Raw genomic sequence first — 54,719 nt, 5'->3', positions numbered from 1 at the left:
CACCGAACCTCAGGCCATGGCCGAACGGGAAACCCAGGAGATCGACCCACTCCTCCTGGGCCCGCCGATCTTCGACCGCCAGAACCGCCCCTTGGACGCCCCGAAGTTCACCCCCACAGCCCGCCCTTCCGCGAGCCCTCCGGCAACCTGGCCAACGCCCAACCAGGCCGCAACGTCCCACCCGGTCCTGCCCTCAGATCCGTCGCAGGCGCCGAACCACCCGGGCCAGCCCGCAACGCCCGGCCCTGCGCCGCAGAGCGCGTCCGGGCAGCCCGGCCTAACCACTCCAGGCCACCCCACCGCAGGCCAGCCGGCCCGTCCCGGCCTGACCGCCCCAGGACAGCCCGGCGGACCGGGTTCAGCCTTGCCGGGTCAGCCTGGTGGTCCTGGTCTGACTGGGCCGGGTCAGCCTGGTGGTCCTGGTCTGACTGGGCCGGGTCAGCCTGGTGGTCCTGGTCTGACTGGGCCGGGCCAGGCTGGCGGTCCGGGTCAGAACGTGCCGGGGCAGCCGGGAATGAATGGACCGGCGGTTGGTCAGCCGGGTCAGGCTTCCCAAGCTCCTGCTGGACAGTTCAACCAGCCTGGCAGCGCCTCGTCGATGGGCCAGTCCGCTGCCCCGCAGTGGGGTCAGCCGGGCGGCGCCCAGTCCGGGCCGCAGGGCCTGCCTGGGCCCGGCCAGGCCACCAGCCCGCAGCCGGCTGCATCGGGTTTGGGGCAGCCAAGTCTCGGTCAGCCTGCTGGTCCAAGCTTCGGCCAGCCGGCAGCGTCGGGCCCAGGCCAGCCGGCCCTCGGTCAGTCGGGCACCGAACACACCCAATCGGGTAGCTCCGGCCAGTCTCAGCCCGGCGGTTCAGGTCAGCTCCAGCCTGGTGGTTCTGGCGAGTCTCGCCAGGGCGGCGCGGGTCACTTCCAGCCGGGCGGTGCGGGTCAGTTCCAGTCGGGCGGTGCGGGTCAGTTCCAGTCGGGCGGTGCGGGTCAGTTCCAGTCGGGCGGTGCGGGGCAGCCTCAGCCCGGCGGGCCTGGACAAGCGCCGCCGGTCGGCCCAGGGCAGTCGCAGCTGGGCGGCGCCAGCCCGGCTCAGCCAAGCGGACCAGGAGCCGGCCAGCAAGGCTTCACCTCTGGACACAGTGGACAAGGCGGGGCTCTCGGGCAACCGGGCCAGGGCGGATTCGGGCGGCCGGGGGAGCCGGTTCCAGGCGGAGGCGGCTTGCAGTCGATCAACCCCAACCGCCCGCCGCTGGAGCCGCCGCAGATGGGACAGCTCAACCGGCCCATGGAGCAGCCGGGTCCGAGCCAGGGAGCGGTAGCCGGCCAAGGTCAGGGCGGCGCGGCCGGGTTGGGTGCGCATGGTGCTGGTCCGGGCGGGTCGGGTCCAGGCGTGGGTGGGCCGGGCGGTCACGGTGCAGGGCCGGGTCATGCTGGTGGGCCGGGCGGTCACGGCGTAGGGCCGGGTCATGCTGGTGGGCCGGGCGGTCACGGCGCTGGATCCGGTCAGGGTGTTGAGCTCGGTGGTCATGGTGCGACGCCGGGTCACGGTGTTGGGCCGGGTGGGCCAGGGGAGGTGGCCTTGGGGCAGCAGGCAACCACCGCGCCGATCAACCCCAACCGCCCGCCGTTGGAGCCGCCTCAGATGGGGCAGCTCAACCGGCCCATGGCCAACCAGCCCCAGGGCGGGAACGCCGGGTCCCAGGGCGGGAACGCCGGGCCGAGCTTCGCGGGGCAGCAGCCTGGCAACGCCGGCCCGGGCTATCCGGGACTGGGGTCAGCCGGCGGCGGGACAGCGACGGCGGCGGCGGCAGCGACGACGGCGGCGGCGGGAGAGGCGGCGGCGGACCAGCCCGCTCAGTTCGGGGCCGGCGCGCCGTCGGGGCTGGCGAGCGTGGCATCAGGGCTGGCCGGCTTGGTCGGCTCGCGTCCGGGTCAGGAAAACGGGGCCCCGTCGGGGCTGTCCGGCGCGGGGAGCGGCGCTCCGGGCGTACCGGGGAATGGGTCTGATGATCCTGAAGCCGCACCCAGCGGACTGCCTCGACGCGCCTCGGCGCCAACCGAAAAACGCGTGAAGGGCGAGGAAGGCGTGGAAGAGCAGGGACCGAGCGGCTTCCCAGAGCGCTGAGGCGGAAGCGCTGAGGCGGAAGCGCTGAGGCGGAAGCGCTGAGACGGCAGCGCTGAGACGGCTCAGGCCAGACCCAGGTGGGTCCAGACGACCTTCCCGTCGGCGTAGGGATGGACGCCCCACGATTGGGTCAACGCCCGGACCAGGCGCAACCCGCGCCCGCCGGTCTCGGTCACCCCGGGCTCGGACGGCCTCGGGAGGCGCCGGCTTCCGTCGCGGACGGTCAGGCAGATGCGGTTGTCGCGGATCCCGAAGGTGAACTCCATCGTGGTGTGCGCGTGCCGGACCACGTTGGCCACCAGTTCGGTGGCGACCAGGGACGCCGTCGACGCGGCCTCGCTGTGCTGCCAGGCGGAGCAAGTCTGGACGACCAGGTGGCGAACCTGGCGGCAGGCGTCGGGGACGGGGCGGAAGCGGACGCGGATCCGGCGCGGCTCGGGCTCGTCGGCGATCTCGGCCATCGCCTTCGCGACCGTGTCGGCGTACCCGATCTGGGGGTGGACCACGTCGTGCCGGGTGGCCCCGCACAGGATGACCGGCACGTTGGGCCATTCGGTGGTGTCGCTCACCAGGTCGGGGATCACGCCGAGGGTGGCCAGGTCGGTGCCGGCCAGGTCGATGAGCAACGCCTCGGGCTGGGGGGCCAGGCAGCGGCGTACGGCCACCCGCAGCGCCTCGCCGGTCTCCTCGTCCACGCGGCCGCGGACGCGCAGGACCGCCACCGGCAGGTCCCGCTCCGGCCGACAGACCAGCTGGCTCGCCAAGTTGTTCCTCCGATGGTCAACTGCCGCGTGAACGTGCCCGGCGGGGACGATGCGCAAACCAAGGGGACGATGCGCAAACCAACTAGCCTTCAGCTCGTGAAGGCCCTATGAAGGCGCTGCTGCCCTACCTGCGCCGGCATCGCGCGACGCTGGCCGTGGTGGCGGCGTTGTCGCTGGTCGGCGCGCTGGCCACGCTGGCGCAGCCGGTGCTGATCCGGGAGCTGCTGGACGGGCTGACCGACCGGAAGCCGATCGCGACCACGGTCTGGCTGCTCACCGGCCTGTTGATCATCGGGGCGGGGCTGGGCGCGGCCCGCGACTACCTGCTTCAGCGCACCGCCGAGGGTTTGGTCCTGACGACGCGGAGAAGGCTCGCGGCCCATCTGCTGCGGCTGCCGATCGCCGAGTACGACCGCCGCCGCACCGGTGACCTGCTGTCCCGGATGGGCGCCGACACCACGCTGTTCCGGGCTGTGGTGACGTCGGGGCTGTTCGAGCTGGTGGCCGGCCTGGTGATGGGGGTCGGTGCGACGATCGCGATGATCGTGCTCGACCCGGTGCTGTTCGGGGTGGCGGTGGTGGCGCTGGGCATCGGCATGGCGATCGCCATGGTGGTGTCGCGGCGGATCCGGCCGCTGTCGGAGGAGGCTCAGGCCCGGCTGGGCGAGATGACCTCGGCGGTGGAGCGGGCGATCTCGGCGGCGCGCACGATCCGCGCGAGCCGCGCCGAGGAGCGTGAGACCGAGGCGGTCGGGGTGGGTGCGGAGCGGGCTTTCGAGGCGGGGGTACGCGTCGCGCGCCTGCGCGCCGCCATCGTCCCGGCCGCGAACGCCGCCATCCAGGGTGCCTTCCTGCTGGTCCTGGGGGCGGGCGGGGCGCGGGTGGCGTCGGGGGCGATCGGCGTGGGCGACCTGGTGGCGTTCATCCTGTTCCTGTTCTTCCTGGTGCAGCCGCTGGGGCAGGCGCTGAACGCGTACACCCAGGTGCAGACCGGGCTGGGCGCGTTGCGAAGGATCGAGGAGATCCTGGAGCTGCCGACCGAGGATTCCAGCGACCGAACCGGACAAACCGCGAACGGCGGAAAGATCGAATTCAAGGACGTCACCTTCGCGTACGGCGAGACGCCGGTTCTGAACGACGTCAGCTTCACCGTCGAGGAGAAGACCCGGGTCGCGCTCGTCGGGCCCAGCGGCGCCGGCAAGTCGACGATCCTCCAGTTGATCGAGCGCTTCTACGACGTCACCGGCGGCGTCGTCCAGGTCGGCGGCGTCGACATCCGCGACCTGCCTCGAAACTCTCTGAGAGAAATGCTCGGCTATGTCGAGCAGGAGGCGCCGGTGCTGGCCGGCACCCTCCGCGACAACCTGCTGCTGACCGCGCCGGACGCCGACGACGAGCGGTTGCGGCGGGCCCTGGCCGAGGTCAACCTCTCGGGCCTGCTGGACCGGACCCCCGAGGGGCTCGACACGGAGGTGGGCGAGGGCGGGGTGCTGCTCTCCGGCGGCGAACGACAACGGCTCGCCATCGCCCGTACCCTGCTCAGCGGCGCGCCCATCCTCCTGCTGGACGAGCCCACCAGCAACCTCGACGCCCGCAATGAGGCCGCCCTGCGCGGCGCGATCGGCGCCGCGGCCCATGATCGAACCCTGCTCGTGGTGGCCCACCGGCTGAGCACGGTGATCGACTCGGACGTCATCGTCGTGCTGGAGGCGGGACGGGTGGTGGCCACCGGTTCGCACGACGAACTGCTCGTGACCAGCCCGCTCTATCGCGAGCTGGCCACACAACAACTGCTGGTGCCGGGAGTCGACACCATCCGTCCAGGAAAGTGAAGTACCGTAACCGGCCATGGGTGTGTCGCAGCGGTTGAAGAAGCGGTTCCGCAAGTTCTTGCAGCGTCCGGGTACGACGGTCGATCTCGCGCCGTTCGAGAAGCGGCTCCCCGCGATCGAGGCGCTCGAGGACGACCTGAAGGAACTGGACGACGAGGCGCTGACCGCGAAGGCCGCCGAGGCCACCGATTTCACCGACATCTGCGCCGTCGGACGTGAGGCCGCCCGCCGCGCCCTCGACGAGCGCCCGTTCGACGTGCAGCTGCTCGGCGCGATGGCGCTGCTCTCGGGCAAGGTCGCCGAGATGGCCACCGGTGAGGGCAAGACCCTGACCGCGACGATCGCCGCGTACGGCCACGTCCGCACCGGCCACGGCCCCGTGCACATCCTCACCGTCAACGACTACCTGGCCCGCCGCGACGCCACCTGGATGGAACCGGTCTTCACCCTGCTCGGCCTGACCGTGGGCTGGGTGACCGAATCGTCCACCCCGGAGGAACGACGCGAGGCGTACGGCGCCGACGTCACCTACGTGTCGGTGTCCGAGTCCGGCTTCGACTACCTGCGCGACCAGCTGGTCACCGACGTGGCCGACCGGGTGCAGCGCGACCTCGCGACGTGCATCGTGGACGAGGCCGACTCGATCCTGATCGACGAGGCCCGCGTGCCCATGGTGCTGGCCGGCAGCCTGGCCACCGAGGCCGACCCGGTGCACGAGGCGGCCGATCTGGTCCGTGACCTCAAGGCCGGCAAGGACTACGAGGTGGCCGACGACGCGCGGAGCGTCGCCTTCACCGACGCCGGCCTGAAGAAGCTCGAGGAGAAGCTCGGCATCGACCTGTACGCCGACGACCAGGTCGCCCACCTGTCCGCGGTGAACGTCGCGCTGCACGCCCACGCGCTGCTCCGCCGCGACGTCGACTACATCGTGCGCGGCGGCACGGTCGAGCTGATCGACGAGATGCGCGGCCGGGTCGCCCAGCGGCGGCGCTGGCCCGACGGCCTGCAGGCGGCGGTCGAGGCCAAGGAGGGCCTCACCGCGACGGCCGAGGGCGAGGTCCTCGACACGATCACCGTGCAGGCGTTCATCGCGCTGTACAAGACGAAGTGCGGCATGACCGCGACCGCGGTGCACGTCGGCGAGCAGCTCCGCGAGTACTTCGGCCTCGAGGTCGCGGTGATCCCGCCGAACACCGAGAACATCCGTGAGGACGAGCCCGACCGCATCTACTCGGCGCACGACATGCGCGACGAGGCGCTGGTCGAAGAGATCAAGATCGCCCACGACAAGGGCCGCCCGGTGCTGATCGGCACCCTGGACGTGAAGGCGTCCGAGCTGCTGGCCAAGCAGCTGGCGGCGGCCGGTGTGCCGAGCAACGTGCTGAACGCGAAGAACGACGCGGAAGAGGCGGCGATCATCGCCGAGGCGGGCGCGCTGGCCGCGGTCACCGTGTCGACCCAGATGGCCGGTCGCGGCGTCGACATCCGGCTGGGTGGCTCGGACGAGAAGGACCGCGAGAAGGTGGTCGAGCTCGGCGGGCTGTACGTGATCGGCTCCGGCCGGCACGACAGCCGCCGCGTGGACGACCAGCTCCGTGGCCGCGCCGGCCGGCAGGGCGACCCGGGCGGCTCGGTGTTCTTCGTCAGCCTGGAGGACAACCTGGTCACCCGGCACGCCGGCGACATCCTGCCGGCCTCGCCGCGGATGGACATGGACGGCGTGGTGCACGACGACGCGGTGGAGTACGCCGTCGAGCACGCCCAGCGGGTCGCCGAGGGCGTGAACCACGAGATCCACCGCAACACCTGGCGCTACAGCGTGGTGATCGAGCAGCAGCGGGTGGCGCTGGCCGAGCGCCGCGAGCGCCTGCTCACCTCCGAGGTGGCGGCGATCATGCTGCTGGAGCGGTCGCCCGAGAAGGCCAAGGAGATCGACGAGGACGTGCTCTCCGACGCCGCCCGGTCGATCGCGCTGTTCCACCTCGACCGGCTCTGGGCCGAACACCTGGCCGAGCTGTCCGAGGTCCGCGAGGGTGTGCACCTGCGGGCGCTGGGCAAGCTCGACCCGCTGGACGAGTTCCACCGGGCGGCCGTACCGGCGTTCCAGAAGGTTTTCACCGAGATCGAGGCGCGCACCCTGGCGACCTTCGAAGAGGTCGACCTGTCGGACGGCTGGCAGCCGGACCGCGCCGATCTCGTGCGGCCCAGCGCCACCTGGACCTACCTGGTGCACGACAACCCGTTCGGCTCCGAGCTCGACCGCCTGATCGCGGCGGTCGGCCGGCGCCTCACCTCGAGCGGTAACTAGGACCCCTGGGCGTGGTGTTCGGCGAGCAGGTCGCCGCCGAACTCCGCGCGCGGGCGGCGCAGCACGGTGTGCGCGTGGTTGCCGTCGGCCGTGGTGTTGTCGAATTCGATGAGCAGGTCGTCGCCTTGGATCCGGTAGTAGTGCCCGATGCCGGGTCCGGGCGGCCCCTCCCACGCGAAATGGAGATTATCCGTATTTAACGGATATGCCGAGCGGCCGAGGTAGATCTCCACGAGCTCATCAAGCATGTTTCCGATAGCTCCCGGCATATCGCGACGAGGCAGGCCGACCGGCTCGAGTCGGGACGAGGACGGCCGCGGGCCGGAGTAGATGTCGTACGGCGCCTGGTCGTTCACGATCGCCCGGTCGCGCTGGGCCGGCGGCAGCCCGAGCAGGATCGCGCGGCCCAGGTCTTCCTCGACGCCCAGCGGCCGGAGCGCCGGGCGGCCGGCCAGGTCGACCCGGGCCGGATTGGCGCCCAGGAAGATCGGCGCCGGCGACACCACGCCGTCCACCACCGTGATCGTCACGGACAGGTGGTGCCCCTCGAACCGCCAGGCCCACCGGTCGTCGCCGGGCGTCCCGAAGATCACCACCCGGTAGTCGTCGCTATGCCGGCCGCGGACCCAGTTCTCCCGGCGGTCGAGCACCTCTTCGAGCGCGATCACGGCCATGGCCTGCGCGTACGCCGGGGGAGCGAGCGCGGTCGCGAGCAGCCGGTGTGCGGCCTTGCGGGCCACCGGGCCCATGTCGCCGAGCAGCAGGCCGGGCCGGGGCTCCGGCCGGTACTCCAGCCAGCGCCGCTGCCCGTCCCCGAACGGCCGCCGGGCCACCGCCGCCTGTTGCTCGTCCAGGGCCGCCAGGAACGCCGCCGCGGGGCCCGCCACATCGTCTGCCACCTGCCGAAGATAACCTTCCCGGGTGGGTGACAGCGTCTACGTCGGCCGCGCGGGTGCGGACGGCGCCCGCAATCAGGGCTGGCTGCTGGGACATTTCATGCCCGAGGGCGAACTCCGGCACTCGCGTGACGTCGAGGTGAAGTGGGGCGTCCATCCGCCCGGTGATCGGCGCGCGGCGTGGGCCGTCGGCGAGACGCGTACGGCGTTGCTGGTGCTGATCCGCGGCGCGTTCGACATCGAGTTGCGTGATCGCACCGTGGTCTTGCGAGATCCGGGCGACTACGTCGTCTGGGGTCCCGGTGAAGACCATTCATGGCGAGCCGGTGACCAGGAAACCGTGGTTCTGACCGTGCGGTGGCCATCGGTGCCGGGTTGGCGTCTCCCGCTTACCAGCCATTAAGAAAAAGTCCACATCGTGACGAGAATCGCACACGAGAACGAGTGATATCCGACTGTGCCGGTGGGCCGGGCGCGCTACTGTTTTGCACGGTTCTTTGGCGCGGGAAATGCATTTTCGTGCGCCAATTCACGCGGCGCTGGGGAGGGTCCGATCATGCCGGGCACGGCAGTGAAAGCACGTCCGGGACGGCACAGCACGAGGGCGGCGCGTGTTCCGGCGGCCCGCCGCTCACCCGAACCGGCAACGTTCGAGACGCCCGTGGCGGCGCCCTCGCTGACCCTGACGATCACCATTCCGATGACCGAACAGGAGCTGAGCCCCGAGGCCCAGCGCCTGATCGACGCGGTCCGTGACCTCGCCGAGGCGGGTGGCCAGGTGGCCGAGCGGCCGGCCGCGCTGCTGCCGTCCGAGTTCGCCGGCGAGTTCGGCACCGGCCCCGAGGTGCGACTGCTGGTCGCCTCCCGCCAGGTGCTGGTCGACGGCACGGCCCTGCCGCTGACCCGGCTCGAGTTCGAGCTGCTCCAGTTCCTGGCCGGCAACCGCCGTCGCGTGTTCACCCGCGCCCAGCTGCTGGCCGGCGTGTGGGGCTACGAGCACACCGGTGAGCGCACGGTCGACGTGCACGTCCGCCGGCTGCGCCTCAAGCTCGGCCCGCAGGTGCCGCTGATCACCACGGTCTACGGCGTCGGCTACCGGTTGGCCGACGACGCCAACATCGTGGTTCAGCCGCACGACTGATCTTGCGCGTACGCCCGGTTTCACCCGAGATCCTGATCGAGGAGCTGGCCGACCACCTGGCCGGCTCCGACGACCTGCTGCGGGTGGCCGTCGACGGCGCTCCCGCGGCCCGGCCCGAGGCTCTCGCCGACGCTCTGGTCGACCCGCTGCGGCTGCGCGGCCGTCCGGCCGTCCATGTCCGTGCGGCCGACTTCCTCCGCCCCGCCTCCCTGCGCTTCGAGCTGGGCCGGACCGATCCCGACTCGTTCTACTCGGCCTGGGTCGACGAGGCCGGGCTGCGCCGTGAGGTGCTCGACCCGGCCGGCCCGGGCGGCACCGGCAAGATCATCACCCGGCTCTGGAACGCGGACACCGACCGGGCCGCCCGCGAGCCCTACGCCGACCTGCCCGCCCGCGCGGTCGTGATCGTCAGCGGCGCCCTGCTGCTGGGCGCCGGCCTGCCCTTCGACCTCAGCGTTCACCTGGAACTGTCACCGGCCGCGCTGGCCCGCCGCACCGACCCGGCCGAGGCGTGGACGCTGCCCGCGTACGCCCGCTATGCCGAGGAGGTCGACCCCGCTTCCTTCGCCGATTTTGTGGTCCGGATGGACCATCCAACCCGCCCCGCGCTCGTCCTCGACCGCTTCTGATGTTCCAGGTACTGGACCGCCCAGACCCCTGGTGACCTGCGAATCGAGGGCCTGTTCGCCGGGTCCATAGCGGAAACCAGTACGGACAGTTATGCTCCGACTACTTTTCAGCGAAGATCCGGTTTGGGATCTTCGACGGTGGGTATCAGGCGGCTCCACGGTGTGGAGACTCCTGGCGGGGGAGCCCACCGGTAAGGGGCAGAGGGAAGGGCAGGGGGACGCATGCTCGTCAACGGAGCAGTGATCGCGGGTAAGAGTGCCGTCAAGGGGCGTTCCGCGGAGGAGATCGACCAGATCCGGGTGGTTCTTCGGGAGCGCTTCGACTCGCTCGACACCGAGTACGCCCACGCCGTGGCGGAGAGCCAGAAGCTGCGCCTCGTCGAGATCGGCGACGCCGCCGGTGACGACCAGGCCGACAGCGGGTCCAAGACGGCGGAACGGGACGCGGCCAACTCGCTGCTGCGTACCCTCCTGGACCGGCGTGAGCAGGCGGAGGTCGCCCTGCAGCGCTTGGACGAGGGCACCTACGGCAACTGCGACGGGTGCCACCAGCCCATCCCGGTCGCCCGCCTCGAGGTGTTCCCGTCGGCCACCACCTGTGTGGCCTGCAAGTCGACGCGGGAGCGCCGCGCCGGCTGACCGCGTTTTCGAGAAGTCCGCCGGTCGTGCACCGGCGGACTTCGCCTATCCGGGCTACCGTGCCGGGATGGGGAAGATCCAGGTCGGGACCGCCTCGTGGACCGACCGCACGCTGCTCGACTCGGGCTGGTACCCGCAGACCGCCACCAACCCGGAGAAGCGCCTGGCCTACTACGCCAGACAGTTTCCGGTGGTCGAGGTCGACGCCACCTACTACGGCCCGCCCAACGAGCAGACCACCAGGCTGTGGGCGGAGCGTACGCCCGCCGGGTTCACCTTCAACATCAAGGCGTTCAGCCTGCTCACCGGGCACCCGACCAAGGTCAGCTCGATCTACAAGGACCTGCGTCCGGAGACCGACAAGAAGAACGTCTACCCGCAGGACCTTCCGCCCCAGGCGTACGAGGAGATCTGGTCGCGTTTCCTGAGCGCCCTCGACCCGCTGGTCGAGGCGGGCAAGCTGGGCGCGCTGCTGTTCCAGTTCCCGCCGTGGTTCGGCATCCGCAAGTCCAACAAGGAGTACATGCTCGAGGTGGCCGCCCGGTGCAAGCCGCTGCGCCCGGTCTTCGAGCTACGCAACGCGTCGTGGTTCGAGGGCGCCAACCAGAACGAGACCCTCGACTTCCTGCGCGCCCACAAGCTCCCCTTCGTCTGCGTGGACATGCCGCAGGGCCACAAGTCCTCCGTCCCGCCGATCGTCGCCGCGACCGCCGACCTGGCCGTGGTCCGCTTCCACGGCCACAGCGACAAATGGACGAGCAAGGACATCCACGAGAAGTTCGGGTACGAGTATTCCGCCGACGAACTGGCCACGTGGGCGCCCCGCCTCAAGGAGTTGTCCGCCGAGACCGCCACCACCCAGGTCTTCATGAACAACTGCTACTCCGACTACGCCCAGCGCAACGCGAGCACCCTGATCGACCTGCTCGACGATTAACTGCCGGCCTCCTCGAGCGATTTCACCGGCGATACCCTATCGACCCGGGACGATGACCGCTTCCTTGAGCAGGCGCCGGGCCAGCACGAGACGGTCGGCGTCGTCGTCGAGCGGAAGATCCCCGACGCGGTACGGCTCGCCGGACAGAACCATGCGCAGCGCGGTCGCGCAGTAGGCCGGGAACCGCAGCGTCCGCCCCGACAACCGCAGCACGACGTGCTCGGCGCCGTCCTCGGCCAGCCGCCAGCGCAACCCGTGCCGGGCCCGGACCAGGTCGTCCGGGGTCAGCGCCTCGGCGAAGTCGAGCTGGGACAGCGGCGCGATCGGCGCCGGGCGGGCGGCCGGCCACACCCGCTCGCGCAGGCCGTCGGCGACCTCCTCGGGGTCGGCCGTGGGCAGCCACTCCTGGAGGGCGGCGACCGTGTCGGCGAGCGCGGGGCCGATCGCCGCCGGATCGGTCAGGTCGAGCCCGTACGGCAGGGTCGCCCGCAACCGCTGATCGGAGGCGGCCAGCCGGAGCAGCTCCTCGACGATCGTGTAGCGGGTGAACGCGCGGATCCCGATGGTCAGGTGCAGCGACCGCGCGTCCTGCGCCGAGGCGGCGTGCAGCCAGCCCCGCGGCAGGTACAGCGCGTCGCCCGGCCGGAGGACGACGTCGAGCGCGGGCGCGCCGGATGCCGTGGCGGTCACCTCGTCCCGGCGCTCGCCCCACGCCTGACGTTCCAGCGGCTCGGAGATCACCGGCTCGTGGATGATCCAGCGCTTGGTGCCGTCGACCTGCAGGACGAACACGTCGTGGGTGTCGTAGTGGGTGGCGAAACCCTGGTTGCCGGGCGGGGTCAGGTAGGCATTGACCTGCAGCGGCTGGTTGAGTTCGGCGCCCAGTTCCTGGATGAACTCGATCAGCGGCGGCCAGATGCGGTGCAGGCCCTGGAAGACGAGCGTCGCGCCGTCGGCGTACAGGCGGAGGATCTTGTCGTCGGCGACCTGGTCGCCCACCTCCGCGCCGAGACCGCCGGGCCCGGTGAACCGGGTGGCCGGCAGAACGGTGCCGCGGTCTGCCACCCGCAGGAACGGGGTGCGCAGACCGCGGCGGCTGATCAGCTCGTCCGCGTCGGCGGGGGAGAACAGATCGGTGAAACCACCGCCCGGAAGTTCGCCGGCGCGGGAGAGCAGCGGCTGCCGCCCCCAGTACGCGTCGGCGAACTTGTCCGGGTCGGTCGAGATGATGCGGGAGAGCACGGGTCAGGCCGTGCCGTCAGCGCCGCCGTCGTGGCCGCCCGGGTTGGCGCCGCCGTCCGCGGGGCCTTCACCGCCCGCGCCGCCGTCCGCGCCGCCGTCGTGGCCGCCCGGGTTAGCGCCACCGTCGGCCGGGCCTTCGCCGGCCGCGCTGCCACCAGAAGTGATGTCCTCGTCACTGAGTCGCATGACGATCTCCTTTCGCTGAGATCCCCGGACTACCCTCCAACGGCCCGGGGTATGCACGGCTGGTGTTGATGATCGGAACCTCGGGCTGGCAGTACCGGGACTGGAAGGGCGCCTTCTATCCGGACAAGCTGCCGCAACGGCTGTGGCTGGAGCGATACGCGGAATCCTTCGCGACGGTCGAGGTGAACAACGCCTTCTACCGCCTGCCCGAGAAGTCGACGTTCGAGGGCTGGCGCAAGCGCACGCCCGCCGACTTCTCGTTCGCGGTCAAGATGAGCCGCTACCTCACGCACATCAAGCGGCTGAAGGAGCCCGCGGAGCCGGTGGCCCGGTTCCTCTCGCGGGCCGCCGGGCTCGGCGACAAGCTGGGTCCGGTGCTGATCCAGTTGCCGCCGACGATGCGCGCCGACCCCGCGGCGCTGGACGAGACGCTGCGGCACTTCCCCGCCGACGTCCGCGTCGCCGTCGAGCCGCGGCACCCGTCGTGGTGGACCGACCAGGTGCGCGACGTCCTCGGCGAGCACGGCGCGGCGCTGGCCTGGGCCGACCGCCGGGGACGGCCGCAGTCGCCGTTGTGGGTCACCGCCGGGTGGAGCTACGTGCGCTTCCACGAGGGCCGGGCCAACCCCTGGCCGAGGTACGGGGTGAAAGCCCTCGATTCCTGGCTGTCGCGGCTGCCCGGCCGTGGCGAGGCGTACGCCTATTTCAACAACGACCAGCATTGCGCCGCCGTGGCCGACACGAGCGTCCTGGCGCGGCGGGCCCGGCGTCCCACCAGCCGGACGCCGTAGCCTGATCCGGTGCTGCACATCGAGCTGAACGGCCAGCCTCCGAGCGCCCAGGCGCTGGCCACGATCGCCGTCACCAACTACGGCCACTTCACCTCGATGCAGGTCCGCGACGGCAAGGTCCGCGGCATGGCCCTCCACCTGGCCCGCCTCGACGACGCCAACGAGAAGTTCTTCGGCGACCGCGGCGACGTCGACGACGAACTGCGCCTGCGTTCCTGGATCCGGCACGCCCTCGGCGACCGGTCCGACGCCTCGGTGCGCGTCGCGTACACCGACGAGGGCGTCCTGATCTCGGTCTCCGACCCGGTCGAGGAACCCACCACCCCGATCCGCGTGCGCACCGAGCTCTACGAACGTCCCTGGCCCGAGCAGAAGCACAGCGCCACCATGGGCCTCCGCTACGCCCAGCGCACGGCCCGCGAGGCCGGCTACGACGACGCGCTGTTCATCGGCCCCGACACCCTGATCCGCGAGGGCTCAACCTGGAACGTAGCCTTCTGGGACGGCGGCCAGGTCGTCCTCCCCATGGCCCCCATGCTCAAGGGCGTCACCATAGTTTTGCTCCAGATCGCGATGTCCATGACCGGCATCCCCTGGACCACGCGCCCCGTCCGCCGCGACGACCTCCCCGACCTCCTGGCCGCCGCCGCCGTCAACTCCCACTCCCCGGCCCGCCGCATAGCCGCCGTCGACGACATCGTCTTCGACGAACACGACCAGCTCACCAAGGCCTTGCACACAGCCTGGGACACCGTCCCCTGGGACGACATCTGACACCCGCCCACCTGGCACAACGCCCGTACCCCCGCCCTCCATGATCAACAGCTTGGTCCAGGCCGTAGTCGCTCCCGCCGAGGCGCCGTCGTCCCACCACCCAACTTCAAGATCAAGAGCGTGATGTCGCACCTGGGTGGGTGGCACAGACCGCAGCTCCCGCCGGGGCCGGGCGCGCGGCTCCAAGGCCGCGGGGCGGCCAGAACAGAGCCGCGCACCCTTCATTCTGCGTAAGCGGTCACCCTCCGGCGCTCCGCGCCACCCAACCCCGCCCGCGTCCCATGTTGGCCCCGCCTAACGCCTCCCGCGCCGGCCCCGCCAACGCCTCCCGCGCCGCCCCGAACAACGCTCCTTGCGCCGGTTCCCTCAGCGCGTCAGCCTGCAGCGCGTCAGCCTGAGGCCCCGGCGCGCCACCCCGCAGCCTCTGCGTCGGCCCAGCCCTCGGCGTCGTCCTAGCAGCGCGCCTCCCACGATGCGCGAGCACCCAATGTTCCCATCGGCGCGCGTCCACCCGCGGGGCCGCCTCTCGACGTCCGGCCCGGACCAGCCCACCGGCGCCCTTTGCTCTGAGCGCATATAGGCACCACTTCGATGGCGGTTGTATCCGGATGACATGACCATCCGGGTGGTGCCTATATGCACTCAGAGCAAAGGGGCCGAGGCGGCTTCCCCGGGGCGAGAGGGCGAGGCGCGTCGCGATGCAGCGGTGGGTCATGCGCGGTGTGCCGTGGGCGGTGTGCCGTGGGCGGTGTGCCGTGGGCGGTGTGCCGTGGGCGGTGGGTCATGCGGGGTGCGGTCATGCCGGGGTGGGCAATGCGCGGTTCGGTGGTAGGACGTGTGCGGTGGGAGGTGTTCGGCCTGGGAGTCGGCGGTCGGCGTTCCTCCGGTGGGGTCTTTTGGGCGGCGGATGGCGGGGTGAGCACGGCCACCTGTTGTCGGCGAGGGTGCCGGGCGATGATGTGGGGCGTGGGGGAGCTGGACGAGGCTGCGGCGGTGTTTCAGGGGGTGCGGCCTCGGCTGTTCGGGATCGCGTACCGGATGCTTGGCAGTGTCGGTGAGGCCGAGGATCTGGTGCAGGATGTGTGGTTGCGCTGGCAGGGGGCCGATCGCGGGGTGGTCGAGAATCCGGGGGCGTTCCTGGCTACCACCGCGACGCGGCTGGCGATCAACGCGTTGCGGTCGGCTCGGGCGCGACGGGAGACCCATGTCGGTCCGTGGCTGCCGGAGCCGGTCGACACCAGCGCCGACGGTCGTCGGCGCCGCCCGGGTGGCGAAGTTCATCGCCGCGTTCTCGTCGTGGTACTGGGACGGCGTCACGCTGGAGTGGATCACCGCGAACGGGCGGCCGGGCGCGGTCATGCGCCGTGGTGACGCCCTGCTCGGGCTGGTCACGCTGACCGCCTCCGCGGACGGCATCGACCAGCTCCTGTGGCAGCTGAACACCAGCAAGCTCGGCGCCGTGGCCGGCGGTCGGGCGTAGGCGCCCCAGAAGGCGGTCGGGCGTAGGCGCCTCAGGGCGTAGGCGCCTCAGGCGGCGGTCAGGCGTGATCGCCCCAGACGGCGATCTCGCCCCGGGCCAGGCAGACGATCAGGACGCCGCCGGGGGCGGAGACCGCCCAGGACTCTACGTCGGAGTCGACGCCGACCAGCAGGGACGCGCCGCTCGTGAAGGTGATCATCAGCTCGCCGCCGGTGTAGGTGCGGGCGTCCTGGACGGTGTCGCCGAGCAGGGTGGCCAGGTCGTCCGAGGGATCGTCGCCGGGCTCGACGTAGACGCGGCCGGCGGGGCCGTCGAGGCGGGCGAGGGTTTCGATGAGGACCTGGCTGCCGCCGGCGAAGCCCAGCACGATGGCGTGGCCGAGGCGCACGAATTCCAGCTTCTGCCCGGCGAGCAGGTCGATCGGCCGTGCCTGCGGGGGACGCAATCCGGCGTCCATGTCGGTGACCATGACTGGCAACATGGCGGAACCGTAGAACGGCCCGCCATAAGAGAGCCTTAACGGTGAAAAAGTTTTCAGCCCGCGGGCCGGACCGCCGCCCACAGCAGCGCTGCGGTGAACAGGCCGGTGACCAGCACCGTGGCGATCGCGGTGGGGTCGAGCCCGACGCCGCGGCGGTCGGCGACGCGTTTGGCGCCGAACACGGCGAGGACCGGGCCGACCAGCATCACGATCAGGGCCAGCACGGGCAGGCCGACGGCCCAGTCGCCGCCCGCCTCGCGGCCGGCCCAGCGCAGGACCTGGTGTGCGGCCACGCCGCAGGCGCCGCCGAGGAAGCCGAACGCGGCGAACATGATCGTCGTCGCGCCGGTCAGCGGGCGTGGGGGCGCCGGCTTGAGCCGGGCGGTCGCCGCGGCCTCCTGGAGGTAGTCGTCGGGGCTGCGGTCGCGCTGCTGGGGGATGGTCGGCTCGGGCGCGGTGATGCCGAACCGTTCGGCCTTGCCGCCGGTCTGGTGGACGTAGCTGCTCCAGGCGTCGGCGACCTCGGCCTCGACGCCCTCGCGGGACTTCTGGGCGGCGCGGACGGCCCGCTCGGCCGTCCGGACGCCTTCCTCGGCGATGCGCAGCTTGTCGGCGGCCGCGGCCACCCGCTCGTCGTGCCACTGGGTGGCCTCGTCGCGGTCGGCGGCGGCCGCGGCGTCCAGGCCGGCGAGCTGCCGGACCAGGCCGCGGTAGCCGGCGTCGTCGAGGCCGGGCAGGCGGGCGGGCTGGGGACCGGGGGCGGTCATGAGGCGCCGTAGGGGATGATGACCTCGGCCCCGCGGTGCACCGAACGGTCGAAGTGCAGCGCCCGCCACGGCCGCGGATACCAGGGCGGCGCGCCGGTTCCGGGGAAGAACGGCGACAGTTCACTGCCGTGTACGTCGAGCGCCACCCACGCCCCGATCGGGTCGGTGCGGGACGCCTGCCCGCCGAGCGTGTCCCGCAGCAGCGCCGCGCCCCGCCACCAGCCGAGCACGTGGATCCGCCGTTCCGGTCCTTGCCGCAGGATCCGCAGCACGCTCCCGCCGAGCGACGGCACCGCGTCCACCGCGTAGAGGAAGAGGAAGTGTGGCCGCTCGGCCGGCGCGTCCCCGGCCTCCGCGGCGGTGTCCTCCAGCAGCCAGTCCACGTTGGACGTGTCGTAGAACCCGGTGTCGGCCGGGTTGAGGTCGGACTTGAGCGTGTCCACCGCGCCGCTGGCGTCGGTGTCGAGGCAGGCCACCGAGAAGCGGGCCTCGCCGGGGCCGAACTGCGTGGCCAGCGAGCGCGCCGCGGTGCCGAGGATCGCGCAGGCCTCGTCGATCCGGGTGCCGAGGACGGCGAGGTTGCGGCCGGGGGCGCGGCGCAGTTCGGTCCGCGCCGAGCGCGCCGCCACGTCGATGGTCTCGCCGAGCAGCACCACCGGCGACGCCGGCCGCAGCCCGCCCTGGAGCTTGCGGAAGTCGGGGCTGTCCTCGAGCCGCGGGATGGCGTCGCCGTCGAACAGCCGCGGCGCCGGCAGCTCCTGCGGGCGCCGCCGCCACAGCCGGTGCTGCAGCTCGCTCCAGCTCGTCCGGTCGCCGGCCGCCGGCACCCGCACGACCTTGTTCGCCGGGTACGCCCCGGAGTCGGCGTTGACCACCGCGTGGTAGCGCGGCAGCGACTCGGCGGCCAGGTTGGTCTCGGCCAGCACCCGCCGCGCCCGGGGCAGGGCGATCCGCAGCGAGAACTGGGCGACCAGCGCCGGCCGCCCCCACAGCGCCTCGATGCCGGACACGTCCTGGCTGGCCAGGACCAGGTGGATGCCCTGGGACCGGCCCCGCCGGGCGAGGTCTTCGAGCAGGTCGACCGCCTCGCCGGCCACCGCGTCCCGGCCGGCCAGCAGCACCTGGAACTCGTCGACCACGGCGACGATCCGGGGCCAGTGGCCGTCCGGGTCCTCGGCCCGCAGCTCGGCCAGGTTGGTGACCTCGTGCCGCTTGGCCGCGTCGGCCCGCCGCCGCAGTTCGCCGCCGAGGAAGCGGAGCAATGCCAGCCCGAACTCGCGGTCGGTGTTCACGTTCACCCCGACCAGGCGTACGTGGGGGAGCCAGCTCGGGTCGCGACGGCCCGGCGCGAACCGGGCGAAGGACACCCCCTCCTTGAAGTCGAGCAGGTAGAAGGCCAGCTCGTGGGGGGAGTAGCGGGCTGACAGGGCGCCCATCCAGGCGTAGATCAGGTTGGTCTTGCCGGTGCCGGACGGGCCGGCGATCAGCGCGTGAGGTGGGTAGTCGGCCAGCGTCACCCGCACCTCGGTGCCCTGCGGGCTGTCGCCCAGCGGGGCGGTCAGCCCGAGCGCCGAATCCTCCTGCCACTCCTCGGCCGGCAGCAGGCTGGCCAGCGCGACCGGGGCCGGCCCGGCGGCCACCTCGTCGGCGATCCGCCGGCTGGTCAGCGTGAGCACCCCGGCGGGCGGCCCGGGGTCGAGCCGGATCGGCAGGTCGCCGGCGCCGCTGGCCCGGGCGTCGTCACCGGGGGCGGCGGCGATCACCTCGATGCCGGGCACCGCCCGCACGCCGAGACCACGGATGACCAGGTGCACCCCGCAGGCCGTGCCGGTGCGCAGCAGCCGTTCCAGCTGCTGGCGTTCGGGCTTGGTCAGGGCGCCCGGGTTGAGCAGGACGGCGATCCGCCACGGTTCGGGGCGGCGCCCGGTGGCGGCGGCCAGCTCGCGCAGGGACGTGTGCTCGCCGGCCAGCACGGTCTCGTTGATCCGGCGTACGTGTTCGACCAGCTCGTCGAGCAGGGCGGGCAGGCCGCCGGGTCCGACGAAGGTGAGCACGCCGGCGCCGGCCAGGGGCGCGAAGCCGGCCAGCCCGCCGCCCAGGTTCTCGGGGTCGTAGCCGGTCAGGCGTACGGTGCCGGGCGGCGCCGAGCCGAGCGCCCGCAGCAGCAGGCCGGCCACCACCTCGTCGCAGAGCCGGTCGTCGTCGCCCCGCACCACCACGTGACCGCGGTCGAGGAGCGGAACCAGGGCCGGAACCTCACCCGAGTACGGCAGGAGCAACCGCCCGATCCGCAGCTCGGGCGCGGTGTCCCCGGGCATGCCGGGGGTCGGCTGCCAGCTCTCCCAGGGGTCACCGGCCGCGCCCGGCGCTCCGGTCTGCCCGGCTGCCGCGGCCGCTCCGGCCAGCGCCGCGAGCTCGTCGTGGTGCCGGTGCGCGATGTCCCGCAGCCGGTTGTCCCGGGCGTGCGCGAGCTGCACGCGTTGCCGGTCGGCCGCGGCGGCCAGCCGGTCGCGGCGTTCGACGGCGGCGATGTGCCGTTGCTGGGCCTCGCTGAGGGTGGCGTCGGCGGCGCCCAGTGCCTGGGCCAGGGCGGCGCGGACGTCGAGCGTCTGCTGGGCGAGTGGATCAGGCATCGGCGCCGTTCATCGGTCGTTCCTCGGGGCGCCGCGGCAGCGGCTCGGGCGCGGTCGGGTCGAGGGTGGACGCGTCCCGGCCGAGGCGGGCGAGCAGCACGCCGGCCACCACGCTGGACGCGACCGCGGAGTCGGCCGGGTGGGGCTGGTCGCCGTCCGGCGACTTGGCCCGGCAGGTGCGGCTGATCACCGCGTCCAGGGCGGCGGGGGAGATGCCGGGCAGCAGCGACCGCACCCGCCCGGAGACCGCTGTCCGCAGCCGGCTCACGTCGTCCGGCCGCGGCTCGTGGCCCAGCAGGTCACCGGCCAGCCGACGGAGCACCGGCCCGGCCGCGGCGGAGAGCGAGAGCCCGGTCGCCGCGTTCACCCCGTGCAGGTCGCGGCCGAGGCTGGCCCGGTCGCCGGCCCGGACCCGGCCGGCCACCCGGCGCAGCAGATCGGTGGTGCCGATCCGGCCGTCGGTGTTGTCGGCCTCGCCGGGCGCCTCGTTGGTGAGCTGTTCGACCCGGCGCTGCCACCACGGCCCGAGGCGTTCCGGCGGCGGCTGCTTGTCCTCGTCGCCGGGCGGCGGGGCGACCTTGTCCTTCTCCTCGTCGCGGTCGAGCCCGGACCGCCAGTCGCGGCCGGCGTCGCCACCCTGGCTCTCGCCGGACAGCCCGACCTGCGCGAGGTACGAGGCGATCGCGTCCTGGGCCAGCCGCAGCGCCGCCGCGGCGTGCTCGGCGTGTTCGGTGGCGTTGCCGAGCTGCGGCACGCCGATCGGGTCGACCGAGGTCTGCCGCACCCAGTTGAGCAGCTCGGTGGCGCTGCGCAGTTTCTCCATGGCGGCGGTCACCAGGCCGGTGGGCAGCTCGTCGGACGTCGCCCGGAGCTGGGCGCCTAACTCCTGCAGCAGCGACATGGCGGCTACAGGGTCGCCGTGTAGGTCTGGGCCTGCTCGACGGCGAGCAGGGTGGCGCCCATGCACTCCTCGAGCTGCTGGTCGGCCTGTGACAGCGAGGCATGCGCGGCGCCGACGGCGTCGTTGGCGCTGCCGTCGAGCGCGGCGGCCAGGCTCTGCTGAGCCTCGCCGAGCTTCTCACGCGCCGCCTGAATCGCCGCCTGACCTTCGGTGACCTGCTGCAACGCGGCATCGACTGCCGCGCGCACCTCGGCGACGCTGGCCACTCGTGCAGCCTCCCGCAGATGAGTACCTGACCACTTCTGGCCAGACTATCGCCCCTTGTGGGGCCCGCGTGCCAGGCCGTCCCATTCATTCAAGCGCACTCATCGTGGTACAGAGGACGGTCCCCGCACCTCGGCGCCAAGGTCAACGACCCGTCGGCGCAGCTCACGGTCTGCTGATACGACGATTACTCTGCGCTCGCGGCCGGCCGAGGTGACCGCGCCGACGATCGCGTCGTCGCCGGAGTTTGGCGCGCTTTCCACCCGTACACCCGGAATAGGTTTTATGCCTCGGGCCTTGCCCTCCACGATCAGGAGCACGTCGAGCGGCCCGGGAAGATCGGGCAGGCCGTCCGTCGCGACCGTGGCCAGCCCGTCGCGCAACCGTGCCGCCGCCCCGGCGCGATCGCGCCACCACCCGTCCGGCTTGGACCCGACGACGTTGGCGGCGTCCACGACCAGGAGCGGGTATTCCGTCATGAGAGCAGCGTCTCACAGCCGAGCGGCGGGAATCCGGCAGAGTTGACTCGACTTGACTCAACTGTGCGTCCGACGCCGGCGCACGTTGGGAGACGGACAAATGAGTGAGTGGGACGACCTGTTCGAGCGCTTCCTCGGCGCGGAATCGCGCCGCCAGCAGCGGATCGACATCACCCGATACATGAGCAACGACGCGCGGGCCGTGCTGTCCGATGCCGCCGCGCGCGCCGCCGAGACCTCGCCCGCGGGCGTGCCGGTGGCCGACCTCGACACCGACCACCTGCTGTGGTCCGCGTTGCAGCGCGAGCCGCTGCGGGCGCTGGCCAAGCGAGCCGGCGCCGACCCCGAGGCGGTCCTGGCCGAGATGGGTACGCCGGACGTCCGTTCCGCGGACCTCCCGGAGACGATCGCGCTGACCCCGGCGGCCAAGCGTGCCCTGCTGGACAGCCTGCAGATCTCCCGGGCCCTCGGATCGTCCTACGTCGGGCCCGAGCATGTGCTGATGGCGCTGGGCCTCAACCCCGACTCGGCGGCCGGCCGGCTGCTGAACGGCAAGATGGACCCGAGGGCCCTGGCCCAGCCGGACCAGCCGGCGGCCGGTGGCAACAGCAAGACGCCGACGGTCGAGCAGTTCGGCGTGGACCTGACCGCGATGGCCCGCCGCGGCGAGATCGACCCGGTGATCGGCCGGGCCGACGAGATCGAGCAGGCCGTCGAGGTGCTGTCCCGGCGGACCAAGAACAACCCGGTGCTGATCGGTGAGGCCGGCGTCGGCAAGACCGCGATCGTCGAGGGCCTGGCCCAGCGCATCGTCGACAACGACGTGCCGCTGACCCTGGAGGGCAAGCGGGTCATCCAGCTCGACCTGGCCGGCCTGGTCGCGGGCACCCGGTTCCGCGGCGACTTCGAGGAGCGGCTGGGCAAGGTGATCGACGAGATCCAGGAGCACGGCGACGACCTGATCGTCTTCCTGGACGAGATCCACACCCTGGTCGGCGCCGGTGGCGGCGGCGAGGGCGGCGGCACGGACGCGAGCAACATGCTCAAGCCGGCGCTGGCCCGCGGCCGGCTCCGGGTGGTCGGCGCGACCACCCTGGACGAGTACCGCAAGCACATCGAGAAGGACGCGGCCCTGGCCCGGCGCTTCCAGCCGGTCATGGTCGGTGAGCCGACGGTCGGAGACACCGTGCAGATCCTGCGCGGCCTGCGGGACAACTACGAGGCCCACCACCAGGTACGGATCACCGACGAGGCGCTGGACGCCGCGGCCGAGCTGTCCGACCGGTACATCACCGATCGGTTCCTGCCGGACAAGGCGATCGACCTGATCGACCAGGCCGGCGCGCGGGTGCGGCTGCGGGTGAAGACCCCGTCGGCCGACGTCCGGCGCGTGGAGGGCGAGCTGGAGCAGCTGACCCGCGACCGCGACCAGGCCGTGGCGGCGGAGAACTACGAGCGCGCGTCCGAGCTCCGCGACCAGATCGCGGCGCTGCAGACGCCGGCCGCCGAGAACAAGGAGGTGCCGCGGGTGACCCCGGTCGACGTGGCCGACGTGGTGTCCCGGGCCACCGGCATCCCGGTCACCCAGCTCACCGAGGAGGAGCGGGACCGCCTGCTGCGCCTCGAGGGGCACCTGCACGACCACGTGGTCGGGCAGGACGACGCGGTGGCCGCGGTGGCCGAGGCCGTGCGGCGTTCCCGCGCCGGGCTCGGCGACCCGGACCGGCCGGTCGGCAGCTTCCTCTTCCTCGGCCCGACCGGGGTCGGCAAGACCGAGCTGGCGCGCTCGCTGGCCGAGGCGCTGTTCGGCGACAGCGACCGGATGGTGCGGCTCGACATGAGCGAGTTCCAGGAGCGGCACACCGTGTCGCGGCTGGTCGGTGCGCCTCCCGGCTACGTCGGCTACGACGAGGCGGGGCAGCTGACCGAGGCGGTGCGGCGGCGTCCGTACAGCGTGGTGCTGCTCGACGAGATCGAGAAGGCCCACCCGGACGTGTTCAACATCCTGCTCCAGGTGCTGGACGACGGGCGGCTGACCGACAGCCAGGGCCGGACGGTGAGCTTCCGGAACACCGTCCTGATCATGACCAGCAACATCGGGTCGGACCTGATCGACGGTTCGCGGCGCAGTGTCGGCTTCGACACCGGGTCGTCGTCGGCCGACGACGCTCTCCGCGAGCAGCTCGACCGGCGGCTGCGGGACTCGTTCCGGCCGGAGTTCGTCAACCGGATCGACGAGATCATCGTCTTCCGCCGGTTGGAGAGCGAGCAGCTGCGGCAGATCACCGAGATGCTGCTGGAGGACACCCGGGGCCGGCTGGGCGTGCAGGACATCGCGCTCGAGGTCACCACGGCCGCGGTGGACTGGCTGGCCGAGCGCGGTTACCAGCCCGAGTTCGGGGCGCGTCCGTTGCGCCGGACGATCCAGCGCGAGCTGGACAACCGGCTGTCCCGGATGTTGCTCGCGGCCGATCTGGCGCCGGGTCAGACGGTCACCGCCGACGTGGTGGACGGTCAGCTCACGCTGACCGCCGGCTCACGCCGCAGCGAGGGTGTTGCCGCCTAGCTGCGGGTAGGCCCGGATCCAGTCGACATAGAGCGGATTGCGGGCGACGACCTCCTGGTAGGCGTCGACCGCCATCCCGATCAGCCGGGGCGCGACCTGGGCGGCGGGTGAGTCGGGGTGCCACCCGAGCACCTGCCGCCAGCGCACCGGCGCGCCGGCCAGCGGCCGGTGGGTGAGTCCGGCGGGCGCGCGGAAGGTGGGCTGACACAGCCCCAGCGCGCCGCCGGAGTCGACCATGTCGACCACCCCGCGGATGTCGGTCTCGAGGCAACGCTTGTGGGTGAAACCGGCGCGGGCGCAGGCCGCCGCGAAGCAGTCGGCGAAGCAGCCGTCGCCGGTGCCGGCCGCCCACTCCTCGTCGGCGAGCACGGCCAGGTCGATCTCGTCGTCCTTGGCGAACGGCGAGTCGGCCTGCATCAGCACGCAGACCGCGTCGATGGCGATGGTCTGCCAGACCAGCCCGTACTCGGCCGACGGCATCGCGTCGCCGCACACGCCGACCTGCGCGAAGTCGAGCTTCCCGTCGCGTACGAGGGTGGCCAGCTCCTCCACGTAGTACGACGCGTGGGTGGAGATCTGCGCCTCGGGCTGGGCCTCGGACAGCCGGTTCACCAGCCCGCCGATCACCGGCCCGCCGACCTGCCCGATCCGGTAGCGGCTCATCGTGTCGTCGGAGCCCGCGCCGGCCAGCCGGGCCGCCTCGTCCTGCAGGCCCTTCATCGCGGGCAGGAGCACCCGGGCCCGGGAGAGGACCAGCTCACCGAGCGCGGTCGGCCGGGCGCCGCGCCGGTCGCGGTCGAAGAGGGGTCCGCCGAGCGTACGTTCGATCCGTTGCAACTGGGCCGTCAGTGCGGGTTGCGCGAGTCCCAGCTGGGACGCCGCCTTGGTCACGCTGCCCGTCTCGGCGATCGCGCAGACCACCTTCAGATGCCGCAGCTCCAGGTTCATAGCGTGACGGTAGGACGTTCGCAGGATCCCGGCTAGACCTTCGGCCAGGCAAAGATCCCCCGTCTGTTGCAAACGGGTTAATTGACAACGGCCGATCAAAGGTCTTTCGCGTACGTTGTGCGCCTCGTCACAGCATCGCGTGCTTTGTCGGCCACCGCGACCACCGGGTCGATCACCTTGTTCCACGGTGGTCTGGCCGGTGTACCGGGATGCGGCCTGGTCGGCGCCGCCTCCTCGGCCGTCTCCACCCGGTTCCCGATCCGGATCAGGTCTTCCATCGGCACCATCTGGGCCAGCAGCGGGAACAGCTCCTCGGCGTCCGCCCGCGCGTGCCGGGCCACCGCCTCGCCGACCGCGGCGGCCGCCTCGGCGAAGCCCGGATCGTCGGGCCTGGCCCGATCCAGGCGTTGCAGCGTCACCAGCAGTTCGTGGTCCTCGGCCAGCTCCCGGTCGGCCAGCCGGTCGCCGTCCGGCACCACCTTGCGGACCGCCGGATACAGGTACTGCTCCTCGGCCGACAGGTGCCGCGACAGCTCGGCGACGAGCGCCTGGGCGTGCCGTCCACGTTCCGGCCCGGCCGGCAGGGCGGTCAGCTCCAGCAGTTCGCGGTGCTGCTCGGAGAGCACGTCGATGACATTGCGACCGGTCGTCTCGCCGCCGACGGGCGGCAGCGGAGGAAGATTCAGCGCGGACACGGCGCCGCTCGTACCCGCCGCCAAGATCTCCGAAACACCTGCCTGGTATGAAAGGCGGATGACCGACACCGCTGTCGACGAGGTCGTCGGCATCTGCCAGGACCTGTTGCGGATCGACACCACCAACACCGGCGACCAGCGCACCACGGTCGGCGAACGCGCCGCCGCCGAGTACGTCGCCGAGAAGCTCACCGAGGTGGGCGTCGAGGTGGTCATCCACGAATCGGCGCCGAAACGGGCCAACCTGGTCGCCCGCATCCCCGGGGCCGACCGCTCCCGCGGCGCCCTGCTCGTGCACGGTCACCTCGACGTGGTGCCGGCCGACGCCAGCGAGTGGTCGGTGCCGCCGTTCTCCGGCGAGGAGAAGGACGGCTACCTGTGGGGCCGCGGCGCGATCGACATGAAGGACTTCGACGCGATGATGCTCGCGACGGTCCGCCACTGGCAGCGGACCGGCGTGGTGCCGCCCCGCGACATCGTGCTCGCGTTCACCGCCGACGAGGAAGCCGGCATGACGTACGGCTCGCAGTTCCTCGTCCGTGAGCACGCCGACCTGTTCGAGGGCTGCACCGAGGCGATCGGCGAGGTCGGCGGCTTCTCCTACACGATCCACGACGACCTGCGGCTCTACCTCGTCGAGACGGCCGAGAAGGGGATCAACTGGCTGCGCCTGCACGCCAGGGGCCGGCCTGGGCACGGCTCGTTCGTGCACGACGACAACGCCGTCACCGCGGTCGCCGAGGCGGTCGCCGCGGTCGGCCGGCACCAGTTCCCGCTGGTGCTCACGCCGACCGTGCAAAGCTTCCTGGAGCGGGTCTCGGACGCGCTGGGCGTCGAGTTCGACCCGGCCGAGCCCGAGCTGACCATCGCCAAGCTCGGCCCGATCGCCAACCTGATCGGCGCCACCCTGCGCAACACGGCCAACCCGACCCGGCTCGAGGCGGGTTACAAGGACAACGTGATCCCCGGCAAGGCGTCCGCCACCATCGATTGCCGCACCCTGCCCGGCCAGGCCGAGATCTTCCTGACGCAGCTGCGCGGCCTGATCGGCCCGGACATCGAGATCGAGCACCTGCAGCAGCAGGCCGCGCTGGAGACCGGCTTCGACGGCGCGCTGGTCGAGGCGATGAGCGCCGCGCTGCGCGCGGAGGACCCGGGCGCGCGGGCGGTTCCCTACATGCTTTCCGGGGGTACGGACGCCAAGGCGTTCACCACCCTGGGCATCCGGTGCTTCGGCTTCGCCCCGCTCAAACTGCCCGCCGACCTCGCCTTCTCCTCGTTGTTCCACGGCATCGACGAGCGCGTCCCGGTCGAGGGACTAAGGTTCGGCGTGCGCGTGCTCGACCGGCTGCTGCGCGCCAGCTGACAACGCAATCCATCGGACCCCACCCGAGAGGACCCAACTCAGATGACCGACCGGATGGCGGACCTTGACGCCGCCCTGGACCGCGTGGTCGATGCCGCCCGCGCGCACCTGGCCGCGGTGAAAGCCGCCGAGGGACGCATCGACGACGACGGCGTCTGGCAGGCGTACGTGGCGCTCAACAACGCCTCGTTCGCCTACGACGAGCAGTTGCTGGACGCCTACGGCGAGGTGACGCCGTGGGACGTCGAGTCGATCGACCCGGACGAGGCCGATCAGCGCTTCGGGCTGGGCGTGGGCGGGCTGGACGGCGCCGAGCCGGCCGACGCGTACGCGCAGGTGATCTCGGTGAAGCAGCGGCGTGACTACCGGGTGCCCAGCGTGTCGGCGCTGCTCCGGGTGGCCGGCGCGGCCCGTCGCAACGCGGTGCCGGAGGACGAGGACCCCGACCCGATCGAGTCGGTCGGCGAGGCCGTGCTCGAGCTGCTGCAGTCCGGTGACGGCTCGCTCAGCTCGCTCGACGTGCCCGAGCTGGAGCCGCTCGACGGCCTGATCACGGTCAGCGAGACCGCCAAGCCGCTCGACCTCGAGGCGTACGAGGACAGCGACGGCGCCGGACCGTTCACGCCCAGCGCGGACGACCTGCTCGTCGGCCGTCTCGACGAGCACCCGTACCTCCCCGAGGAGGAGGACGAGCAGTAGTTCCGGACGGTCAGTAGGAGAGACCCGGCTGGGGGTTCTCCCGCACCTTGCGGCGGAGCACCACCTGCCGGGTCCCGTCCCGGAAGAGCTGCACCCGGGCGAGTTCCCACCCGGAGAACTCCGCCTGGATGGCGAGCTGCGCCGCGGCGGTCAACCGATCGACATTCGAAGGCAACCGCAGGGGCGCGTATTCGTAGTCCATGACTCCTAATATGCCTGCGGTTCCCGCGACCGCACCAGCCCTCGCCCGCAGTCCCGGCAGGCCGGGCGCCGCCGCAGGTGGTAGGCGTAGGTCGCGGCGCCCAGGGCGGCGCCCCACAGCGGCCAGGCCAGTTGCGGGATGTGGGCCAGGCTCAGCTCGGACGTGTAGAGCTCGGGCTCGCTGTAGAGGCCGAGCGACGCCGCGGTGACCGCCAGCGCGACGAACGTCGCCGGCACGGTGGCCAGCCGGATCGGCACCCGCTTGCCGGCCAGGCCGATCATCCAGCGCGGGAAGACCTCACCCCAGCGCTGCACCAGGCCCAGCGTCAGCACCGCCCCGGCCAGGGCGAACGCGCCCAGCCCGAGACCGGCCCAGACCATGCCGGTGCGCTGCATCTCGGCCAGGAACTCGTCGCTGATCCCGAACGGGATGCCGGCCGCCCAGGCCAGCCGGACCACCGCGTAGAAGGCCGGTACGGCCGCGGCCACGCCGGTCGCCCAGCGGCCCCAGCGCGCAGCCGCCCCGGGCGTGGTCCAGCCGCCCGCCCGGTCGTCGCGCCCGCAGGCCTCGCACGCCCCGGCGGTTCGACGCTGCCAGCGCAGCACGGCCAGGGCCACCAGCAGGCCGAGGGCCAGGCAGACCACCTGGTTGGCGTGCTGCCAGTTGAAGACGATGCCGTAGTCGATCGGCGGCCAGCCGAACGGCGCCCCGACGATCAGGATCGGCAGGTAGCCGGCCAGGGTCAGCAGACGGGTGTCCGGCACCACGATCGCCAGCGCCACCACGACCGCCCAGCACCAGCCCAGCATGGCCAGCCGAGCCGCTCGCGTCGGGTGCCCAGCTGGCAGTGGTAGCTCAGAGCGGTATTCGTGGCTCGGATGCCGCTCCTGGCTACCACTGCCGTGCATGATCAGGAGCAGGACGGCGGTGATCAGCAGCATCCCGGCGAAGATCGGCGCGATCACGGCCGGGTCGAGGGTGCGGAGGACGCTGGTGCCGTTGCGGGGGTCGTCGCGCCCGAACGGGAAGCCGTGCCCGGCGAAGGTCCAGTACAGCCCGAGGGTGCCGTAGGCGGCGGCCGGACCGGCCGCCTTGATCTGAATGCTCATGCGTCCACGCTCGCGGTTCGCGCCGCACGGCGGATCCCGCCCAGGCGTGGACCCGCTCCCGCGCCAGGGGGAGATGCTGTGCTAGCTCGAGATGAACCCGGACCGGTAAGCGACCACCACGGCCTGGGTACGGTCGCGGACGCCCAGCTTGGCCAGGACGTTGCCGACGTGCGTCTTCACCGTCTCGACCCCGAGCACCAGCCGCGCCGCGATCTCGGCGTTGGACAGGCCGTCGGCCATCAGGGCCAGCACCTCGCCCTCGCGGTCGGTCAGGCGTACCCCCGGCAGTTGTTCCTTGGGCTCGCCGTACGCCGCCGCCAGCCGCCGCACCGCCGCCGGGAAGAGCAGCGACTCGCCCTGGGCGACCACCCGGACCGCCTCCACGATCTGGGCCGGCCGGGACCGCTTGAGCAGGAAGCCGCCGGCGCCCGCGCGCAGGGCGTCGTACACGTGCTCGTCGTTCTCGAACGTGGTCACCACCAGCACCCGCGGCGGCGCGTCGAGGCGCTCGTGCAGCAGCCGGGTCGCCTGGATGCCGTCGACGCGCGGCATGCGGACATCCATCAGCACGACGTCGGGCCGCAGCTCGACCACCGCCGGGACCACCTCGGCGCCGTCGCCGGCCTCACCGACCACCGTCAGATCGGGCTCGGCGTCGAGGATCGCGCGCAGGCCGGCCCGGATCAGCGCGTCGTCGTCGACGATCAGGACCTTAGTCACGCGGCAGTCTCGCACGCACCAGCCAGTCGTCGCCGTCCCGGCCCGCCTCGAGCGTGCCGCCGGCCAGCCGCACCCGCTCGCGCATCCCGGTCAGGCCCCGGCCCCGCGAGCGGTTCGCCCGGCCCGCGGCCGGATTGCGCACCTCGATGACCAGCTCCTCGGCCGCCGTGATGGCGAGGCGCACCGAGCCCGTCCCGTGCTTGGCCGCGTTGGTCAGGCTCTCCTGGACCAGCCGGAAGGCCTCGCCGGGCAGCGTTTCCCCGACGTCGAGATCGGCGTGCACCTCGATGCCACCGGCGCGCATGTCGTCGAGCAGCCGCTGCAACCCCGCGCGCGACGCCGGGAGAGCGAAAGGCCGTTCGTTCTCGGCCCGTAACAACCCCAGCACCCGGTCGAGATCGTCCATCGAGGACCGGCCGAGCTCCTCGATGGCCGCCAGCGCCCGCCGCGCGAACTCCGGGTCCTGGTCGAACACCGCCCGCGCCGCGCCCGCCTGCAACGTCGTCGCGGTCAGCGCGTGCCCCACCGAGTCGTGCAGCTCACGGGCCAGCCGGTTGCGCTCGGCCAGCCGCCGCTCGCGCGCCTCGACCGCGGCCATCCGCTCGGCCGGGGACGGCCCGAGCAGCACCGGCGCCATCGTGGCGGCCAGCGCGCCCAGCCCGGCGGTGGCGTAGACCGTGCCCAGCAGGATCAGCAGCGCCACCCCGAGCGAGGCCGCCGTGGGCCGGTCGGACAGGCCGACGAACGCGAACGGCACCGCCGCCACCAGCGCCGTGCCGATCACCGCGCCCACCGTCAGGTGCACCGCGAACCACAGCGCCGCGCGCAGCCGCGTCTCCAGCGCGGGCGGGCCCGGCGCCGGCAGGTCGACGCGCAGCAGCGCCCGGGCGGCCGCGATCTCGAGCTCGCGGGTGCCGCTGAGGAACGGCGGGACCAGGCCGACCACGGCCACCACGGCGGCGATCCCGAGCATGGCCGCCCGGTTGTCGGTGGTGGTGAGCAGGCTCTGGCCGATCAGCCCGGCCAGCAGCAGGTAGGGGAGCAGGATCACCGTGCCGAGCAGCAGGAACACCGCCCGGCGGTAGGTGCTCGCGCGCATCGGGGCGAGCAACGCCCGCCGGATCATCCCTCGCGCTCGGGGTAGCCGACCTCGATCGCCGACACGTCGTCGAGCGCCCGGGCGATCTCACCCGGCAGCGTCAGCTCCTCGCTGAGCAGCGCGCCCTGCAACTGCCCGGCGGTGCGGGCCCCGAGGATCGGCGCGCTCACGCCCGGCCGGTCCCGGATCCAGGCCAGCGCCACCTCGATCGGCGACACGCCCAGCCCACGGGCCGCGGTCGCCACCGACTCGACGATGCTCGAGCTGCGCGGTTCCAGGTAGGGCTGGACGAACCCGGCCAGATGTTCGGACGCGGCCCGGGAGTCGAGCGGGCGGCCGTCCCGGTACTTCCCGGTCAGCACGCCCCGGCCCAGCGGCGACCACACCAGCAGGCCGATGCCCAGCGCGGCCGCGGCCGGCAGCAGCTCGCGCTCGATGCCCCGCTCGAGCAGCGAGTACTCCATCTGGGCGGCCACGATCGGCGCCCTTCCGGGGTACGCGGCCTGCCACGCCGCCGCGCGTGCGGTCTGCCAGCCGGCGAAGTTGGAGACGCCCACGTACCGGGCCTTTCCGCTGGTCACCGCGTGGTCCAGGGCGGCCAGGGTCTCTTCCAGCGGGGTCTGCGGGTCGTACCCGTGCACCTGCCAGAGGTCGACGTGGTCGGTGCCGAGCCGGCGCAGCGAGCTCTCCAGCGAGCTCAGCAGGTGGCCGCGGGAGCCGTCCCGGCGCCGCCAGCCGCCCGGCGTCAGCCCGGCCTTGGTCGCGATCAGCACCTCGTCTCGCGGCACCAGCTGTTCCAGCAGGGTGCCGATCACCGACTCGGCGTCGCCGTCGCCGTACACGTCCGCGGTGTCGAGCAGCGTGCCGCCCGCGTCGAGGAAGAGTTTGAGCTGGGCGGCCGCGTCGTCGGGATCGGTGTCCCGGCCCCACGTCATGGTGCCGAGCGCGAGCCGCGAGACCGCCAGCCCGCTTCGGCCGAGCGGTCGCTGTTGCATGGGTGAACCATATTCACCACCCGCCGTCCAGCGACATCCCGCGCGGCGTCGGTTACCGGACCGAGATGCCTCACGAGCGGGTCAGTAGGCTCAGGTCAGGTTTCCCTATTGTTTCGGGAGGGCTCGTGCGGCTCGGACTCAACCTCGGCTACCAGGCGGCGTGGACAACGCCCGCCGATCATCTGGCGCTCGCGCGTGAGGCGGACCGGCTCGGCTTCTCGGTGGTGTGGGCCGCCGAGGCGTACGGCTCCGACTCGCCGTCGACGCTGGCCTGGATCGCCGGCCAGACCGAGCGCATCGACGTCGGCGCGGCGGTGATGCAGATTCCCGCGCGTACGCCGGCCGCGACCGCGATGACCGCGGCGACCATCGACGCGCTCTCCGGGGGCCGGTTCCGGCTCGGGCTGGGCGTGTCCGGGCCGCAGGTCTCCGAGGGCTGGCACGGCGTGCGCTTCGCCAAACCGCTCGGCCGGACCCGGGAATACGTCGACATCGTGAAGCTGGCCCTGGGCCGCAAGCCGGTGGCGTACGAGGGCGAGCATTTCACCCTGCCGCTGCCCGGCGGCGCGGGCAAGGCGCTGCGGCTCGGCTTCCACCCGCCGCGCGAGCACATCCCGATCTACCTGGCCGCGGTCGGCCCGAAGAACCTCGAGCTGGCCGGCGAGATCGCCGACGGCTGGCTGGCCATCTTCTTGGACCCGCGGACGGCTTCCGACCACCTGCGCCACATCGAGGCCGGCCGGGCCAAGGCGGGCCAGGGGCTGACCGGCTTCGACATCGCGCCCAGCGTGCCGGTGGCGATCGGCGACGACGTGGCCTCCTGCGCCGACGTGATCCGGCCCTACGCGGCGCTCTACGTCGGCGGCATGGGCAGCCGCGAGCAGAACTTCTACAACCGCCTGGCCGTACGCATGGGCTTCGGCGACGCGGCCAAGGAGGTTCAAGACCTCTACCTCGACCGGAAGATCCGGGAGGCCGCGGCGGCCGTCCCGCAGGAGTTCATCGAGCGTACGGCCCTGGTCGGCCCGCGCCCGGTGATCGTCGAGCGGATCCGTGAATACGCCGCGGCCGGCGTCACCACGCTGTCGGTCAGCCCGTACGTGGGAGATCTGAAGTCCGGTCTGGACACCCTGCGCGTGGTGGCCGAGGCGTTCGACGAGGCCGGGGTGGCGTCCTAGTGGCCACCGTCCTGCTCATGCGGCACGGCCGGACCACCGCGAACGCGAGCGGCGGCCTGGCCGGGCGGCAGCCGGTCGAGCTCGACGACACCGGGCGGTCCCAGGCCGAGCGGGCCGGGCAGCGGCTGCGCGCGCTGCCGCTGACCAAGGTGGTGACCAGCCCGCTGATCCGCTGCCGGCAGACGCTCGAGCTGGCCCTGCCCGAGGCCGAGCCGATCGAGGACGACGGCCTGATCGAGTGCGGGTACGGCGAGTGGGAGGGCCGGCCGCTGGCCGAGCTGGCCAAGGACCCGCTGTGGCCGGTGGTGCAACAGCACCCCAGCGCGGTGACCTTCCCGGACGGCGAGGCGATGGCCGCGATGTCGGCCCGCGCGGTGGCCGCGATGCGCCGCTGGGACGCGGCGGTCACGGCCGAGCACGGGCCCGAGGCGCTCTGGCTGGCCTGTAGCCACGGCGATGTGATCAAGGCCATCGTCGCCGACGCGATGGGTCTGCACCTGGACGAGTTCCAGCGGATCGTGGCCGACCCGGCGTCGATCAGCGTGATCCGGTACACGCCGACCCGCCCGTTCCTCGTGCGTCTCAACGACACCAGCGACTTGACCAGCCTCATCCCGGCGGCGCCGGCGTCCAGCGACGCGCCGGTGGGCGGCGGGGGCGGTGGTGACACCGCGTAGTTGACTGTTTCCGCAGCGTAAAGCGCGGTTGCGCCCTCGGCGAACCCCGCCGGTGCGCTGCGCGCTCGCGTCCCGGGGCGGATAGGCTTTTTCGTATGACCCACCAGGTGCATGCCTTCGAGCCGCCGGAGCGGTTCGTCGCCGGCACGGTCGGCGAGCCGGGCGACCGCACCTTCTTCCTCCAGGCCCGCGGTGGTGGCCGCGTGGTCAGCGTCGCCCTGGAGAAGGTGCAGGTGTCACTCCTCGCCGAAAAGCTCGAGGAGCTGCTCACCGAGGCCGGCCGCCGCTTCGGCGTCGACCTGCCCGACGCGCCGGTGCTCGCCCTGCACGACAACGAGCCGCTCGACACGCCGGTCGACGAGGAATTCCGGGTCGGCACCCTCGGGCTGGCCTTCGACGTCGACACCACCACGGTCGTGATCGAGGCGATCGAGGCCGGTGAGGGCGAGGCCGAGGTCGACCTGGGCGCCGACGACGACGAGGTGGCCGACGACGATGACGACGACGAGGACGAGCCCGACGACGACCTCGACCGGCTCCGGGTGCGGCTGACCCCCGAGAAGACCCGCGAGTTCATCGACCGGGCCCGCCGCGTGGTCGCCGCCGGCCGCCCACCCTGCCCGCTCTGTGGCCAGCCCCTCGACCCCGCCGGGCACCTGTGCCCCCGGCACAACGGCTACCACCGGTGACGATCTCGGTGCTGCCCGAGGACGACGCGGTCGAGTTGCTGACCCGCGGCGAGATGGAGCTCGAGGGCCGCCTCGTCGACGCGTCCAACACCACGTTGCGCGCCGAGATCACCCTCGACGGGCTGACCCGGCGCTGCGTCTACAAGCCGGTGCGCGGCGAGCGCCCGTTGTGGGACTTCCCCGACGGCACGCTGGCCGGCCGCGAGGTGTCGGCCTACCTGGTCTCCCAGTCGACCGGCTGGGGCCTGGTGCCCCCGACGATCCTGCGCGACGGTCCGCTCGGCGTCGGCGCCTGCCAGCTCTGGATCGACGAGCCCGACGACGCCTCCTCGCTGATCGGCTTCGTCCCGGCCTACGACGTGCCCGAGGGCTGGCTGGCGGTCGCCTCGGCCCGCGACGAAGAGGGCGACGCCTACGCCCTGGCCCACGCCGACGACCCGCGCCTGGCCCGCCTGGCCGTCCTCGACGCCGTGATCAACAACGCCGACCGCAAGGGTGGCCACGTCCTCTACGCCCCGGACGACCGCGTCTTCGGCGTCGACCACGGCGTCAGCTTCCACGTCGAGAACAAGCTGCGCACGGTCCTTTGGGGCTGGACCGGCAAGGCGCTCCCGGCCGAGGCGGTCGAGACGTTGTCGTCGTTGCGGGCGGCGCTCGACGGCTCGTTGGGCGAGGCCCTCGAGGAGCACTTGACGATCTCCGAGGTCCAGCACATCCGCCTCCGCGTCAAGCGGCTGCTCCGCGTGGCCAAGTTCCCCGACCCGCCCACCGACTGGCCCGCCGTCCCCTGGCCCCCGGTGTAGGGGCCTGTTCCGCCACTCCGAGCTATTTGCGCGTGGAGACCTGGTGTCAGGGGTCCCGGTGGCGGGTTGACGGGCTGGGCGCGCGGCCGCCCCGTTGGGTGATGGGGTGGGGCGGGAATGGGTTTGGGGGTTGGGGTGAGGGTGACTTCGCACGCAGGTGGAGCGGAGCGACCCTCGGCGGGAGCGACGGTCTGGACCACCCACCCGGCTGCGACCTCCTGCTCTTGAAGTTGATCTTGATTTTGACCGGGCGAGAGGCACGGATCACAGCTACACGGAAATCCGCTGGATAGGGTTTTGGGATGGACGCTTGGGTTGGGCATGAGGTGCCGTCGTTGCCGGGGACGTCGCGTGAGTTGCGGCTCTACGACTCGGCGCGCCAGGGCGTGTTCGAGAGCGCGCCGGCCGGGACCGCGTCCATGTATGTCTGCGGCATCACGCCCTACGACGCGACCCACCTCGGGCACGCGGCCACGATGATCACGTTCGACCTGGCGCAGCGGGTGTGGCGCGACGCCGGGCACGACGTGACGTACGTGCAGAACGTCACCGACATCGACGACCCGCTGCTGGAGCGGGCGGCCCGGGACGGTGAGGACTGGATCGTCCTGGCCATGCGCGAGACGGCGCTGTTCCGGGAGGACATGGAGGCGCTGCGGATGATCCCGCCGGCGCACTACGTGGGGGCGGTCGAGTCGATCCCGCGCATCGCCTCGCATGTCCGTGACCTGATCGCCGGCGGCTCGGCGTACACGCTGGAGGACGGCACGGGGGACGTCTACTTCAAGGTGGCGGCGGCGCCTTCATTCGGGTACGAGTCGCACTTGTCGCGGGACGAGATGGTGACGCTGTCGGCCGAGCGCGGCGGCGACCCGGGGCGCGAGGGCAAGCTCGACCCGCTCGACCCGCTGCTCTGGCGGGGCGCCCGCGACGGCGAGCCGGCCTGGGACGGCGGTGACCTGGGGCCGGGGCGGCCCGGCTGGCACATCGAGTGCGCCACGATCGCGCTCCACCTGCTCGGCACCACGATCGACGTGCAGGGCGGCGGCAACGACCTGCTCTATCCCCATCACGAGTGCTCGGCCGCGCACGCCGAGACGCTGACCGGTGACCGGCCGTTCGCCCGCCACTTCGTGCACGCGGGCATGATCGGGCTGGCCGGCGAGAAGATGTCGAAGTCCAAGGGCAACCTGGTCTTCGTGTCCCGGCTGCGCGGCGACGGCGTCGACCCGATGGCGTTGCGGCTCGGGCTGCTGGCCGGCCACTACCGCACCGACCGCGAGTGGACCGACGACGTCCTCAAGACCGGTCAGGAGCGGCTGGCGCGGTGGCGTTCGGCCGCTTCCGCCGGTGCCGGGCCGTCCGGCGAAGGGCTTCTCGCTTCGGTACGCGAGGCGCTCACGAACGACCTCGACGCGCCGGCCGCGCTGGTGCTCGTGGACGCGTGGGCCGAGGCCGCGGTCGCCGGCGCCGGTGATGACGTGACCGCACCCGCCGTCATGGCGCGGACGGTGGACGCGTTGCTGGGCATCAAGCTCTAGGTGTTCTGTCCCTCTCAGGCCAGCGCGAATCCGGGATCCGGGTCGGGGTCCGGCGTGGGCGCGGGGATGCGGTAGTCCTCGGTCAGCGTGGTCATCGGGCCCGGCCATGTCGCCTGGGACACCTCGATCGGTTTCCGCGACTCGTCGAAGGCGACGTGCAGCAGGTGGAGCACCGGGGTGTCCGGGCGGATCTGCAGGATCTCGGCCTCCTCGCGGCTCGGCTGGCGGGCGCTGATCGTGTCCGTCGCCGAGGCGTAGCGGCGGTCGAGCGCCTCCTCCGCCTCCTGGTACAGCGGCCGCCCGAACGCTTCACGGCGCTCCAGCGACGTGCCGGTGACGTCCTTCAGCCGGAACCACGAGGCGCCGACCTCGACCGTGGCGTCGTCGGTGCGCACCACGTGCCGGCGGACCAGCATCTCGGTTCCGTCGCGCACCCCGAACGCGTCCGCGACCTCCGGGGGAGCGGGCTCGCGGCCCACCGCGACCAGCTGCTGCCGGTAGCGGGCGGCGAGATCCGCGTGGTAGCCGCGGTGTGAGCCGTAGCGGCCGCGGGCGAGCCGGTTGAGGCGGCGGCGGGTGCCGCGGACGTACGTGCCGGAGCCCGGCTTGGTGATCAGGATGCCCTCGACGCGCAGCTGGTCGACGGTCCGCTGCACGGTCTGCTTGGCGACGCCGAACATCTCGGCCATCGCCGGGATCGACGGGAGACGCTCGCCCGGCTGCCAGTCGCCGCGGCGGATGCGCTCCTTGAGCTGGGTGGCGATCTGCCGATGCGGAAACTCGGCGGCGCCCGGGTTGATCGTCATCGCGTACCTCCTGCACCTAGGTTCCTAGGATGCCTCAGGCGGCGTGCCCGGCCCGGCAGCGACACGCTGTCGGCGGTCTGGGAAGCTCTCGGTCGTGGAAGCACTCCGGCTGATCCTTCTGTACGTGCACCTGATCGGTTTCGCGCTCCTGCTGGGCGGCCTGGTCACGCAGTACCTCAGCGGCAAGATCCGGATCAACAAGGCGGTCCTGTGGGGCGCCATCGTCCAGCTGCTCAGCGGCATCGGCCTCGCCGCGCCGCTGCGCGGGGGTGGCGACGCCGAACCCGATCCGATCAAGCTGGCCGTCAAGCTGGTGATCGCGCTGCTGATCTTCGTGATGGTCGTCGTGCCGCGGAAGCGGGAGTCGGTGGCCAAGGGGCACTTCCTGGCCATCGTCGGCCTGACCCTGGCCAACGCGGCGGTCGCCGTCTTCTGGCGCTGAGCCGGCACGGCGATTCCGGTTGCTCTGCTCCCGGCGACGCGCGATCGTCGAGCCATGCTGACCCCGGAGATCCTTGCCTACTACGAGCGTGGCGGTGAGACCGATCGCCTGGCCGCCGGTGTCGGGCGCCTGGAGTTCCTGCGTACCTGGGACATCCTGACCCGCATCCTGCCGCCGCCGCCCGCGGTGATCGTCGACGTCGGCGGGGCCACCGGTGTCTACGCGGGTCCGCTGGGGCGGGCCGGGTACTCGGTGACCGTGGTCGACCCGGTGCCTTCGCACGTCGCGGCCTCGTCCGGCCTGCCCTCGGTGACCGCGATCCTGGGCGACGCCCGCTCGCTGCCGTTGTCCTCCGACTCCGCAGACGCCGTGCTGCTGATGGGGCCGCTCTATCACCTGCTCGAGCCGGTGGCCCGTGCGCTTGCGTGGCGGGAGGCGGTGCGGGTGGCCCGCCCGGGCGGTGTGGTGGCCGGCGCGACGATCACCCGGCACGCGCCGCTGCTGGACATCGTGTCGCGGGGCCTCTTCGGCGACCGCCAGATTCGGGCGATCACCCTGGCCGACATCGCGCACGGCCGGCACCTTCCCACGCGGGACCGCCAGGTGTTCACCACGGCCTACTTCCACGCGCCGGGGGAGCCGATCTTGGAGGCGGCGGCGGCCGGTTTGACGGGGGTACGGACGTTCGCCGTCGAGGGTCCGGTCTGGACCATGACCGACCAGCTCACCGAACTGCTGGCCGACCCGGTGACATCGGTCGAGCTCCTGGCCGTGCTGCGGGGCCTGGAGGCGGAGCCGGCCCTGCTGGGCGCCTCCAGCCACTTGCTGACATTTGGCAAATCCTGACGGCGATACCGCAATCTGCGGTATAGCAAGTACGTCCGCTTGGCCGCATACTGACGTCAGAGTCACGAATGGGGTCCGTGGACGAAGGAAGCGGCGCCCAGCTGCCACTGAGCGCCGCCTCGGGCATCCGACCCCGGAGAGGGGAAAGGGTGTGCCCGCTCAAATCCCATCCTTCTCCTCCTTTCCGGGCGGTGCAAGACCCGCGCGGAAGGAGGTGAAGCAGATGACCGTCTACTACCGAAGCCGCCATGTGGTGATCACGGAGAAGCTCGTCAAGGTCCGGGTCGACCACGGGTGGCGTCTGTGGGTCGTCGCCGAACTGCGAGGCTGCACGGTGCAGCACGACGATCTGCCGTGGACCACCGGATTGTGGGCGCTGGGCTCGTCCGCGATCGTCGTCGGACTGGTGGCCACCCGCTTGGGTGGCTGGGCGCTGCCGCTGGCGCTGATCGTCTTCGCCGTGGCGGTGGCCGTCGCGATCATCGAGCGCCGGCGGGCCCGGGCCCGGTCGTGCTCCGAGCTCCGGGCCACCTACAAGGGGCAGGACGTGGTCGTGTTCGAGCTGCCGAGGCGCGAGTTCGACGCGGCCTGCCGGGGCCTGATCCGGGCCATCGAACGAAGGGAAGACGCGAAGTCGTAATCATCCGCGACCGATCGGGCCTGCCACGGTGGTGTACTTTTCCTGTCTGCGGTATAGCTGACAGAGGTACAGCAGGCTCACACAGCGTTATCGACGATGGAGGCACACAGTCGTGTCCGGGCGGGCCGAACACCCAGCCGTCTCCCGATGGCGGGTTCGGCACGCCCTGCGGGCGGCCCGGGACGCCAAGGGTCTGACGCAGACCGAGGTCGCCGACGAGATGGAGTGGTCGCTCTCCAAGGTGCAGCGTATCGAACTGGGTGAGGTCAACGTGTCGGCGACCGATCTGCGGTCGGTGCTCGACCTCCTCGACATCACCGACCCGGAGACGGTCAACCGGTTGCTCGAGGAGGCCCGGGTCTCCCGGCGCGAGCGCTATGTGGTCGACGCCGACCTCCGTGAGCACCTCACCCCGAATTCCGTCCAGCAGGTGCAGTTCGAGGCCGTGGCCGACTCGATGGAATGGTTCCTGACCTACGTGGTCCCCGGTAGCCTGCAGACACCGGCCTATGCCGAGGCCGTGCTGCGCTTCTTCGATCCCGCGATCGCCGACAACCGGCTCAAGGTCCGGATGGAGGTGCGCGCCCAGCGTCGTCGCGCCGCGCTGGAGTCGGAGGATCCGCCGGAGCTGAAGGTCGTCCTCTACGAGCCGCTGCTGATGATGAACGTCGGTGGCGCGGGCGTGATGGCGGAGCAGCTTCGTGATCTTGCCGCGTCGGCCCGCCGGCCCAACGTCAAGATCCGCATCCTGCCGATGGCCGAGGGGCTGCTGACCGGCATCGGCATGTTCGGCCTGATGCGTCTTGATCGCGGCGTCTTCGCAGGTGAAGTGCTCTATCGTGAGCTAGCGGGGACCGACTCACTGGACGATGATCACGAACTGGTAGAACTTCATCGCACCGCATTCGTTGAAGCATGGGAACGTTCGTTGTCCGAAGAAAGGTCGGCCCGGCGGATCATCGCCGAGGCCGCCGCTCTCGAGGCACAGTGAGAAGCGAGGATCGATGACGCAGGCCACAACGAAGTGGATCAAGAGCACGTATTGTGGCGACGCCGCATGCGTGGAAGTGGCGGACGGCCCAGATTTCGTGGCTGTGCGTGACGGCAAGCGGCCCGACGGCGGCATGCTGGAGGTCTCGCACGGCGACTGGCGCGGGTTCCTCGAGGGCATCCGGGCGGGCGACTTCCCGCGTTGAGTTTTTCTGATGGCGCGCCGGCTCGTGGCCGGCGCGCCATTTTTGTGTCAATCCTAAGTCTTCGTTAAGGCGGCGAGGTCAAGTACGCTGACGGCGGAGCGAGGGGAGGTTCCCATGGCAACACTCGAGAACCTGGTCTGGGGAACGCAGCAGCTTCTGCTCGAACGGGGCGTGTGCCGAAGTGGCCTCCGACGGCGAGTTCGTCTACCTTCGCAACAGCCGCGAGCCCGGCAAGGTGATCAAGCTCGACCTCGACGAATGGGCCACGTTCCGTGCGGCCATCCACGCCGGACAGTTCTGAGCAGGCCTACGTTCTGAGCAGACCTACCAGGAACCCGCCGTGGGGCCGGCCGAGCCGCCCCGGCGCCGCAGGTACTTCTCGAACTCGCTGGCGATCTCGTCGCCGGTCAGCGGCTGGATGCCGGCGTCGCCGACCCGTTCCTCCAGCTCACGCACGTACTCGCCCAGCTCGGCGTCCTGTTCGGCGGCCGCTCGCACCCGCTTCTCCCACTCGTCGGCCTCCTCGGCCATCTCGGCCATCGGGACCGGGAGGTCGAGCACGTCCTCGAGGCGGTGCAGGAGGGCGAGCGTCCCCTTCGGGCACGGCGGGTTGTTGGCGTAGTGCGGGACGTGCACCCAGAACGACAACGCGTCGACCTCGGCTCGGCCGCAGGCCTCTTGCAGGACGCCGACGATGCCGGTCGGGCCGTCGTAGCGGGTGGGCGCCACCTGGTACTTCGTGGCGACGTCGGGGCGGGACGCGGAACCGCTGATCGGCAGCGGGCGGGTGTAGGGCACGTCGGCGAGCAGGGCGCCGAGCAGCACGATGCGTTCGACCTCGAGGCTGTGGCAGATCTCCAGGACCTGCTCGCAGAAGGTGCGCCAGCGCATGCTCGGCTCGATGCCGCGGATCAGGACCACGTCACGGTCGGCGCCGGGCGGGGAGGCCTGCATGAACCGGGTCGTCGGCCACTCGATCGAACGGGTCTCGCCCTCGGTCATCGTGACCGTCGGCCGGCTCACCTGGAAGTCGTAGAACTCCTCGGGATCGATCGCGGCGATCTGGCGCGCTTCCCACACCTGCTCGAGATGTTCCACGGCCGCGGTGGACGCGTCGGCCGCGTCGTTCCAGCCCTCGAATGCTGCGATCGCCACCGGGGAACGCAGCACGGGCAGGCCGTCGAACTCGCTCACGTTCTCCACCTTCCGCCATTCGTACTCACAGAGCCTACGTGCCGCGCCTGGAGCGCACCCGGCGGCCGCGCCGGAGATCGAGAGCGCGCTCACAGTGGTGGGCCGTGACGGCCAACCATTCGGCACGAAAGCACACCCGCGACTAGCCTGGCCAGATGGCGTCCGAACAACTGCTTTCCGCGCTGTCCCAACGTGTTCTGGTCGCCGACGGGGCGATGGGCACGATGCTGCAGGCCGCGGACCTCAGCGTCGAGGACGACTTCCAGGGCCTCGAGGGGTGTAACGAGATTCTCAACGTCACCCGGCCGGACGTGATCCGCGGCGTGCACGAGGCCTATCTCGCCGCCGGGGCCGACTGCGTCGAGACCAACACTTTCGGTGCGAACGCCAGCAACCTCGGCGACTACGACATTCAAGACAGGATCCGCGAGCTGTCGGAGGCGGGCGCAAGGATCGCGCGGGCGGCGGCCGATCAGTTCACGACCGCCGGGCAGCCCAGGTACGTGCTGGGCTCGGTCGGCCCGGGTACGAAGCTGCCGACGCTCGGCCACACCTCGTACCGAAGCCTTCGTGACGCCTATCACGAGACCGCCGCCGGCCTGATCCTCGGCGGCGCCGACGCCGTGCTCATCGAGACCTGCCAGGACCTGCTGCAGACCAAGGCGGCCGTGGTCGGCGCCCACCGGGCGATGGCCGAGATCGGCGCCAAGGTGCCGCTGATCGCCCACGTGACCGTGGAGACGACCGGCACGATGCTGCTGGGCAGCGAGATCGGCGCCGCGCTGACCGCCCTGGAGCCGCTGGGCATCGACCTGATCGGGCTCAACTGCGCTACCGGCCCGGCCGAGATGACCGAACACCTGCGGTTCCTTTCGCAGAATGCCCGCGTACCCCTCTCGGTCATGCCCAACGCGGGCCTGCCGGTCCTCGCCGCCGGCGGCGCCTACTACCCCTTGACCCCCGACGAACTCGCGGAGGCGCTCGGGCGGTTCGTGCGCGACTACGGCGTCTCGCTGGTCGGCGGCTGCTGCGGGACGACGCCGGAGCACATCGCCAAGGTGGTCGAGGCGGTGCGAGGCGCTTCGGCCGGTGCGCGTACGCCGGAGCACGCGCCCGGCGTGTCGTCGATCTACCACGAGTCGCCGTTCCGGCAGGACGCCGGCGTGCTGATGATCGGCGAGCGGACCAACGCGAACGGCTCCAAGGCGTTCCGCGAGCCGATGCTGGCCGGCGACTGGCCGGCCTGTGTGGAGATCGCCCGAGGCCAGGCCCGCGACGGCTCCCACCTGCTCGACCTGTGCGTCGACTACGTCGGCCGCGACGGTACGCAGGACATGCGCGAGCTGGCCGGCCGGTTCGCCACCGCGTCCACGCTGCCGATCATGCTCGACTCGACCGAGCCGCAGGTGATCGAGGCCGGGCTCGAGATGCTGGGCGGCCGCTGCGTGGTCAACTCGGTGAACTACGAGGACGGCGACGGTCCGGGCTCCCGGTTCGCCCGGATCATGCCGATCGTCAAGGAGCACGGCGCCGCGGTGGTCGCGCTGACCATCGACGAGGAGGGCCAGGCCCGCACGGCGGAGTGGAAGGTACGCGTCGCCGCACGGCTGATCGACGCGCTGACCAGCGACTGGGGCCTGAACCGGGCCGACATCCTGGTTGACGCGCTGACCTTCCCGATCGCCACCGGCCAGGAGGAGACCCGCCGCGACGCGCTGGAGACGATCGACGCGATCCGCCGGATCAGCGAGCTCTACCCGGGCGTCAACTTCACCCTGGGCGTCTCGAACGTGTCGTTCGGCCTCAACCCGGCCGCCCGCCAGGTGCTCAACTCGGTCTTCCTGCACGAGTGCGTCCAGGCCGGGATGACCAGTGCCATCGTGCACGCCAGCAAGATCCTGCCGATGTCGCGCATCCCCGACGAGCAGCGTGAGGTCGCGCTCGACATGGTCTACGACCGGCGGCGCGAGGGGTACGACCCGCTGCACCGGTTCATGGCCCTGTTCGAGGGTGTCGACGTGGCGTCGGCCCGGGAGACCCGGGCCCAGGAACTGGCCGGGCTGCCGCTGGACGAGCGGCTCAAGCGGCGCATCATCGACGGCGAGCGCAACGGCCTGGAGGCCGACCTCGACGCGGCCCTGGCGGTCGGTCCGGCGCTGGCCATCGTCAACGACGTGCTGCTCGACGGCATGAAGACGGTCGGTGAGCTGTTCGGCTCGGGCCAGATGCAGCTGCCGTTCGTGCTCCAGTCGGCCGAGGTGATGAAGGCCGCGGTCGCCTACCTCGAGCCGCACATGGAGAAGAACGAGGACGAGGCCGGCAAGGGCCGCATCGTGCTGGCCACGGTCAAGGGCGACGTGCACGACATCGGCAAGAACCTGGTCGACATCATCCTCAGCAACAACGGCTACGAGGTCGTCAACATCGGCATCAAACAGCCGGTCAACGCGATCATCGAGGCGGCCGAGGAACATCGCGCCGACGCCATCGGCATGTCCGGGCTGCTGGTCAAGAGCACGGTGGTGATGAAGGAGAACCTTCAGGAGATCGCGGCGCGGGGCCTGGCCGGCCGCTACCCGGTGATGCTCGGCGGGGCGGCGCTGACCCGGTCGTACGTCGAAGACGATCTTCGTTCCGCGTACGCCGGTGAGGTGCACTACGCACGGGACGCGTTCGAGGGGCTGTCCCTGATGGACAAGGTGATGACGGCCAAGCGGGGCGGCGCCGCGGTGATCGACCCCGAACGTGAGGCGGCGCTGGCGGCCCGCCGGGCGCGGCGCGAACGGCAGCGGGCCATGGTGACCGAGAACCTGCCGCCGCTCGACGACACCTCGGTGCGGTCGGACGTGGCGACCGGCGTCGCGATCCCCGAGCCGCCGTTCTTCGGCAGCCGGGTGATCAAGGGGGTGCCGCTGGCCGACTACGCGTCACTGCTGGACGAGCGGGCCACGTTCCTCGGGCAGTGGGGGCTGAAGGGGTCGCGCGGCGGCCAGGGCCCGTCCTACGAGGAGCTGGTCGAGACCGAGGGCCGGCCGCGGCTGCGCTACTGGCTCGACCGCCTGATCGCCGACCAGGTGCTCGAGGCGTCGGTGGTCTACGGCTATTTCCCGGCGTACGCGGAGGGCAACACGCTCGTCGTCCTCGACGAGAACGGCGCCACGGAACGGGCCCGGTTCACCTTCCCGCGGCAGCGGCAGGAACGCCGGCTGTGCCTGGCCGACTTCTTCGCCCCGCGTACCCGGGGTGAGCTTGATGTTGTGGCCCTGCAGCTGGTGACCGTGGGTCAGCCGGTCAGCGAATACACCGCGAAGCTGTTCGCGGCCGACGAATACCGCGACTACCTCGAGGTGCACGGCCTGTCGGTGCAGCTCACCGAGGCGCTGGCCGAATATTGGCACCGCCGGGTGCGCTCCGAGCTGGTCTTCGCCGACGGCACGACGGTCGCCACGGGTGACCCGGCCGACCTGGCCGGCATCCTGAAGAACGACTACCGCGGGTGCCGCTACGCCTTCGGCTACCCGGCCTGCCCCGACCTGGAAGACCGCGCCAAGCTGACCGGCCTGCTCGACGCCGCCCGCATCGGCGTCACCCTCTCCGAGGAGTTCCAGCTGACCCCCGAACAATCCACCGACGCGATCATCGTGCACCACCCGGACGCGAACTACTTCAACGCAAAGTAGGTTCCCATGCTGGTCATCGACACCGATCCCGGTGTGGACGACGCGTTCGCGCTGGCTCTGGGGGCGGCGCATCCCGACCATGAGCTGCGGCTCGTGACGACGACCTACGGGAACGTGCCGGGGGAGATGGCCGCGGCGAACGCGTTGCGGGTGCTGGAGTTGTGCGGGCGGGCGGACCTTCCCGTGGCCCGGGGCGCTGACGGGCCGCTGGCCGGGCACAGTCTGAGCGCGGCCAAGCACGCCCACGGTGCGGACGGGCTGGGCGGGCAGGCGGCCCGGCTGCCGGTGCGCACCCGGCCGGTCGAGCCCGGGCCAGCGGTCACCGTGCTGGCCGAGACGCTGCTGGCCGCCGGCGAACCGGTGACCGTGGTCGCGCTGGGGCCGTTGACCAACCTCGCCACCCTGCTCGCCGCGCATCCCGCGGCCGCCGGACGGATCGGGCGCCTGGTCGTGATGGGCGGCGGCTTCCGCGAGGGCAACATGACGGCGAGCGCCGAGTTCAACATCTGGTGCGACCCGGAGGCCGCCCGCCAGGTCCTCGTCGGCTCGGACCTGCCGACCACGCTGGTGCCGCTCGACCTCACCCACCGGGCCGGCGTCACCGAGGAGTGGATGACCGCGCTCGGCGCGACCGGCCGGGTCGGCTCCACACTGGCCACCATCGCGGCCGGCAACTGGGCGTTCTACGAGCGGATCCTCGGCGAGCGGCGGCTGATCGTCCACGACCTGTTCGCCGTGGCCGAGGCGGTCTGGCCGGGCAGCCTGCGTACCGAACGGGTCTGGGTCGATGTGGAGAACGGCCACGGGCCGGCGCGCGGGGCCACCATCGCCGACCGTCGCCGGTTCCACTCCAGCCCGCGCGAGGGCCGCGAGATCGACGTGGCGGTCGACCTCGACGCGCCGGCCCTCCACGAGCGCATCCTCAACCGCTTCCGCACCGCGTGACCCGGCTCAGGAGATCGCGATGATCGTCAAGGCCAGGCCGTAGGCGGCGATGGCCAGGTGCAGGCCGGTCCAGAGCGAGTGCAGGCGGATGCGGTGGAGGCGGGGGAACTCGGCGTAGTGCTTCTGGCGGTTCTCGTCGAGGTTGTCGTCGTCGGCCAGGGCGCCCAGTTTCTTGAGGGTCCTGGTCAGGGCGCGGGCCTGGTTGAGGTGATAGGTCGCGCGCTCGTGGTACTTGGCGGAGATGATCGCGCCGAACCCGCCGATCAGCGCGATCAGCACACCGAGCGGAATCGTCGTCCGCGCGAACTTCTGCTGGATGATCAGGCCACTGAGGGCCGCCGCGATCACCAGCACGAAGTTGGTCATCATGGCCCGCTGATTCTCCGACTGACGAAACTGCTGGCGATGCTCGTTCCAGTAGGAGAGCACCACATCCGAAGAATCCTTCACTCTGTCCCTTCCCGATCCCACGGCGATTCAGCGCTGATCAAGACCGTCCTTCAGGAGTTCCACATCGGTCTTCGGCAGCACGGGTACGACGGTAGGCTGCCGGGGTGATGTTCGACCGGCGGGGCACGGGCGAGGGCCCGATCGCGGCGTTCCGGGCCTGGTGGCCGGCCGCGGGAACCGCGGTCGGTCGCCGAACGCCGGCTGCCGGCCGTGAGTGAGTCGGAGGCCCGGGCCCACATCGACCGCTTCAACGCCGCGGTGCTCACCGGCGACTGGGCCGAGCTGGTGGCGACCCTGCACCCGGACGCCACCATGACCTTCGTCGGCCCGCCGGTCGGTCCGTTCCACGGGCGCGACGCGATCGCCTCGGCGTACGCGGAGAATCCGCCCGACGACACGATGCGCCCGCGCGAGGTGACCGCCACCGGCGCCACCGAGGTCGTGACGTTCGAGTGGACGCGCGGCGGCACCGGCACCCTGACCATCACCCGCGACGCCGGCCTGATCAGGTCGCTACTGATCGTGTTCGACTAACCGAGGAGTTTGTCGAGCTTGGTGAAGCTCGAGCTCCAGCCCTCGCGGGCCATGCCCTCGACGTCGTCGGGGTAGGGGCCCTGGATCAGGACCACACGGGTACGCCCGCCCTCCTCGTCGTGGAACTCGACGCTCAGGCGTATGCCGTTCGCCTCGCCGACCAGGAGCTGGTTCTCGATCACCTCGAGGAACGTGGCCTCGACCCGTGACGTCTGCGCCGGGTCGTCGTCGCTGACCATGGTCAGGCGCTGGTGGCCGCCGGTCACCGGGTCGATCGACACGCTGTCGCGCGGCACCGACCAGCCGACCGCGCCGAACCACGCGGCGAGCTGGTCGGGGTCGACGAACGCGCGGTAGACCAGCGCGCGCGGCGCGTCGAAGACGCGGGTGATCACGAGGTCGGCCACCGAAAGATCTCCTCAGACCTTGGAGGGCATGCGCCGGTGCAGTTCCGCGAGCAGCGTACGGGGCCCGGGGGACATGAGTCCGATGTCGACCAGGTACGAGTCGCCGCGCCGCCGGGGCCGCCGTCCGGGACCGGGCAGCTCGGTGACCGCCTCGGGGCCGGCCGGCGTGACGACCAGCTCGGTGAAGACCCCGCGGTGCCGCAGCCCGATGGCGGCCACGCCCGACCACGGGATGGCGATGCCGCGCCGGCCGGTGGCCGCGAACTCCAGGCCGTGCACCGAGCTGTGCAGCCACCCGAACCGGTTCCAGGCGACCAGGATGACCAGGCAGGCGATGACCGTCGGCACGACGATCAGGCTCTCCGCGATGGAGGCGATGTCGGCGGCGGCCGGGCGTACGCCGAAGAGCAGCGCGACCAGCACCCAGAGGCCGCGGCAGACCGCCCAGGCGATCGCGCTCACCCACAGCATGGTCACGAAGACGATGCCCCGCGGCTGGAAGAAGCTGGTCGCGTCCTCGGCCGGGCCGATCACCGGGTGCTCTCGCTCCATCCTGGCATTATGCCCGGTTTGTCGCTTCGGCACGGGTGATGCGCCATCATGATCACATGACGGTGGTGAGGGTGAGCGTGACGCATCCCTGGTTCCCGGACGTGGTCGCGCAGTTCGACGCGTACCGGCAGCACTACGGCGCGAACCCGGCGCCCGAGGCGACCGCGGAGTGGATCCGCGACCAGCTGATCACCGACCGGCTGCGGCTGTTCGCGGCCGGACACGGCGACGTGGTCCGGGGCATGCTGACCGTGTCCGTCGTACCCGCGTCGCTGACCCTGCGCACCATCTGGATGATCCGCGACCTCTACGTCGACCCGGCCGCCCGCCGCGCCGGGCTGGCCCGCGAGCTGCTCGCGCACGTCTCCGAGGCGGCCCGCGAGGAGGGCGCGCACCGGCTGGCGCTGCAGACCGAGCCCGACAACATCAGAGCCATCCAGCTGTACGTCTCGGCCGGCTTCCAACCGGTGACCGAGGTGGTGAACTGGGCTCGCGTCCTCTGACGGCTACGATTCGCGCGTGGATGCTTCGCACGTCGCCGCTGACCTGGAGTCTGTGCTGCTGACCGAGGACCAGATCCGCGACCGGGTGTACGCCCTGGCGGGTCAGCTGGCGGCCGACTACGCCGGGCGGACGCCGGTGCTGGTCGGCGTGCTGGCGGGCGCGGCGACGTTCACCGTCGACCTGGCCCGCGCCTACCCCGGCCAGGTCGAGATCGGCTGGATGGCGATCAAGTCCTACAGCACCCGCAACCGGGCGTCCGGCTCCGTACGCCTGCTCAAGGATCTTGATCTCGACATCGAGGGCCGCGACGTCATCATCTGTGAGGGCGTCATCGACACCGGGCTGACGATGAACTGGCTGATCGGCAACCTGCGCCAGCGGCAGCCGCGCTCGCTGGCCGTGTGCGCGCTGATGCGGCGGCCGGACACGCCCCAGTTCGGGGACACGCCGGCCTACATCGGCTTCGACGTCCAGCCCGGCCTGATCGTCGGCTACGGCCTCGACTACCGCGGCCACTACCGCAACCTGAGCTGCGCCGCGGTGCTCGCGCCGCACGCCCAGGGAGCGGTCACCGCCCGCTGACCCGCCGGAAACTACCGGGACTCGGGGGCGACGGACGGGCCGCCGAAGACGACCGGGACGCCGGGGGAGTAGAGGACGCTTGCCGGACGGCCGGTCGGGGCGGGCAGGCCGGTCGCGGCGATCAGGGACTCGTCGCAGCGCAGCAGGTCGGCGCGGTGCAGGGGCCAGGTCGGATGGTCGTTGGGCAGGTGGACCGTGCGGCCCCAGGCGCGGGTGTGCAGGCCCCAGCGCGCGGTCAGGAAGTGTTCCAGCGGGGTGGGGGAGACGATCGCGGCGCCACGCCGGACCGCGAAGGACGAGGTGGCATCGCGGCGCTTGCTGGCGTACTCGAAGGTGTCGTTCTCGCGCCGCAGGCTCATCCGGGCCCAGCGGTAGGGCAGGCGCAGCGTGGCCTGCGCGGTCAGCACCGGGATCAGGCGTTCCGCGTCGAGTGAGAGGAAGACGACCGCGCGGCGGCCCAGGGCGTCGACGCTGTAGAGGCGGACGTTGGTCTCGCAGAAGGTGCCCAGGTAGGGCAGGCCGGGACCACGCAGCGGCCCGAGACCGACCATCCGGAAGCCGATCAGCCCGACGTAGGTGACGCCGTCCAGCGTGTCGGGGCGGGTGCCCGGCGGCAGGAACGGCGCAACGACCGCCGGGTCGGCCGGCCAGTGCAGGAAGGCCAGGTCACGCCACTGCTGGACCAGCCACGGGCGGCGGACCGGCCGGGTCGTCAGCGGCGTGACCTCTTCGATGTTCAGCGCCGCACCTGCGACATGTCGGGGTAGCGGTCGCCGGCCGCGGGGGCGATCGCGCTCAGCCGGTCGAGTTGCGACGGCGTCAGGGTCAGCGCGTCGGCGGCGGCGTTCTCCTCGAGCCGGGACACCCGCTTGGTCCCGGGGATCGGGGCGATGTCGTCACCCTGCGCGAGCAGCCACGCCAGCGCCACCTGGGCCGGGGTCGCCTCGGCCTCGACCGCCACCTCGCGCACGCTGCGCACGATGTCCAGGTTCTTGGTGAAGTTCTCGCCGGTGAACCGCGGGTTGTCGCGGCGGAAGTCGTCGGCGTCGAAGTCGTCGGGCGACGTGATGTGGCCGGTCAGGAAACCGCGGCCGAGCGGCGAGTAGGGCACCAGACCGATGCCGAGCTCACGCAGCGTGTCGAGCACGCCGTCCTCGGGGTCGCGGGTCCACAGCGAGTACTCCGACTGGAGCGCGGTGATCGGGTGCACGGCGTGGGCGCGGCGGATGGTCTCCGGCGCCGCCTCGGACAGGCCGAGGTGCCGGACCTTGCCCGCCTGCACGAACTCGGCCATCGCGCCGACGCTGTCCTCGATCGGCACGGTCGGGTCGACCCGGTGCAGGTAGTACAGGTCGATGTGGTCGGTGCCGAGCCGGCGCAGCGAGCCGTCGATCGCGGCCCGGGCGTTGTCCGGGTGCCCGTCGACGATCCGGCCGGCGGCGTCCGGTGTGCCGCGGCCGATGTGTGACATCAGCCCGAACTTGGTGGCCAGCACCACCTCGTCGCGGCGCCCGGCGATCGCCCGGCCGACCAGCTCCTCGTTGGTGAACGGGCCGTAGCGCTCGGCCGTGTCGACGAAGGTGACGCCCAGGTCGAGGGCGCGGTGCAGGGTGCGGATCGACTCCGCCTCGTCGGTGCCCTTGCCGGTGTAGAACGCGGACATCCCCATGCAACCGAGCCCGATGCGGGAGACGTCGAGCCCCGCCAGCGATACCTGCCTCATGAAGGAAACCTACCGCTCATCAGGGCCGCTCATCAGGGACCGAGCTCCCACATCAGGCGGTAGTAGGCGATGCGCTCGGGGTCGGGGTCGATCTCGTAGGCGGCGAAGAACACGCCCTGCCAGCCGGGGCCGAAGTTCCAGTCGAGGCTCCACGACGCGATGGCCAGGTCGGCCCAGCGGTCGGCGACGCCCAGCGTGGCCAGGTCGACGTGGCCGGCCCAGCGACCGTCGTCGTCGACCAGCGTGTTCGGGGCGCACGCGTCGCCGTGGCAGACCACCAGGTGGTCGATCGGCGGCCGGTCCATCGCCTGCACCAGCGCCTCGGCCACGGTCAGGTGGCGGTAGTCGGCGTGCCACCGGGCCACGTCGATCAGCCCGCGGGCGAAGCGGTCCTCGGCCGACGCCAGCCGGCTCTCCACCGACCAGGTGAACGGGCACTGGTCGACCGGCAGACGGTCGTGCAGGGCGCGCAGCCCGCGGCCGATCGCGACGACGGCCGGCGCCGGGTCGGCCAGCCAGCGGGCGTCGACGGCGTTGCCGCCGGGCAGGGCCGCGGTGTGCAGCCAGGTTCCGGTGTGGTCGCTTCCGGCGGCCAGGACGTGGGGCACCGGGGTGAAGCGCTGGGCCCACGCCAGCCGCTCGGCCTCCCGGGCCAGCGGCAGCCCGCTGCCCGCCGGGGCGAACTTGACGAAGCTCCGCGCGTACTCGTCATCGATCTCGAAGGTCGTCCCACCGAGCACATTGACCCAGACCGGGCGCAACGGGCGCCCGGCCGCGAGGACGCGCACCGCCTCGGGCACAGCGATGTCCGTCTTCAGTTCGCCCGACAGCAGCATGAAGCACCCCGATCCGGTGATGATCCGCGTCCGGCCCTTACACGTATCGTGGAACACCCCGGTCCCGCCACCCCTCGGAGGACCCTTATGCCGGTCCCGAACGGCCGACGTCCCGCCCTGCTGGTCGCAATGGTGACCGCCTTGGTGGGATTGGGCTGCGTGTCGGCCCCCGACCAGCCCGGCGCGGCCCCGCCCGAGCCTGATGAGACACCGGTCACAACAGCCTCCGCCGGCGCCGACGCCGACGGCACCGACACCCCCGAGGAGTTCAAGGGCGACATCGGTGATGCGACCAAGATCGCCGAGGAGTACTGGGCAGGGGTCTTCAAGCAGAGCGGGATCCGGTTCGAGCCGGTGAACCGGGTGATCGCCTACGAGCGGGAGGGCGAGGTCGACTGCGGCGGCCAGCCGCTCGGGCTGAACAACGCGGCCTACTGCTCCGACGGCGACTTCATCGCCTACGACGTCAACTGGGCCTTCGCCGCGTTCCAGCAGGTCGGCGACGCGTTCATCTTCTACCTGCTCGGCCACGAGTACGCGCACGCGATCCAGTTGCGGCTGGGCATCCAGAAACAGTTCACGATCCAGCAGGAGCTGCAGGCCGACTGCATGGCCGGCGCCTACATCGGCGACATGGAACGGCAGAAGCGGCTGAGCCTGCAGGACGACGACACCGAGGAGCTGGCCGCCGGGCTGGAGGCGGTCGGCGACGAGCCCGGGCAGCCGTGGTTCGCGGAGGGCTCGCACGGCTCGGCCAAGCAGCGCACCCAGGCGTTCGCCAACGGTTATCGCGATTCGCTGGAGCCCTGCAACCTGTCGTGAACCGCGGGTGGGCGAGAATGGTCGTTCACGCGCTCTTCTGGAGGCCGGCCCTGACTGCACTACTTCCCGCCGCGGTGCTCTTCGACATGGACGGCACGCTGGTCGACAGCGAACGAGTCTGGGACGTCGCCCTGCGCGAGCTGGCCACCCTCGCCGGGGGTGAGCTCTCGCTCGAGGCGCGGCACGCGATGATCGGCAGCAACATGGGCCGCACCATGCAGATCATGCGCGACGACCTGGGCCAGCCCGACCGGCCCGAGGCGCCGGATGTCGCGTGGCTCACCGACCGCGTCTTCGAGCTGTTCGCCGACGGGCTGGTGTGGCGCCCCGGCGCCTACGAGCTGCTCCGGGCCGTGCGCGACGCCGGGCTGCCGACCGCGCTGGTGACCTCGACCGGCCGCCGGCTGGTCGAGGTGGCGCTGCGCACGATCGGCCGCGAGAACTTCGACGCGATCGTGGTCGGCGACGAGGTCAAGGCACCCAAACCCGACCCTGAGCCCTACCGGACGGCCGCCGAGCTGCTCGGCGTGCCGATCGAGCGCTGCGTGGCGATCGAGGACAGCCCGGTCGGCATCGCCAGCGCCGTGGCGGCGGGGGCCGCGGTGCTCGCCATTCCGGCCGAACTGGAGCTGCCGCCGACCGACGGCGTGCACCTGCGCTCGACGCTCGAAGGCATCGGCCCCGCCTATCTCGCGACCCTGCTCGCGGCCTGACATCACATCGCCTCCCCGTGCGCCGGAACCTCGGCCCGCGGGGATGAGTCTTGTCCGCCGACGGGTCGTTGTCGTCTGACCGTGGTCAGAGATTTCGGCTCTGCCGTCATCGTGACGCTTGACTGACGTCACGGATGACGTCATAGTGGTGGCATGGACCTGACGCCGTACCTCGAAACGCTCCGCGCCGATCTCGCCGCGGCCGCCGCGCCCGGTGGGAGCGACACCGCGCGGGCGGCCGAGCTGCTCAGCCACTCGCTCGACGCGTCCGCCCGGCTGGCGCTCCTCGAGGCGCTGTCCGACGCGGCCGCCGAGATCACCACCCGGCTGCCCGACTCGTCGGTCGAGGTCCGGCTCCGGGGCCGCGAGGCCGACCTGGTGGTGACCACGACGGCAGTGGCCGAGACCGAGCCGGCCCACGTGCCGCCGGCCGCCGCCGAGGGTGACCTCACCCGGCTCACCCTGCGCATGCCCGAGGCGCTGAAGACCCAGGTCGAGCTGACCGCCGCCGCCGAGGGCATCTCGGTCAACGCCTGGCTGGTCCGGGCGGTCACGCTGGCCGTCCAGCGCCCGGCCGGCCCGCCGCCGAACCGGCCCGGCAAACGCATCACCGGCTTCGCCCAAGCCTGACCAACCCCTTCCTTCCGGTACGTGAGGAGAGTTCGCCATGCCCGAATTCGACCGTTCCACCCCCGTCACCGTGGCCCTGAAGGTGCCCTCGGGCCGGGTCGACATCACCGCCGAGGACCGGCTCACCGTGGTCGCCGACGTGCAGCCGATGGACGGCAGCGAGGCGTCCCGCCAGGCCGCCGAGAACACCCAGGTCACCCTGGACGGCGACACGCTGATCATCCGGGCGCCCGAGCAGCACGGCTGGGGCTTCCGGCGCACCGGCAAGCTGCGGGTGACCGTGCGCGTGCCGCCGGACAGCTCGCTGGCCTGCGACCTGGCCTCGGCCGACCTCACCGCGACCGGCCGCTACGGCACCGCCCAGGTCAAGCTGGCCTCCGGCGACCTCCGCCTGGGCGACGTCACCGCCGACGCCGTGCTGGAGTCGTCGAGCGGCGACCTCACCGTCGGGCAGGTCGGCGGATCGCTGCGGATCAACACCGCGTCGGGCGACCAGCGCGCCGGTGACGTCATCGGTGACGTCAAGGCCGAGGCGGCGTCCGGGGACATCCAGATCCACGGCGTCGGTGGCTCGGCCACGGTCAAGGTCGCGTCCGGTGACATCAAGGTCGGCCTGCTGCGCGCCGGTGAGGCCCGGCTCAGCGCGGCCTCCGGTGACGTGCGGGTCGGCGTC

At 71.8% G+C, this 54,719-nt stretch carries 59 protein-coding genes and 2 pseudogenes (1 of these 61 only partly in view); 34 read left to right on the top strand and 27 right to left on the bottom strand.

Going from position 1 to position 54,719, the window contains the following annotated elements:
- Positions 1-358 precede the first annotated feature (358 nt).
- The 3 genes from AB0O15_RS34890 to AB0O15_RS34880 form a co-directional block, all read right to left on the bottom strand.
- A complete protein-coding gene (locus AB0O15_RS34890; RefSeq protein WP_364327742.1) occupies positions 359-811 on the bottom strand; it encodes a hypothetical protein in 453 nt (150 codons plus the stop codon).
- Between the two features lie 39 nt (positions 812-850).
- The gene (locus tag AB0O15_RS34885; RefSeq protein ID WP_364327739.1) at positions 851-1,516 is read right to left on the bottom strand and encodes a hypothetical protein; all 666 of its coding nucleotides are present in this window, start codon (positions 1,514-1,516) and stop codon (positions 851-853) included.
- 659 nt (positions 1,517-2,175) lie between these two features.
- The gene (locus tag AB0O15_RS34880) at positions 2,176-2,877 is read right to left on the bottom strand and encodes an ATP-binding protein (RefSeq protein WP_364327736.1); all 702 of its coding nucleotides are present in this window, start codon (positions 2,875-2,877) and stop codon (positions 2,176-2,178) included.
- A gap of 107 nt (positions 2,878-2,984) precedes the next feature.
- Between AB0O15_RS34880 and AB0O15_RS34875 the strand changes: the two genes are divergently transcribed.
- Together AB0O15_RS34875 and secA2 are read left to right on the top strand one after the other, a co-directional pair.
- Complete coding sequence (locus tag AB0O15_RS34875; protein WP_364327733.1) at positions 2,985-4,709, top strand: ABC transporter ATP-binding protein; 1,725 nt, start codon at positions 2,985-2,987, stop codon at positions 4,707-4,709.
- Between the two features lie 16 nt (positions 4,710-4,725).
- Complete coding sequence (gene secA2 / locus AB0O15_RS34870; protein WP_364327730.1) at positions 4,726-7,017, top strand: accessory Sec system translocase SecA2; 2,292 nt, start codon at positions 4,726-4,728, stop codon at positions 7,015-7,017.
- Here secA2 and AB0O15_RS34865 read toward each other — a convergent pair.
- Positions 7,014-7,916, bottom strand: a complete 903-nt coding sequence (locus AB0O15_RS34865; protein WP_364327727.1) for a DUF3500 domain-containing protein — start codon at positions 7,914-7,916, stop codon at positions 7,014-7,016. The genes secA2 and AB0O15_RS34865 overlap by 4 nt on opposite strands.
- 22 nt (positions 7,917-7,938) lie before the next feature.
- On the opposite strand from AB0O15_RS34865, the gene AB0O15_RS34860 reads away from it, so the two are divergent.
- The 5 genes from AB0O15_RS34860 to AB0O15_RS34840 all read left to right on the top strand — a co-directional run bounded on the left by AB0O15_RS34860 (position 7,939) and on the right by AB0O15_RS34840 (position 11,259).
- Positions 7,939-8,316, top strand: coding sequence for a signal peptidase I (locus AB0O15_RS34860; RefSeq protein WP_364327724.1), 378 nt, complete (start codon positions 7,939-7,941; stop codon positions 8,314-8,316).
- A 258-nt stretch (positions 8,317-8,574) separates the two neighbouring features.
- A complete protein-coding gene (locus tag AB0O15_RS34855) occupies positions 8,575-9,054 on the top strand; it encodes a winged helix-turn-helix domain-containing protein (protein WP_364327721.1) in 480 nt (159 codons plus the stop codon).
- A 2-nt stretch (positions 9,055-9,056) separates the two neighbouring features.
- Positions 9,057-9,683 carry a uridine kinase gene (locus tag AB0O15_RS34850; RefSeq protein WP_364327718.1) on the top strand — a complete coding sequence of 209 codons (627 nt, stop codon included), beginning with the start codon at positions 9,057-9,059 and terminating at the stop codon, positions 9,681-9,683.
- Positions 9,684-9,905: 222 nt separating this feature from the next.
- Entirely contained in the window at positions 9,906-10,322 is a 417-nt protein-coding gene (locus tag AB0O15_RS34845; RefSeq protein ID WP_364327716.1) for a TraR/DksA C4-type zinc finger protein, read from the top strand.
- A gap of 67 nt (positions 10,323-10,389) precedes the next feature.
- Complete coding sequence (locus AB0O15_RS34840) at positions 10,390-11,259, top strand: DUF72 domain-containing protein (protein ID WP_364327714.1); 870 nt, start codon at positions 10,390-10,392, stop codon at positions 11,257-11,259.
- A gap of 36 nt (positions 11,260-11,295) precedes the next feature.
- Here AB0O15_RS34840 and AB0O15_RS34835 read toward each other — a convergent pair whose 3' ends face one another.
- Positions 11,296-12,501 carry a cupin domain-containing protein gene (locus AB0O15_RS34835; RefSeq protein WP_364327711.1) on the bottom strand — a complete coding sequence of 402 codons (1,206 nt, stop codon included), beginning with the start codon at positions 12,499-12,501 and terminating at the stop codon, positions 11,296-11,298.
- 3 nt (positions 12,502-12,504) lie between these two features.
- Positions 12,505-12,687, bottom strand: coding sequence for a hypothetical protein (locus tag AB0O15_RS34830; protein ID WP_364327708.1), 183 nt, complete (start codon positions 12,685-12,687; stop codon positions 12,505-12,507).
- 68 nt (positions 12,688-12,755) lie between these two features.
- On the opposite strand from AB0O15_RS34830, the gene AB0O15_RS34825 reads away from it, so the two are divergent.
- The 4 genes and pseudogenes from AB0O15_RS34825 to AB0O15_RS34810 all read left to right on the top strand — a co-directional run bounded on the left by AB0O15_RS34825 (position 12,756) and on the right by AB0O15_RS34810 (position 15,732).
- Positions 12,756-13,478: a DUF72 domain-containing protein gene (locus AB0O15_RS34825; RefSeq protein WP_364327849.1), complete on the top strand. Its 723-nt coding sequence runs from the start codon at positions 12,756-12,758 to the stop codon at positions 13,476-13,478.
- A 9-nt stretch (positions 13,479-13,487) separates the two neighbouring features.
- Positions 13,488-14,252 carry an aminotransferase class IV gene (locus AB0O15_RS34820; protein ID WP_364327705.1) on the top strand — a complete coding sequence of 255 codons (765 nt, stop codon included), beginning with the start codon at positions 13,488-13,490 and terminating at the stop codon, positions 14,250-14,252.
- Positions 14,253-14,888: 636 nt separating this feature from the next.
- Positions 14,889-15,380 (top strand): annotated as a pseudogene (locus tag AB0O15_RS34815) (sigma factor); the annotation flags it as partial.
- Positions 15,381-15,456: 76 nt separating this feature from the next.
- Positions 15,457-15,732, top strand: coding sequence for a hypothetical protein (locus AB0O15_RS34810; RefSeq protein WP_364327858.1), 276 nt, complete (start codon positions 15,457-15,459; stop codon positions 15,730-15,732).
- Positions 15,733-15,790: 58 nt separating this feature from the next.
- Here the strand turns inward: AB0O15_RS34810 and AB0O15_RS34805 are convergent, their stop codons facing one another.
- The 6 genes from AB0O15_RS34805 to AB0O15_RS34780 all read right to left on the bottom strand — a co-directional run bounded on the left by AB0O15_RS34805 (position 15,791) and on the right by AB0O15_RS34780 (position 21,257).
- Positions 15,791-16,213: a DUF6188 family protein gene (locus AB0O15_RS34805; protein ID WP_364327702.1), complete on the bottom strand. Its 423-nt coding sequence runs from the start codon at positions 16,211-16,213 to the stop codon at positions 15,791-15,793.
- A 53-nt stretch (positions 16,214-16,266) separates the two neighbouring features.
- Positions 16,267-16,980, bottom strand: coding sequence for a hypothetical protein (locus AB0O15_RS34800; protein WP_364327699.1), 714 nt, complete (start codon positions 16,978-16,980; stop codon positions 16,267-16,269).
- Positions 16,977-19,613 carry an FtsK/SpoIIIE domain-containing protein gene (locus AB0O15_RS34795; protein WP_364327697.1) on the bottom strand — a complete coding sequence of 879 codons (2,637 nt, stop codon included), beginning with the start codon at positions 19,611-19,613 and terminating at the stop codon, positions 16,977-16,979. Before AB0O15_RS34795 ends, AB0O15_RS34800 begins: the two co-directional genes overlap by 4 nt.
- Positions 19,606-20,514, bottom strand: a complete 909-nt coding sequence (locus AB0O15_RS34790; RefSeq protein WP_364327694.1) for a hypothetical protein — start codon at positions 20,512-20,514, stop codon at positions 19,606-19,608. Before AB0O15_RS34790 ends, AB0O15_RS34795 begins: the two co-directional genes overlap by 8 nt.
- Before the next feature lie 5 nt (positions 20,515-20,519).
- Positions 20,520-20,780 carry a hypothetical protein gene (locus tag AB0O15_RS34785; RefSeq protein ID WP_364327691.1) on the bottom strand — a complete coding sequence of 87 codons (261 nt, stop codon included), beginning with the start codon at positions 20,778-20,780 and terminating at the stop codon, positions 20,520-20,522.
- A 99-nt stretch (positions 20,781-20,879) separates the two neighbouring features.
- Positions 20,880-21,257 (bottom strand): hypothetical protein, encoded by a 378-nt coding sequence (locus AB0O15_RS34780; protein WP_364327688.1) that lies wholly within the window; start codon positions 21,255-21,257, stop codon positions 20,880-20,882.
- A 100-nt stretch (positions 21,258-21,357) separates the two neighbouring features.
- On the opposite strand from AB0O15_RS34780, the gene AB0O15_RS34775 reads away from it, so the two are divergent.
- Positions 21,358-23,823 (top strand): ATP-dependent Clp protease ATP-binding subunit, encoded by a 2,466-nt coding sequence (locus AB0O15_RS34775; RefSeq protein ID WP_364327685.1) that lies wholly within the window; start codon positions 21,358-21,360, stop codon positions 23,821-23,823.
- Here the strand turns inward: AB0O15_RS34775 and AB0O15_RS34770 are convergent.
- Complete coding sequence (locus AB0O15_RS34770) at positions 23,794-24,771, bottom strand: LysR family transcriptional regulator (protein ID WP_364327682.1); 978 nt, start codon at positions 24,769-24,771, stop codon at positions 23,794-23,796. The two genes, AB0O15_RS34775 and AB0O15_RS34770, sit on opposite strands and share 30 nt — an antisense overlap.
- Positions 24,772-24,866: 95 nt before the next feature.
- Positions 24,867-25,466: a hemerythrin domain-containing protein gene (locus AB0O15_RS34765; protein ID WP_364327679.1), complete on the bottom strand. Its 600-nt coding sequence runs from the start codon at positions 25,464-25,466 to the stop codon at positions 24,867-24,869.
- Between the two features lie 58 nt (positions 25,467-25,524).
- Here AB0O15_RS34765 and AB0O15_RS34760 point away from each other — a divergent pair, with 58 nt between their 5' ends.
- Positions 25,525-26,832: a M20/M25/M40 family metallo-hydrolase gene (locus tag AB0O15_RS34760; protein ID WP_364327676.1), complete on the top strand. Its 1,308-nt coding sequence runs from the start codon at positions 25,525-25,527 to the stop codon at positions 26,830-26,832.
- A gap of 42 nt (positions 26,833-26,874) precedes the next feature.
- A complete protein-coding gene (locus AB0O15_RS34755) occupies positions 26,875-27,531 on the top strand; it encodes a hypothetical protein (protein WP_364327673.1) in 657 nt (218 codons plus the stop codon).
- 10 nt (positions 27,532-27,541) lie between these two features.
- Here the strand turns inward: AB0O15_RS34755 and AB0O15_RS34750 are convergent, their stop codons facing one another.
- From AB0O15_RS34750 to AB0O15_RS34730, 5 genes are all read right to left on the bottom strand, one after another.
- The gene (locus AB0O15_RS34750) at positions 27,542-27,733 is read right to left on the bottom strand and encodes a DUF5703 family protein (RefSeq protein WP_364327670.1); all 192 of its coding nucleotides are present in this window, start codon (positions 27,731-27,733) and stop codon (positions 27,542-27,544) included.
- Between the two features lie 5 nt (positions 27,734-27,738).
- Positions 27,739-28,842, bottom strand: a complete 1,104-nt coding sequence (locus AB0O15_RS34745; RefSeq protein WP_364327667.1) for a hypothetical protein — start codon at positions 28,840-28,842, stop codon at positions 27,739-27,741.
- Positions 28,843-28,923: 81 nt separating this feature from the next.
- The gene (locus AB0O15_RS34740; RefSeq protein ID WP_364327665.1) at positions 28,924-29,562 is read right to left on the bottom strand and encodes a response regulator transcription factor; all 639 of its coding nucleotides are present in this window, start codon (positions 29,560-29,562) and stop codon (positions 28,924-28,926) included.
- On the bottom strand, positions 29,555-30,661 hold the full coding sequence (locus tag AB0O15_RS34735) for a histidine kinase (protein ID WP_364327662.1): 1,107 nt from the start codon (positions 30,659-30,661) through the stop codon (positions 29,555-29,557). The genes AB0O15_RS34740 and AB0O15_RS34735 overlap by 8 nt, the downstream gene beginning before the upstream one ends.
- A 23-nt stretch (positions 30,662-30,684) precedes the next feature.
- On the bottom strand, positions 30,685-31,656 hold the full coding sequence (locus tag AB0O15_RS34730; protein ID WP_364327660.1) for an aldo/keto reductase: 972 nt from the start codon (positions 31,654-31,656) through the stop codon (positions 30,685-30,687).
- A gap of 125 nt (positions 31,657-31,781) precedes the next feature.
- Here AB0O15_RS34730 and AB0O15_RS34725 point away from each other — a divergent pair, with 125 nt between their 5' ends.
- The 5 genes from AB0O15_RS34725 to mshC all read left to right on the top strand — a co-directional run bounded on the left by AB0O15_RS34725 (position 31,782) and on the right by mshC (position 36,544).
- Positions 31,782-32,834, top strand: coding sequence for an LLM class F420-dependent oxidoreductase (locus tag AB0O15_RS34725; protein ID WP_364327657.1), 1,053 nt, complete (start codon positions 31,782-31,784; stop codon positions 32,832-32,834).
- Positions 32,834-33,511 (top strand): MSMEG_4193 family putative phosphomutase, encoded by a 678-nt coding sequence (locus AB0O15_RS34720; RefSeq protein ID WP_364327654.1) that lies wholly within the window; start codon positions 32,834-32,836, stop codon positions 33,509-33,511. Before AB0O15_RS34725 ends, AB0O15_RS34720 begins: the two co-directional genes overlap by 1 nt.
- Positions 33,512-33,606: 95 nt before the next feature.
- The gene (locus AB0O15_RS34715; protein ID WP_364327651.1) at positions 33,607-34,200 is read left to right on the top strand and encodes a DUF3090 domain-containing protein; all 594 of its coding nucleotides are present in this window, start codon (positions 33,607-33,609) and stop codon (positions 34,198-34,200) included.
- Between the two features lie 2 nt (positions 34,201-34,202).
- Positions 34,203-35,003 (top strand): SCO1664 family protein, encoded by an 801-nt coding sequence (locus AB0O15_RS34710; RefSeq protein ID WP_364327846.1) that lies wholly within the window; start codon positions 34,203-34,205, stop codon positions 35,001-35,003.
- Positions 35,004-35,305: 302 nt separating this feature from the next.
- Positions 35,306-36,544: a cysteine--1-D-myo-inosityl 2-amino-2-deoxy-alpha-D-glucopyranoside ligase gene (gene mshC, locus AB0O15_RS34705; RefSeq protein ID WP_364327649.1), complete on the top strand. Its 1,239-nt coding sequence runs from the start codon at positions 35,306-35,308 to the stop codon at positions 36,542-36,544.
- A 14-nt stretch (positions 36,545-36,558) separates the two neighbouring features.
- Here the strand turns inward: mshC and AB0O15_RS34700 are convergent, their stop codons facing one another.
- Positions 36,559-37,350 carry a GntR family transcriptional regulator gene (locus tag AB0O15_RS34700; protein ID WP_364327646.1) on the bottom strand — a complete coding sequence of 264 codons (792 nt, stop codon included), beginning with the start codon at positions 37,348-37,350 and terminating at the stop codon, positions 36,559-36,561.
- A gap of 94 nt (positions 37,351-37,444) precedes the next feature.
- On the opposite strand from AB0O15_RS34700, the gene AB0O15_RS34695 reads away from it, so the two are divergent.
- The 6 genes and pseudogenes from AB0O15_RS34695 to AB0O15_RS34670 form a co-directional block, all read left to right on the top strand.
- Entirely contained in the window at positions 37,445-37,792 is a 348-nt protein-coding gene (locus AB0O15_RS34695) for a hypothetical protein (RefSeq protein ID WP_364327644.1), read from the top strand.
- Between the two features lie 54 nt (positions 37,793-37,846).
- Positions 37,847-38,638, top strand: coding sequence for a class I SAM-dependent methyltransferase (locus tag AB0O15_RS34690; protein ID WP_364327641.1), 792 nt, complete (start codon positions 37,847-37,849; stop codon positions 38,636-38,638).
- 223 nt (positions 38,639-38,861) lie between these two features.
- The gene (locus AB0O15_RS34685) at positions 38,862-39,278 is read left to right on the top strand and encodes a DUF6232 family protein (RefSeq protein ID WP_364327638.1); all 417 of its coding nucleotides are present in this window, start codon (positions 38,862-38,864) and stop codon (positions 39,276-39,278) included.
- A 112-nt stretch (positions 39,279-39,390) separates the two neighbouring features.
- Entirely contained in the window at positions 39,391-40,269 is an 879-nt protein-coding gene (locus AB0O15_RS34680) for a helix-turn-helix transcriptional regulator (RefSeq protein WP_364327635.1), read from the top strand.
- Positions 40,270-40,282: 13 nt separating this feature from the next.
- A complete protein-coding gene (locus tag AB0O15_RS34675) occupies positions 40,283-40,474 on the top strand; it encodes a DUF397 domain-containing protein (RefSeq protein WP_364327632.1) in 192 nt (63 codons plus the stop codon).
- Positions 40,475-40,631: 157 nt separating this feature from the next.
- Positions 40,632-40,775, top strand: a pseudogene (locus AB0O15_RS34670) (DUF397 domain-containing protein); the annotation flags it as partial.
- Positions 40,776-40,798: 23 nt separating this feature from the next.
- Here AB0O15_RS34670 and AB0O15_RS34665 read toward each other — a convergent pair.
- Positions 40,799-41,668: a PAC2 family protein gene (locus AB0O15_RS34665; RefSeq protein ID WP_364327629.1), complete on the bottom strand. Its 870-nt coding sequence runs from the start codon at positions 41,666-41,668 to the stop codon at positions 40,799-40,801.
- A 155-nt stretch (positions 41,669-41,823) separates the two neighbouring features.
- On the opposite strand from AB0O15_RS34665, the gene metH reads away from it, so the two are divergent.
- Positions 41,824-45,348, top strand: a complete 3,525-nt coding sequence (gene metH, locus AB0O15_RS34660; RefSeq protein WP_364327626.1) for a methionine synthase — start codon at positions 41,824-41,826, stop codon at positions 45,346-45,348.
- A gap of 6 nt (positions 45,349-45,354) precedes the next feature.
- Positions 45,355-46,293 (top strand): nucleoside hydrolase, encoded by a 939-nt coding sequence (locus AB0O15_RS34655; RefSeq protein ID WP_364327623.1) that lies wholly within the window; start codon positions 45,355-45,357, stop codon positions 46,291-46,293.
- Between the two features lie 6 nt (positions 46,294-46,299).
- Here AB0O15_RS34655 and AB0O15_RS34650 read toward each other — a convergent pair whose 3' ends face one another.
- Complete coding sequence (locus AB0O15_RS34650; RefSeq protein ID WP_364327620.1) at positions 46,300-46,743, bottom strand: hypothetical protein; 444 nt, start codon at positions 46,741-46,743, stop codon at positions 46,300-46,302.
- Between the two features lie 210 nt (positions 46,744-46,953).
- On the opposite strand from AB0O15_RS34650, the gene AB0O15_RS34645 reads away from it, so the two are divergent.
- On the top strand, positions 46,954-47,277 hold the full coding sequence (locus tag AB0O15_RS34645; RefSeq protein WP_364327617.1) for a nuclear transport factor 2 family protein: 324 nt from the start codon (positions 46,954-46,956) through the stop codon (positions 47,275-47,277).
- On the opposite strand, the gene AB0O15_RS34640 is transcribed toward AB0O15_RS34645, so the two are convergent.
- Both AB0O15_RS34640 and AB0O15_RS34635 read right to left on the bottom strand, forming a co-directional pair.
- Positions 47,274-47,684, bottom strand: a complete 411-nt coding sequence (locus AB0O15_RS34640) for an SRPBCC domain-containing protein (RefSeq protein ID WP_364327614.1) — start codon at positions 47,682-47,684, stop codon at positions 47,274-47,276. The genes AB0O15_RS34645 and AB0O15_RS34640 overlap by 4 nt on opposite strands.
- A 12-nt stretch (positions 47,685-47,696) precedes the next feature.
- Positions 47,697-48,236 (bottom strand): hypothetical protein, encoded by a 540-nt coding sequence (locus tag AB0O15_RS34635; protein ID WP_364327611.1) that lies wholly within the window; start codon positions 48,234-48,236, stop codon positions 47,697-47,699.
- Positions 48,237-48,292: 56 nt separating this feature from the next.
- Here AB0O15_RS34635 and AB0O15_RS34630 point away from each other — a divergent pair, with 56 nt between their 5' ends.
- Both AB0O15_RS34630 and hpt read left to right on the top strand, forming a co-directional pair.
- Complete coding sequence (locus AB0O15_RS34630) at positions 48,293-48,739, top strand: GNAT family N-acetyltransferase (RefSeq protein ID WP_364327608.1); 447 nt, start codon at positions 48,293-48,295, stop codon at positions 48,737-48,739.
- Positions 48,740-48,755: 16 nt separating this feature from the next.
- Positions 48,756-49,322, top strand: coding sequence for a hypoxanthine phosphoribosyltransferase (hpt, locus tag AB0O15_RS34625; protein WP_364327606.1), 567 nt, complete (start codon positions 48,756-48,758; stop codon positions 49,320-49,322).
- Between the two features lie 11 nt (positions 49,323-49,333).
- On the opposite strand, the gene AB0O15_RS34620 is transcribed toward hpt, so the two are convergent.
- The 3 genes from AB0O15_RS34620 to AB0O15_RS34610 are packed head-to-tail and all read right to left on the bottom strand — an operon-like array spanning position 49,334 to position 51,881.
- Entirely contained in the window at positions 49,334-50,008 is a 675-nt protein-coding gene (locus AB0O15_RS34620) for a DUF2071 domain-containing protein (protein ID WP_364327843.1), read from the bottom strand.
- Between the two features lie 50 nt (positions 50,009-50,058).
- Positions 50,059-51,045 carry an aldo/keto reductase gene (locus AB0O15_RS34615; RefSeq protein WP_364327603.1) on the bottom strand — a complete coding sequence of 329 codons (987 nt, stop codon included), beginning with the start codon at positions 51,043-51,045 and terminating at the stop codon, positions 50,059-50,061.
- A 32-nt stretch (positions 51,046-51,077) separates the two neighbouring features.
- Positions 51,078-51,881 carry an aminoglycoside 3'-phosphotransferase gene (locus tag AB0O15_RS34610; RefSeq protein ID WP_364327600.1) on the bottom strand — a complete coding sequence of 268 codons (804 nt, stop codon included), beginning with the start codon at positions 51,879-51,881 and terminating at the stop codon, positions 51,078-51,080.
- An 87-nt stretch (positions 51,882-51,968) separates the two neighbouring features.
- On the opposite strand from AB0O15_RS34610, the gene AB0O15_RS34605 reads away from it, so the two are divergent.
- The 4 genes from AB0O15_RS34605 to AB0O15_RS34590 all read left to right on the top strand — a co-directional run.
- Entirely contained in the window at positions 51,969-52,703 is a 735-nt protein-coding gene (locus AB0O15_RS34605; protein WP_364327597.1) for a neutral zinc metallopeptidase, read from the top strand.
- A gap of 17 nt (positions 52,704-52,720) precedes the next feature.
- Positions 52,721-53,416, top strand: coding sequence for an HAD family phosphatase (locus AB0O15_RS34600; RefSeq protein WP_364327594.1), 696 nt, complete (start codon positions 52,721-52,723; stop codon positions 53,414-53,416).
- Between the two features lie 153 nt (positions 53,417-53,569).
- A complete protein-coding gene (locus tag AB0O15_RS34595) occupies positions 53,570-54,046 on the top strand; it encodes a toxin-antitoxin system HicB family antitoxin (RefSeq protein WP_364327591.1) in 477 nt (158 codons plus the stop codon).
- Between the two features lie 37 nt (positions 54,047-54,083).
- Positions 54,084-54,719, top strand: partial view of a DUF4097 family beta strand repeat-containing protein gene (locus tag AB0O15_RS34590; protein WP_364327588.1) — the 5' portion only. 195 nt of this gene lie beyond the right edge of the window; the window shows 636 of its 831 coding nt (coding positions 1-636); the start codon lies at positions 54,084-54,086; its stop codon lies off the right edge, out of view.

The organism is Actinoplanes sp. NPDC089786, from assembly GCF_040684855.1.
Classification (GTDB): domain Bacteria; phylum Actinomycetota; class Actinomycetes; order Mycobacteriales; family Micromonosporaceae; genus Actinoplanes.
The sequence above is the reverse complement of the archived record's forward strand: the minus strand, read 5'-3'. Positions and strand labels throughout refer to the sequence as shown.

What these genes read in the sequence shown, in the direction of transcription:
- AB0O15_RS34885 (WP_364327739.1), bottom strand. Translation starts at nt 1,516, where the DNA reads ATGACCACCGAGCTCAACACCCTGACCGGATCCAGCGCCGTGACCGCC.
- AB0O15_RS34875 (WP_364327733.1), top strand. Translation starts at nt 2,985, where the DNA reads ATGAAGGCGCTGCTGCCCTACCTGCGCCGGCATCGCGCGACGCTGGCC.
- secA2 (WP_364327730.1), top strand. Translation starts at nt 4,726, where the DNA reads ATGGGTGTGTCGCAGCGGTTGAAGAAGCGGTTCCGCAAGTTCTTGCAG.
- AB0O15_RS34845 (WP_364327716.1), top strand. Translation starts at nt 9,906, where the DNA reads ATGCTCGTCAACGGAGCAGTGATCGCGGGTAAGAGTGCCGTCAAGGGG.
- AB0O15_RS34840 (WP_364327714.1), top strand. Translation starts at nt 10,390, where the DNA reads ATGGGGAAGATCCAGGTCGGGACCGCCTCGTGGACCGACCGCACGCTG.
- AB0O15_RS34830 (WP_364327708.1), bottom strand. Translation starts at nt 12,687, where the DNA reads ATGCGACTCAGTGACGAGGACATCACTTCTGGTGGCAGCGCGGCCGGC.
- AB0O15_RS34825 (WP_364327849.1), top strand. Translation starts at nt 12,756, where the DNA reads ATGATCGGAACCTCGGGCTGGCAGTACCGGGACTGGAAGGGCGCCTTC.
- AB0O15_RS34810 (WP_364327858.1), top strand. Translation starts at nt 15,457, where the DNA reads ATGTCGGTCCGTGGCTGCCGGAGCCGGTCGACACCAGCGCCGACGGTC.
- AB0O15_RS34805 (WP_364327702.1), bottom strand. Translation starts at nt 16,213, where the DNA reads ATGTTGCCAGTCATGGTCACCGACATGGACGCCGGATTGCGTCCCCCG.
- AB0O15_RS34800 (WP_364327699.1), bottom strand. Translation starts at nt 16,980, where the DNA reads ATGACCGCCCCCGGTCCCCAGCCCGCCCGCCTGCCCGGCCTCGACGAC.
- AB0O15_RS34795 (WP_364327697.1), bottom strand. Translation starts at nt 19,613, where the DNA reads ATGCCTGATCCACTCGCCCAGCAGACGCTCGACGTCCGCGCCGCCCTG.
- AB0O15_RS34790 (WP_364327694.1), bottom strand. Translation starts at nt 20,514, where the DNA reads ATGTCGCTGCTGCAGGAGTTAGGCGCCCAGCTCCGGGCGACGTCCGAC.
- AB0O15_RS34780 (WP_364327688.1), bottom strand. Translation starts at nt 21,257, where the DNA reads ATGACGGAATACCCGCTCCTGGTCGTGGACGCCGCCAACGTCGTCGGG.
- AB0O15_RS34775 (WP_364327685.1), top strand. Translation starts at nt 21,358, where the DNA reads ATGAGTGAGTGGGACGACCTGTTCGAGCGCTTCCTCGGCGCGGAATCG.
- AB0O15_RS34770 (WP_364327682.1), bottom strand. Translation starts at nt 24,771, where the DNA reads ATGAACCTGGAGCTGCGGCATCTGAAGGTGGTCTGCGCGATCGCCGAG.
- AB0O15_RS34760 (WP_364327676.1), top strand. Translation starts at nt 25,525, where the DNA reads ATGACCGACACCGCTGTCGACGAGGTCGTCGGCATCTGCCAGGACCTG.
- AB0O15_RS34755 (WP_364327673.1), top strand. Translation starts at nt 26,875, where the DNA reads ATGACCGACCGGATGGCGGACCTTGACGCCGCCCTGGACCGCGTGGTC.
- AB0O15_RS34750 (WP_364327670.1), bottom strand. Translation starts at nt 27,733, where the DNA reads ATGGACTACGAATACGCGCCCCTGCGGTTGCCTTCGAATGTCGATCGG.
- AB0O15_RS34745 (WP_364327667.1), bottom strand. Translation starts at nt 28,842, where the DNA reads ATGAGCATTCAGATCAAGGCGGCCGGTCCGGCCGCCGCCTACGGCACC.
- AB0O15_RS34735 (WP_364327662.1), bottom strand. Translation starts at nt 30,661, where the DNA reads ATGCGCGCGAGCACCTACCGCCGGGCGGTGTTCCTGCTGCTCGGCACG.
- AB0O15_RS34730 (WP_364327660.1), bottom strand. Translation starts at nt 31,656, where the DNA reads ATGCAACAGCGACCGCTCGGCCGAAGCGGGCTGGCGGTCTCGCGGCTC.
- AB0O15_RS34715 (WP_364327651.1), top strand. Translation starts at nt 33,607, where the DNA reads ATGACCCACCAGGTGCATGCCTTCGAGCCGCCGGAGCGGTTCGTCGCC.
- mshC (WP_364327649.1), top strand. Translation starts at nt 35,306, where the DNA reads ATGGACGCTTGGGTTGGGCATGAGGTGCCGTCGTTGCCGGGGACGTCG.
- AB0O15_RS34700 (WP_364327646.1), bottom strand. Translation starts at nt 37,350, where the DNA reads ATGACGATCAACCCGGGCGCCGCCGAGTTTCCGCATCGGCAGATCGCC.
- AB0O15_RS34690 (WP_364327641.1), top strand. Translation starts at nt 37,847, where the DNA reads ATGCTGACCCCGGAGATCCTTGCCTACTACGAGCGTGGCGGTGAGACC.
- AB0O15_RS34685 (WP_364327638.1), top strand. Translation starts at nt 38,862, where the DNA reads ATGACCGTCTACTACCGAAGCCGCCATGTGGTGATCACGGAGAAGCTC.
- AB0O15_RS34675 (WP_364327632.1), top strand. Translation starts at nt 40,283, where the DNA reads ATGACGCAGGCCACAACGAAGTGGATCAAGAGCACGTATTGTGGCGAC.
- metH (WP_364327626.1), top strand. Translation starts at nt 41,824, where the DNA reads ATGGCGTCCGAACAACTGCTTTCCGCGCTGTCCCAACGTGTTCTGGTC.
- AB0O15_RS34655 (WP_364327623.1), top strand. Translation starts at nt 45,355, where the DNA reads ATGCTGGTCATCGACACCGATCCCGGTGTGGACGACGCGTTCGCGCTG.
- AB0O15_RS34635 (WP_364327611.1), bottom strand. Translation starts at nt 48,236, where the DNA reads ATGGAGCGAGAGCACCCGGTGATCGGCCCGGCCGAGGACGCGACCAGC.
- AB0O15_RS34630 (WP_364327608.1), top strand. Translation starts at nt 48,293, where the DNA reads ATGACGGTGGTGAGGGTGAGCGTGACGCATCCCTGGTTCCCGGACGTG.
- AB0O15_RS34615 (WP_364327603.1), bottom strand. Translation starts at nt 51,045, where the DNA reads ATGAGGCAGGTATCGCTGGCGGGGCTCGACGTCTCCCGCATCGGGCTC.
- AB0O15_RS34610 (WP_364327600.1), bottom strand. Translation starts at nt 51,881, where the DNA reads ATGCTGCTGTCGGGCGAACTGAAGACGGACATCGCTGTGCCCGAGGCG.
- AB0O15_RS34605 (WP_364327597.1), top strand. Translation starts at nt 51,969, where the DNA reads ATGCCGGTCCCGAACGGCCGACGTCCCGCCCTGCTGGTCGCAATGGTG.
- AB0O15_RS34600 (WP_364327594.1), top strand. Translation starts at nt 52,721, where the DNA reads ATGGTCGTTCACGCGCTCTTCTGGAGGCCGGCCCTGACTGCACTACTT.
- AB0O15_RS34595 (WP_364327591.1), top strand. Translation starts at nt 53,570, where the DNA reads ATGGACCTGACGCCGTACCTCGAAACGCTCCGCGCCGATCTCGCCGCG.